Here is a 57671-nt window from a genome sequence, read left to right as displayed (position 1 = left end):
TCGCGGTAACTAACAGCGACGAAACCAACATGATGGCCTGCCAGGTTGCCCACAGTTTGTTTAAAACGCCAACCAAAATCGCCAGAATCCGCTCTGAACAGTACCTGGTTTATCAGGAACAATTGTTTAAACACTCGGATATTCCGGTAAATCATCTGATCGCCCCGGAGCAATTGGTGACCCGCGCGATAAAACGCCTGATTGATTACCCAGGCGCATTACAGGTCGTGGAGTTTGCCGAGGGCAAAGTCAGTCTGGTGGCCGTTAAGGCTTATTACGGTGGCCTGCTGGTTGGCCATGCACTATCAGCCCTGAAAGAGCATATGCCGAATGTGGAAACCCGGGTGGCGGCGATATATCGCCGTGGCAAGCCCATTCGCCCGCTGGGTACCACAGTAATAGAAGCGGATGACGAAGTGTTCTTTATAGCTGCCACCAAACACATACGTGCGGTGATGAGTGAGTTACAAAAACTCGAAGCCAGCTATAAACGTATCATGATTGCAGGCGGTGGTCTTATTGGTGCGGGTCTGGCCAGGCAGTTGGAAGAGAAGCACCAGGTCAAGCTAATCGAATTCAGTCAGGAAAGAGCCCGCTATCTTTCTTCCAATCTGAAAAAAACCATCGTTTTTTGCGGCGATGCATCCGACCAGGAACTGCTTCTGGAGGAGCAGGTTGAGCAGATAGACGTATTTATTGCCGTTACCAACGACGATGAAGCCAATATTATGTCTGCCATGTTGGCTAAACGTATGGGTGCGCAAAAAGCCATGGTGCTCATTCAGCGCAGTGCCTACGTGGATTTGGTTCAGGGTGGAGAGATCGATATCGCCATATCGCCGCAACAAGCCACCATCTCAGCGCTGTTAACACACGTGCGCCGTGGTGACGTAGTAAACGTTTATTCACTGCGACGTGGCGCGGCCGAAGCGATAGAAGCCATAGCCCATGGTGACGCCAATACATCCAAAGTGGTGGGCAGAACCATCAATGATATAAAACTACCGCCAGGCACCACCATAGGTGCTGTGGTGCGTAAAGACGAGGTCATTATCGCTCACGGGGATACGGTGATTGAGGCCGATGATCATGTCATCCTGTTTCTGGTAGACAAGAAGTTTATCAGCGATGTTGAAAAGTTGTTCCAGCCCAGCGCTTTCTTTTTTGGCTAGGGCTGCGGGCTGCGGGCTGCGGGCTGCGGGCTGCGGGCTGCGGGCTGCGGGCTGCGGGCTGCGGGCTGCGGGCTGCGCAGCATGATATCAAACGGCAGAAAAGAAAAAAGCTCTAAACTAACGTTTAGAGCTTTTTCCGAGAATTGGTGCCCAGGAGAGGACTTGAACCTCCACGGCCTTTCGGCCACTAGCACCTGAAGCTAGCGTGTCTACCAATTCCACCACCTGGGCGAGAAGTGCGCGTACTTTATTGAGTCACGCTCTGGTTGTCAACACTCGTTATGAACTTTTTATGTCGTTCGCGCGTTTTTTCACCTTAGAGTTCAACTTTTAACCTGCGATTTTGGAAAATGCGGTGATACCGTCTGGCGAATTTCATTTCCCCAGACAATGGCCTGGTTGAAAAGCCCATGTAACATCTTCTGGCTCAGGTCTAACTGTCCGGACAATTTAATCAACGCCAGCCAGTTTGCACTTTCAAACGCTCTGGCCAAACCAAGGTAATTTTTTAAACGTCCCTCCTGCCCACACAAGGCTTGTTTGATTTCTTCATCAATTGGTAATTTTTCCACTAAATGCTCCATGCTCTGATCAAGCAAAGCATCCAACAAAGAAAACAAGCCAACCAGAAAGCCTTTAGGGGGATTATCCTGATCTTTCTTGGCCAAACTCACCAGTTCGCAAAACTTGGCCCTAACCAGCGACAAATGCAGCAGTTCCATGGGTTTCTCTTCACCCATATTGGCCAGGGCCAGAATAGAGATAAACTTCTTCAGCTCCACTTCCCCAAGATAATTCAGGGCATGGCGCAAGGACGAGATCTTGTAGCGTTTGTTTATGGTTGGGTTATTAATAAACCGCAGCAACATGTATGACAGGCCTACATCCCTTTCGAATATGGCGTTGACCCGTTCAAAATTAAAGTCTCTGCTGCTGCTCTCCTGCAGTAATTCCAACAGGGCAAGTTTGGAGGTCGGCAGGTTACGCTGACGAATAACCTCGGGCTTGGCAAAGAAGAAGCCCTGGAAGTAGTCAAAACCAAGTTCTTTGAAACGATTGAAGTCCTCGTAGGTTTCAACTTTTTCGGCTACCAGTTGCACCTTGGCTTGCTTAAACTTGGCAATGTTACGGGCAATGGTCTCGTAGTCACTGCGTAAAGTGTCAACTTTGATAATATCCACATAAGGCAGGAACATGTCCCACTTTGGGTCAAAGTTATGGTCATCCAGTGCCAGCTTATAGCCCTGGTCTTTTATTTGTTTACAGGCTGCCAGCATATTGTTGTCGGTAGGCACAGTTTCAACGATTTCCACTACTACAGACTCAGGATCCAACATGGTGGGAAAACCATGCAACAAGGTTTCTTTGTGGAAATTAATGAACGACGTTTTATGACAGGCTATATCTTCTAACCCCAACGTCAGGTGACTACCAGTCAGAATCTTTGAAGTGGCCTCGTCAGGGCGGATATCCGGAAAACAGTTCTTTCTGCCATCCCTGAATAGCAGTTCATAGGCAAAGACATTCCTGTCACTGTCCAGAATGGGATGGCGGGCTATATAAGCAAACATATTCTAACCCCCGAGCGGTCCGCCTTCGGCATTCTTACAGCAAACCCGCTATTGTATGCAAAGTGTAAACAAACAGACTGTATCAGATAGCGCTTAGAAAACCAGCGCTATCATACAATATCAGCCGCAGCCAGGATGCGGATCACCAGCTTGCCACTACTGGCTCAACTGCGCCAGAAGGTCGGTGAAAACAACACCAGCAAAGAAAATACTTCCAGGCGACCAAATAGCATGGCCAGTACTAACCACCACTTACCCGCGTCGGTCACATCCGCAAAGTTCGCTGCCACCGCACCCAGGCCCGGCCCGAGATTATTCAAACAAGCGGCCGTTGCAGAAAATGCCGTGATATTGTCCATGCCGGTTGCCACCAGCGCGATCATGATAATTAAAAACACCAGAGCATAAGCGGAAAAAAATCCCCACACTGCTTCAACCACTCTGTCAGGCAAAGCTCTGTCACCCAGTTTCACGGAATAAATGGCCTTAGGGTGAATAAGTCTGTCCACTTCCCGCTTGCCTTGCAGGTAAAGCAGCAGTACCCGCACAACCTTCAGGCCACCACCGGTAGAGCTTGCGCAACCACCAATAAAGCTGGCAAAAATTAACAAGATAGGTAAAAAAACTGGCCAACTGGCAAAACTGTCTGTTGCAAAACCTGCGGTAGTACTAATAGAAACCGCATGAAACAAGGCTTGATCCAAGGCAGTTTCAACGTCGCTATACCAGTTATGTGCCGTCAGCGTGGCGAAGCAAATCGCCACCAGTACAAACTGGATGATGAAAAATGCGCGCAGCTCAGGATCATGTATATACACTTTTATACTGCGATTGCTGAACGCATTGTAATGTAGAGCAAAATTTAGGGCTGAGATCCACAAAAATGCGACACAGACCAAATTAATTGCTGAGCTGTCAAAATATCCCAGGCTGGCGTCATAATTTGAAAAACCACCTATCGCTACCGTCGAGAAAGCATGGCAGATAGCGTCAAACCAGTTCATACCTGCCACCCAGTACGCCAACATGCAAGCGATGGTTAATCCCAGATATATGAACCAAAGATGCTTGGCCGTGTCGGCAATACGCGGAGTCATTTTAGAATCTTTCACCGGGCCGGGAATTTCTGCCCGATACAACTGCATTCCGCCGACACCCAGAATTGGCAGAATCGCCACCGCCAGCACAATGATGCCCATTCCCCCCAGCCATTGCAGTTGCTGGCGATAAAATTGCACGGCTTTAGGCAGATAGTCTATTCCCTCTATTACCGTCGCCCCGGTAGTGGTTAAGCCAGAGAAAGATTCGAAAAAGGCATCGGTTACCGACATCTGAGGTTGTTCGAGTAACAAAAATGGCAAAGCGCCGAAGCTGGCCAGTACCGTCCAGAATAGCGCAACGATCAAGAAACCTTCTTTAGCACGCAATTCTTTACGATGTGCCCGATTGGGGTACCAGGACAAAAGGCCCGTCACCAAACATAAAAAGAACGCGAGTAAAAAAGGCAGACCACCGCCGTCTGCGTAGATTAACGAAACAAAAGCAGGGGGAATCATGGTTACGCTGAATAAGGCAACCAACAAGCCGAGAATTCTGATTATTGTGCGGTACTGCATGTTGTCCTTAGCTAACTGCCCCTGTCGTTTGCCGCTCCAGATATTCCAGAAGTTGAAAATGATCTTTCGCTACAAATAGCGCGGTTTGGTCGAGGTAGTGGAAGAGCTCACTTTGTTCTTTACGGTGTACGAGTATGACCCGCTTGCCCTTTGCCATCGCCCTGACAATATCTCCAGCCATTTGCTGTGCATCATTTGGCCCGCTTAGCATAAACACCAACCAGTCTGCACTTTCAAGTAATGACTGGTTTATGCTCAGACACAATCGCTCGGCGAGAATATCATCTACCTGCAGCCTTGTCCCACCAACGTATTGGTTAGACAAGGCATGAAAAAAGTTTATCGGCAACTGTCTGGACGCAAGCACATCCCGGAGTGCCCGGAGCTGTTGAGCGTTATTGCCTGCCAGATATACACGCTGTTGCATGATACTGAGTAAGATTGCCAATTCAGTATCCAATTATTGACCGACTGGGTGGAAATCAAAAGCCCAATTTGATGATTGCGACGCAGTTTACAAAGTTTCTTACAGAGCACCTCTGGTACAGTCCCTCCGCTAAACATACACTACTCTGATCCCTACCCTACGGAGAATCGGATGAAAAGAATATCAATATGGAGCCTGCTGATACTATTGGCCATGCCCGCCATAGCGTCGCCAAAGCAGGATCAAGTGAAAAGTTTTACACTGCAAAATGGCATGAAGTTTCTGGTGTTGGAGGACCATTCCATTCCTAATGCCAATTCTTATCTGTTTTGGCGTGTGGGTTCACGCAATGAGTATCCAGGCATCACCGGGCTTTCGCATTTCTTTGAACATATGATGTTCAATGGTGCCAAGAAATACGGCCCAAAAGAGTTTGACCGTACCATGGAGGCTGCAGGTGGCAGTAATAATGCGTATACCACTGAAAACCTGACGGTATACACCAACTGGTTTCCGGCTGACCAATTGAACTTAATCTTTGAACTGGAAGCGGATCGTATTCAGCATCTGGCGATTGACCCGCAAATGGTGGAGAGCGAACGAGGCGTGGTCATGTCCGAACGCTCAACAGGGCTGGAGAATTCCAACTTTCGTGCTATTTGGGAAGAGGTGAAGGGCAGTGCTTTTCGCGCGCACCCCTATAGCTGGTCGGTAATAGGTCACGAGTCTGACATCATTAACTGGACAATGGATGATCTTATTCAATACCACAAAACGTATTACGCCCCGAATAACGCCGTTATGGTGGTAGCGGGCGATGTGACCCTGGACGAAGTAAAGACATTGGCGGAAAAGCATTTCGCCCCCATCCCGGCCCAGCAGCCCCCCAGAGAAGTGCACACCGTAGAACCAGAACAGAAAGGTGAACGGCGGGTGTATTTGCACAAAGCCTCGGTTTCCAGCCCCAATCTGATGATGGCCTTTCATGTGCCCAATTCACGCCACGAGGATTATTATGCGTTGGCGGTACTGGCGGATATTCTGTCCACCGGCAATAGCTCCAGACTGCAGAGTAGCCTAGTGTTCGAGCAACAATTGGCCACCGAGCTTTTTGCCTATTTCCCAGAATCGATTGACCCTAACCTATTTTATATTTATGCCGTGGCCAATCCCGGTGTCGATGCCAATAAGCTAGAGGATGGCATTATCGCCCAGTTGCAAAAAATCAAGCAAGAAGGCATCAGCGAAGAAGAATTGCAGAAGGTCAAAAACCGTCGCCTGGTAGATTTTTATCGGGAGATGTCCACCATCAATGGTAAAGCCAACACGCTGGGTACCTACGAAATGTACTTTGGCGACTATCAGGCGCTGTTTGATGCCCCGGCAAAACTGGAAAGTCTGACAACGGCAGATATTCAACGTGTAGCCAAACAATATCTTAAAAAGGCCAACCGCACAGTCGGCATCTTAGACGCTCAGGAGGACAGCCATGCAGACGATCTCTAAGTTTATTATTTCCGTTTTACTTGGCAGTCTGAGCCTGGCTAGTGTAGCGGCAGAATTTGTGCTGCCAGCTTATGAAAAAGTCACGCTTAAAAATGGCCTGACCTTGTATCTGATGGAACAACATGAAGTTCCTTTGGTAGACCTGTATATCACTGTGAAAGCTGGTGCCACTGCTGACCAAAAAGCAGGTCAGGCCAAATTAACGGCGGCAAACCTGTTGCTTGGCACGCAATCTCTGTCTCGCGCGGAGCTCGAAGCCAAATTGGATTTTATTGGCGCCGAATTAGATGCCGATGCCATGCTGGAGTATTCAACAATACAGGCTTCTGCCGCCAGTAAGGATCTTGATCAGGTATTGGGTTGGGTTCGTGACAGCTTACTGACACCGGCATTCAATCAACAGGAATTCAATAATCACAAGCAACGTTACCTGGCTGGTCTGCAGCAAAAAGCAGAAAGCCCCAAGGCGGTGATTAAAGACTACTTCAATGCCCAACTTTTCAAAGGGCATGCCTATGCTGCACAATTAGACGGCTCCAGCCGGTCGGTAGCCACTATTGAGCTTGAGGATATTAAGGACTTCCATCAGCGTTGGTACAAGCCCGACAACACCGCTGTCATCGTGGCGGGAGATTTTAAAACTGAACAGCTTAAGAAAAAATTGCAGTCGCTCTTTGCAAATTGGCAGGGTAACACTGAAGCCATGCCCGCAATTACAGCGCCGACCTTTCCCACACAAGCGCAGTTGATGCTGGTGGATAAGGCAGATGCCGTAGAAAGTACCTTTATGATTGGTGGGCCTGGCATTGCCATGAGCAACCCGGATTACGTAGCCGTAAGCGTGATTAATACCGTATTAGGTGGGCGCTTCACATCATGGCTTAACGATGAATTACGCGTTAATTCTGGTCTGACCTATGGCGCACGCAGCACGTTTGAAGCCTATCAGCAAAGTGGCAGCTTTTATATTTCCACCTTCACCAAAACCGAAACTACCAAGCAAGCCATAGACTTGGCCCTGCAGACATACCAAAGGTTATGGGAAAAAGGCATAGACCAGGAAACTCTGGAGTCAGCCAAGGCCTATGTAAAAGGTCAGTTCCCACCACGCTATGAGACCTCTACTCAATTGGCAAATCTGATGTCGTCCATGTTTGTGTATGGCTTTAACGAGGACTTTATCAATAACTTCTCTAGCCAGGTAAATGCCCTGACACCAGACAAAGCAAAACAACTGGTGAACAAATACTTCCCCAATGCGCAGTTGCAATTTGTGGTAGTGGGTCGTGCCGATGCAATTCGCGAAAGCTTGAAAGACTATGGTCAGATGCAACAGACCAGTATTCAGCCAACACAAGAGTGAATTGTACCCTTTAGGGTTTATTAAAAGCTGACATCCTGATGGCCAAATCAACACCTTGATTTGGCCATTTGTTTTTCTACTTAGAATGTTTTTTTGTGATGAGATAGCTACAGCGTCTGGCTCCGTCAAGAATATGCTCCATACGCTGCACATGATATTGTTCGCCAATGCAGGCCTGAAAAAGCTCCAGCTCCGAGCGGCAAAACTGCTGGCATTGATTGGCTGCGGTGCAGATTGGGCAATGGTTTTCCATAAACCAATAGCCGCGGCCCGGCTCCTCCTGCCAACTGGCCATGTACCCTTCCCGGCTGCGAATTTCACTCAGACAAATTAGTTTATCGGTGATGTTTTCGAGCCCCTGCATGCTTGCCAGATACTCCTTTCGACTGGTCGCTTCGCGGCGGCGAATAATCTTCTCCAATCCCTGCTCGCCAAACTCCTGCTTTACCGACGCCAATAATTGCAGACTAAGATGTGCGTGCATATCCCCAAAGCGTTGCTGGGCAAGCTCGGTCAACTGCCAAAACTGCTTGGGACGACCCACCTGACCCTGGCGGGAAAAGTGACTGACCAGGTTCTGTCGGGCTAATTGCAACAGATGTTGCCTGGCCCCCATTGCCGTCATCTGTAAAGCATCAGCCAATTGCCGGGCGGTCATCTCACCCCGGTTTTTAAGCAGGTACAGAATTTTATCGCTGCTGGCTTGCACGGAGCATTCTCATACCAAGGATAAAACCTTATCTACCAGCTTATTTATACCCACTGCCGCTTCTGCAATATTTTGCGCCAGCATGTAAGCTGGGGTAGTTACCAGTTTTCGTGATTCATCCACAACAATGTCTTGCACCTGACAGCTCACATGGGTTGCATCCATTGCAACAAGCGCATCTGCCGTAGCCGGGTCATTACCAATTGTTAGCTTTACCTGCTGACCATACACCCTGGCAGCCAATGCCGGTGCGATACACATATAGCCAGCGGGTTTACCACTGTTGGCAAATGCCTGACATACCTCCATGACCTGCGGCTGAATCTCACAATTCTTCCCATTGACAGCAAAATCACACAAATTTTTTGCTGCGCCAAAACCGCCAGGCACGAACAGTGCAGAATACTCAGCAGGATCAAGCTCGCTGATGGGCAAAATATCGCCCCTGGCAATGCGCGCAGCTTCCACCAATACGTTACGCTGCTCACCCTCGGCCACTTCGCCAGTGCGATGGTTGATGACATGCAGTTGGAGCAAATCCGGAGCGAAACACTGGTATGCCACACCTCGCTGGCTAAGGGCCAACATGGTCAATACGGATTCATGAATTTCCGCCCCGTCATATACACCGCACCCACTCAATAAAATCGCTACTTTGCTCATTTTTCGCTCCAATGCCCGTCAATACTGGCTTATGCTATTTGCTTCAAAACCACATAGCCAATCAATCTAAAAATTAATCAATCAAGGCTTTTCTTCGACTTTGGGTATGGTAGAGTAGCTCTCCCCTGCGGCCAAGTGCAATTTCCAGGCTGCAGGATTATCCACAAAGGATTATAAAAAAAATAACAGGTCCTGCGGTCCCCTGTTTTTTTCATAAGCCAGTATTTATAAGACTTTCCAACACTTTGCTTTTGTATAGGCGAGGTGCGTTATGTTATGCAGGAAAACTTAATCAACAACCTTATCCACAGGTTGTAAAGTCTGTGGATAATCCTTTGCATAGCTCAACGTCATCGCTTATGGCATCCTAGCCAGCATTCTCAGCCAGAGCTCAAGACCATGTCGACAAAACCCACTTATCCTCTGATTCTAGTAGATGGTTCCTCTTATTTGTTCCGAGCCTTTCACGCCATACGTGATTTATCCAACTCCAAGGGCCAACCCACTAATGCTGTTTACGGCGTTATCAATATGTTGCGCAGCCTAATCAAGCAATATCATCCCACGCATATGGCTGTGGTATTTGATGCCAAAGGCAAAACGTTCAGGGATGACATCTACCCAGAATATAAAGCTCAACGCCCGCCGATGCCGGATGACCTGAGAGTGCAGATAGAGCCAATCCATGAAATTATCAAAGCGATGGGACTGCCTATTCTGGTAGTTGAAGGAGTCGAAGCCGATGATGTTATCGGCACATTGGCCCGACAGGCCAGTGCAGTCGGCATTCCAACGCTGATTAGTACTGGTGACAAAGATATGGCCCAGTTGGTGGACGATAAGGTGACCTTAATCAACACCATGACCAATACCCTGATGGACCCCCAGGGCGTCGTCGAGAAGTTTGGTATACCGCCAGATCTAATCATTGATCTATTGGCCCTGAAGGGCGACAAAGTTGACAATATTCCCGGTGTACCTGGTGTGGGTGACAAAAGCGCGCTGGCGATGCTACAAGGTTTGGGTGGCATAGAGGAAATTTATGCCAGACTCGATGAAATAGCGCAATTGGACTTTCGGGGCGCCAAAACCATGGCCATCAAGATGCAGGAGCATGAAACACAGGCCAGGTTATCCTACGAGCTGGCTACAATAAAAACTGATGTCGAATTAGCTGTTAGTCCCGAACAGTTGCTGCCTACCACGCCAGATAAACCACGACTGGCCAGTTTGTATAGCGAGTTCGAATTTAAACGCTGGTTGGAAGAGTTGGGCCAGGAACAAGACCAAGCCCTGCCAGAAACGCAGGTAGCAACGGAGATTAGCACAGAAGATTATGAAACCATCCTGGATAAGGCACACTTCAACCTGTGGCTGGATAAGTTAAAGTCAGCTCCTCTGATTGCACTGGATACTGAGACGACCAGTCTGGATTATATGCAGGCCCAACTGGTGGGCTTTTGCTTTGCCGTCGCTCCTGGACAGGCGGCCTACCTGCCCGTGGGCCACGACTATATGGATGCACCGGCGCAACTGGACAAGGAATGGGTATTACAGCAGTTAAAGCCACTGCTGGAAGATGAACAGTGTCGCAAGGTAGGTCAACATATTAAGTATGATAAAAACGTACTGGCAAACCATGGTATAAACCTCAAAGGTATTGCCTTTGACACTATGCTGGAGTCTTACGTAAGTAACAGTGTGGCCGGTCGCCATGATATGGACAGCCTGGCTGAGCGCCATCTGGGTCATCAAACCATTCATTTTGAAGATATCGCTGGTAAAGGAGCCAAACAGCTAACCTTTAACCAAATTCCGCTGGAGCAGGCAGCTAAATACGCCGCAGAAGATGCCGATATCACGCTGCGGTTGCACCAGGCTATGTGGCCGGCTCTGGAACAAAACCAAGATCTTTGTGCCGTCCTCACTGATATCGAGATCCCTCTGGCAACCGTGCTGTCAAAGATGGAGGTTCAAGGCGTATTAATCGATGCCCAGAAGCTCAACGAGCAAAGCCAGCAACTGGCCGTACGCATTATGGAACTTGAAAAGCAAGTGCATGAGCAGGCCGGACAAGAGTTCAACTTGGGGTCCCCCAAGCAGTTGCAGGAAATTCTATTTGAGAAAATGAACCTGCCGGTGATTAAAAAAACCCCCAAAGGTGTGCCATCGACCTCTGAAGATGTGCTGCAGGTATTAGCCAATCAGTATCCTCTGCCTAAGCTTTTGATGGAGTACCGGGGGCTGACCAAGCTCAAAAACACTTACACCGACAAACTGCCCAAAATGATCAACCCAAAAACCGGCCGGGTGCATACTTCTTATCATCAGGCGGTAGCAGCCACTGGCAGATTGTCATCTACCGATCCTAATCTGCAGAATATTCCAATTCGTACCGAGGAAGGTCGCCGGGTCAGACAGGCCTTTATTGCCTCACCAGGCTATAAAGTGGTTGCAGCGGATTACTCTCAGATAGAGCTGCGCATTATGGCCCACCTGTCTGCAGATAAAGGTCTGCTGAGCGCCTTCTCACAAGGTAAAGATATTCACCGGGCAACGGCTGCCGAGGTATTTGGGGTGGAGCTGGACGAAGTAACAGCCGAGCAAAGACGCAGCGCTAAGGCCATCAACTTCGGACTGATTTATGGCATGTCAGCTTTTGGTTTGTCTCAGCAGTTGAATATTCCGCGAGGCGAAGCCCAGAGTTACATGGATTTGTATTTTGAGCGCTACCCTGGCGTATTGAAGTATATGGAAACCACCAGAGAACAAGCGAAAGAGCAGGGTTACGTCAGCACCGTGTTTGGCAGACGCCTCTATCTGCCCGAAATCAAATCCAGCAATGCAGCCCGTCGCAAAGGGGCTGAGAGAGCGGCTATTAATGCGCCCATGCAAGGAACTGCGGCGGATGTCATCAAAAAGGCCATGTTGGCAGTAGATGCCTGGATAGACCAACTCCCCGTTGGAGAGGTGCGGATGATTATGCAGGTACATGACGAACTGGTATTTGAAATAAAAGAACAAAACCTGGAAGAAAATAGACAAAAAATCATTAGCCTGATGGAAAATGCTGCAACCCTGGCGGTTCCTCTGGTAGTGGAAGCTGGCATAGGAGCCAACTGGGATGAGGCACACTAGCCTAAACGGTCGAAATCAACGCAATGTAATTTAATTACAAAAACCTCTTGCTTTTATCCGGAACATGGCTATTATTCAAGCTGTAGGGTACAGAGGTAAGATGTTCTATCTTTCAGACCTTTGCTTTAGGCCCCGGCATTGCCGGGGCTTTTTTTATGTTCAGAATGAACGGCACGAAAAACAGCCCCTGCGTTTTCGTCACTTCCGCCCTCCCTGGCGGTCGTATGTATTGGGTTCATGGAGAAACAGGAGCCTTGATGCCCCCTTCAACAAAGCGTTAAGAAAAGCACACCCAGACTTTTTTATAAAAAATCGATTTTCTTCTGAACTTTTCAGCAACATCAGCGTCTGAATTTACGGTTTATGTGTGTGTCCCTGAGTTTGTGTCTGGCCCCATCCATTGGATGGGGCTTTTTTTATGGGTAATCAGGTAGTTGCGGAGGCTGGCGAGAGTTGAATCAGGCTGGTGTCGGTACTGTTTGTTTATCCGGAAGGCCAAACCATTGATTCAAAATCGACTCCACTTCCGGCAAGCCAAATCCATTCAATGAAGAGAATGCATGCACCTGAACATCGCCACAGAAGGCCAGACTGGCTTCCCGTGCCATTAATAACTGGGCCTTACGCTGCCCCGACTTGAGCTTGTCGGCTTTAGTTAACAACGCCAGCACGGGTAACTTACTTTGCACAGCCCAATGGATAAGTTCCTGATCCAAATCTTTAAATGGATGACGAATATCCATCAGGACCACCAGTCCTTTCAGACTTTTACGTTGTTGGAGGTATTCCCCTAAGGCCTTTTGCCACTTTATTTTCATCTCCACCGGCACCTGAGCAAAACCGTATCCGGGTAGATCGATCAGGCGTCGTTCCGTGTCCAGAGAAAATACGTTAATCAGTTGCGTGCGGCCGGGCGTTTTACTGGTGCGCGCCAGCCCCTTTTGCCTGGTAATGCGGTTCAAGGCACTGGATTTACCTGCATTTGAACGCCCCGCAAATGCGACTTCAATGCCCTGGTCATCGCCAAGATGCCGGATATCCGGGGCGCTTAACAAAAATTTGGCGTGGCTGTAATGACTCACATTGTCTCCCGACAGGCCGCATGGCCTTTATGACTTAATATGGATAACGATGGCAAACTGCCATATTCAGGCGCAAAGTATAACATTGTCATCGATTCAGAGCTTGATAAGCCAGTTAAAACCCTACAAATCAACGGGAAAATATTTTCCTGCGGGATTAAATGTGTAAAATACGGCAAGACCAGTAGCCAGCCCACATAAAGCTCAACGAGAATTATTATGAAAAAGATCTTCCTGATGCTTTGCCTCACTTTAAGCCTGCCGGTAATCGCCGCCGGTGACGCTGAAGCGGGAAAAGCCAAGTCAATGACCTGTGCAGCCTGCCATGGTGCTGATGGTAACAGTGCAATGGACATGTACCCCAGTATTGCTGGCCAACACGCCAGTTATATCGTCAAACAGCTACAGGATCTGCGTTTAGGTGCGCAAAGTAATGGTGAGCAAGGGCGCTACGATCCAGTAATGTCAGGCATGGCAGCACCATTGTCTGATCAGGACATCGAAGATTTGGCCGCCTACTTTTCAGAGCAAAAAGCCAATGCAGGTAGTACACCCGAAGATGTTATCGAAGCAGGTTCCAAGCTGTTTCTGGGTGGTGATCTGGAACGCGGAATTACCGCCTGTGCGGCCTGTCACGGTCCAAGGGGTGACGGCATGGGTTTAGCCAAATTCCCAGACATAAGTGGCCAGCATGCGACTTATGTGAAAAAACAATTGGAAGATTTTCGTGCTGGTAAGCGCAATAACGACCCCAACGGAATGATGCACGATATCGCCATGCGCCTGACAGATGCGGATATTGAGCTGCTGTCCAAATACGTGGGTGGTCTGTACTGAGTTTAAAGTACTGAGAAAAAGCCGACCTATTGGTCGGCTTTTTTGTAAACCAAAGACAACCTGTCTAGACATCTTTACGAAAACACCAATGTTGCACAATTTTAATGCAAGCGACACCTTGTAAAAAAGTTGTAAAATAATTTTTATCCTGTATTCTTTCGCATCAACAACAAGGACTATGAAGCGCCCAGGAAGGGAAATACATAGTAGTTCGTTGCGTTTAGCTCGCTCTTGGAATCCAGGGAAGATTTAATAAAGCGTCTGGAAGACCAATAACAAGAAGCTTCGTGAACAAAAAGAAAAAGTGAAGCACGTTGATAAGGCAGTCAGCACCGTTCAGGATGAACGATAAAACGGGAGAAGTGTCATCTGGCACTTGGTTATACGAAAGGCGATAGTTAAACTATCGCCTTTTCTTTTATGCATAGAAAAATGACTTGTCCACTCTGTGCCAGTCAGGATTCTGACTTCTATCATCAGGACAACCGCAGAGATTACTGGCAATGTCTACATTGCCGGTTGGTTTATGTAGACCCAGCGCATAGGCTCACACCTGAAGCCGAAAAAGCCATTTATGATCTGCATGAAAACCTTCCTGATGATCCAGGTTATCTGCGTTTTTTATCCAGATTGGCCCAGCCTTTGATGGACGTACTCCACGCCGGTGCCAAGGGATTGGATTATGGCTGTGGCCCTTCCCCGGTATTGGCAGAATTGCTAACGCAAAATGGTTATCCAACCAAAGGCTACGACCCATTTTACTTCCCAACGCAGCCACAAAGCCGCTATGACTTTATTAGTTGCACTGAAGCCATCGAACATTTTTACCAACCTGGGAAGGTAATAGGCGATTGGATGACCCTGCTGCGACCAGGTGGACTACTGGCCATAATGACAAAACGGGTATTGAGTAAGGAGCGCTTTGCGAACTGGCATTATAAAAATGACCAAACCCATGTGTGTTTTTTCAGTGAAGAGACATTCCAGTGGCTGGCAGACTATTATTCCTTACGATTACAGATAGTCGCTGCAGACGTGGTGTTTTTGCATAGCGACAAAGTGTAAAATACCCTGATTCAACCTGAGTAAGCCTTCATGCCTAAACCACTTCGTCCAAAAAAATCACCTAAATCCAACGTTGTTGAGGATAAAAAACCTAAGCGTCGGACCGGCAAACCCGCAGGCAATCGCAACAACACGGTTCCAAAGCGCGAGGAAAAGGTGGCCAAAGCCCATCGGGACCCCCGTATTGGCAGTAAAAAACCTGTTGTTTTGATTGCTGATAAAGCTAAGACCACAGATAAGGCTCGCTTTTTTTCACCCGCAGCAGAACTGAAAGCCATTGAAGCCGACCAGCGTCTGGACGGTTTAATGGATAAAATCGATGCAGGACAGGCGCTTACAGCTGAAGAACAACGTTATGTTGATGGCAAGCTGTCCCGGCATCAGGAGCTTTGCGCGTTAATGGGCATAGCAGCAGAGGATGATCAGGATATTGATGAGCAGGACCTGCTAGATAAATTCGAAAATAGTAGCCTGGATCCATTTAGGAAATGACACTAACAACAACACATATAAGCCTGATAATTGCCGCGCTAGTGATTGTTGCCGCTTTGGCATTTTATGCCGGTAAGTTGCTCTACCAGCTTAAGCAGCAAACCCGCCAGCAGCGCGATGTCCAGAAACGACGCGAACAGCATCTACGCCAGAGTATTCAAACCATTGCCATGGCACTGGATCAACAGCAGTGTAGTTTGTCTGAAGGCAGTATCCGGCTTTGCGTATTGTTGGAGAACCTGGATAAAAATCAGGATCATGCCAGCCATTTTCCAGCACTACATGAGCTGTATGCCAAGATAAAGCACATGCCTACTCACGACGCCTACAAAGCGTTACCCAAACAAGACCGAATGCGTATGCAAATGGAGCGTGAAGAGTATGAGGCTGAACTAGAAAGCCGAATCCTTAGAGAGATCCAGCATCTGAAGTCTTATTAGTCCCTGCCCCGTTTTATCAAATAAACCCCATCTAACAGGCATTGACTGTCACTCAGTTAAATCCACACGGCGTAGTGCCGCTTAAACACATCATGTTGAAGGCGTAAATTGCCCTACTTTCCATGCCGCTCAAAAGGTATACTTGGCAGCATTTTTCAAACCAGTAAGACAGCGGATACTATGCAAAAGTTTGATGTCAAAACATTTCAGGGCCTGATTTTAGCCCTGCAGGATTACTGGGCACGCCAGGGCTGTGTCATTATCCAACCACTGGATATGGAAGTGGGAGCGGGAACTTTCCATCCCATGACATTCTTACGCGCCATCGGCCCTGAGCCCATTAGTAGCGCTTACGTACAGCCATGCCGCCGCCCTACCGACGGACGATATGGGGATAACCCCAACCGATTGCAGCATTACTATCAATTCCAGGTGATGCTCAAGCCGTCACCCGATAATATCCAGGAGCTCTATCTCAGTTCTCTGAAGGAGCTGGGGTTTGATCCTCTGGTGCACGATATCCGATTTGTTGAAGATAACTGGGAATCGCCTACCCTGGGCGCCTGGGGATTGGGCTGGGAAGTCTGGCTGAATGGTATGGAAGTAACACAGTTTACTTACTTCCAGCAGGTCGGTGGACTGGAATGTGCCCCGGTTACAGGGGAAATTACCTATGGCCTTGAGCGGCTTGCCATGTACATTCAAGGGGTAGATAGCATCTATGACCTGGTTTGGACCGACGGGCCGATGGGCAAAGTAACCTATGGCGATGTGTTTCATCAAAACGAAGTAGAACAGTCTACTTATAATTTTGAGTATGCCGATGTTGATGCACTGTTTAGAAACTTTGATCAGTGTGAGAAAGACAGCCAGCTTTTAATTGAAAAAGGCCTGGCACTGCCTGCTTATGAACAGGTTATGAAAGCCTCCCATGCGTTCAATTTACTTGATGCCAGACACGCTATTTCGGTCACTGAACGTCAACGTTACATTTTACGGGTCAGGGCTTTAGCTAAAGCTTGCGCACAGAGCTACTACGATTCCCGTCAGTCCCTGGGTTTCCCCATGTGCAAGCAGGAGATCAATTAATGCGACAGGACAACCTTTTAGTTGAGATCGGGACCGAAGAGCTGCCGCCAAAATCCCTTACCAAATTAGCGGAAGCCTTTGCCCTGGAAATGGGCAAGCTACTTCAGCAAGCTGAGTTAAAGTATCAGGAAATCAACTGGTATGCCTCCCCCAGGCGCCTGGCCTTGTTTGTTCGCGGTCTAGCCAGTGAACAGGAAGATAAGGTGATTGAAAAGCGCGGCCCGGCGGTGAGCGCGGCATTTGACGCCGAGGGTCAACCTACCCGGGCAGCCTTGGGTTGGGCCCAGGGCCTTGGCATAGATATCAGCGAAGCGCAGCGCCTCTCCACCGATAAAGGTGAATGGCTGTTGCACATGGCGAAAGTTAAAGGCGAAGGCTTGCCTGCCCTGCTACCAGGCATGGTCGGTCAGGCGCTTAAGGCTCTGCCCATACCCAAGCCTATGCGGTGGGGTAATAAAAGCACTGAGTTTATTCGCCCTGTACATACAGTATGTATGATGTATGGCTCTGACCTGATTAGCGGCGAGGTGCTGGGAGTGAGCTCTTCAGACCGGCTGTCTGGCCATAGATTCCATCATCCTCAGCCCGTTGTACTGGCGCATGCAAATGAATATCTTACCGCACTGCGTCAAGCCCATGTGTTGGCCGATGCGGCTGAGCGCAAAGAAATCATTCGCCAGGGATTAATTAAGGCGGCGGAGCAGGAAGGTGCGCAGATTATCCCAGAGGAAGGCTTGCTGGAAGAAGTCACTGCCTTGGTAGAGTGGCCCGTTGTATTAACGGCCTCTTTTGACGAACGCTTTTTGCAGGTACCCAAAGAAGCCCTTATTCATACCATGAAGGGTGACCAGAAGTATTTCCCGCTGTTTTCAGCCAAAGGTGAGCTGTTACCCAGATTTGCCTTTGTCACCAATATTGAAAGCAAAGACCCGGGTCAGATTATTCAGGGTAATGAAAAAGTAATTCGTCCGCGTCTGGCCGACGCAGAATTCTTCTTTAGTACGGATAAGAAGCAAAGCCTGGCCAGCCGCTTGGATAGTCTTGGCAATGTGTTGTTTCAACAGCAGCTTGGCACACTAAAGGACAAATCAGAACGGATTGCCAGTTTAGCCAGCGTGATTGCCGAAAGTTTACATACTGAGCCGTCTCTCGCTCATCGGGCCGGCTTGCTGTCTAAGACCGATTTGATGTCGCAAATGGTCATGGAATTCCCTGAAGTGCAAGGTGTGATGGGAATGCACTATGCCAGATTGGACGGCGAGGATGAGTTGGTTGCAGTGGCGCTCAACGAGCAATATATGCCACGATTTTCCGGTGATGCATTACCTGATTCACACATCAGTTGCGCGGTTGCCATCGCCGATAAGTTAGATTCACTGGTCGGTATATTTGGAATTGGGCAAGCTCCCAAGGGCGATAAAGATCCTTTCGCGTTACGCAGAGCGGCGATAGGTGTTCTACGTATTACCGTAGAAAAGAACCTGCCTTTGGATTTGGTACCACTGATTGAAGCGGCCGTGAAATTGTTCGGCGATAAGCTCACCAATACAGATACCGCAGAGCAGGTGTTCGAGTTTATACAGGCCAGATTCCGCGCTTGGTATCAGGAACAAGATGTCGACGTAGATGTTATTCAGGCGGTGCTGGCCCGGCGCCCTTCCCGACCAGCGGACTTCGATGCACGTATTAAGGCCGTACAACACTTTAAGACATTAGAAGCTTCTCAGACGCTTGCAGCCGCAAACAAACGAGTCGCCAACATTTTGTCTAAAGTCGAGGGACAAATTGGCACTCAGGTGGATAAGGCGCTGCTGAAAGAAGACGCAGAGAGAGAACTAGCCAGTGATTTGCTGCGAGTAACAGAAGAAGTACAGGAATCCATGGCCACATTGAATTACAAACAGGCATTGATATGTCTGGCGACCCTGCGTGATTCTGTGGATAGCTTCTTCGATCATGTGATGGTTATGGATGATGACCCTGCGATCAGGGCAAACCGATTGTCGCTTCTGCAGGGGCTACGTGAACTGTTTTTGCAAATTGCCGATATATCTCTGATTAACTAGCCATCGAAATTTCAAATTCAAGGCCCACTTATGTGTGGGCCTTTTTGTATACCACGCAATAAATTATCGCTACTTCTGTAAAGCATTCACTTTGCCCCCTATGTTTTGTTATAACTATGGGTAATATTGGACGCTGTGACGAATTGAGGAAAACAGGAATGTCATTGCCAAGAGCGCTTATCATCACCTTTCTTTTGGGCTCGCTGGCTGCTTGCGCCACTCGCCCTGGCATACCAGAGCCTGAGCAGGTTAAGGACCTGTATCTACGAGGTGTATTTACCTGGTGGGAAGCTGATGAAAACTACAAGATGCAGCGTCTTTCAGATACTCAATTTAAAGGTGAAGCAGAGCTCATTGCAGATGGTCAGCCTTACGATTTTCGTATTGCCGATGCCAACTGGTCGAATGGTGCAAACTGTGGTTATTTAACAAAGACAGCGGACGAGCTAATTGTATTGGACAAGCCAGTTCAAGCGGATTGCAATAGCAGTAATAACAATTTTAAGTTTACTCCGAAAGAAACCGCTGTATATGAGTTTTTTATAGACTTTGCGTCCCCGCAGCCGACCGTCCGGATTCGAAAGAAATAATTGTAACCTATTGAATTTAATAAAAAAGCCGGCTTTCGCCGGCTTTTTCTATACATCCAGGTTTGCGACCCTTAGGGCGTTTTCTTCAATAAAGGCTCTACGTGGTTCAACCTGATCTCCCATCAAACAGGTGAAGAGCTGATCAGCGGCAATGGCATCTTCGATGGTGACCTGCAGCATGCGACGACTCTCAGGATCCATGGTGGTTTCCCACAACTGACTAGGGTTCATTTCACCCAACCCTTTATAGCGCTGAATGTAGGTCCCGCGTTTGGATTCAGTAAGTAACCAGTCAAGCGCCTGGGCAAAACTATCGACTCTCTGGGTTTTCTCTCCGCGGGCAACATAGCCCCCTTCCTCAATCATGCCATTAATAGCCTGATTCAGGTCTCGAATACGTTTGTATTCTGTGGAGTCGATAAAATCATGATCCAGACGATATTCTGTATCAATACCATGCTGACGCATTATGATAACCACATACCAATTAGAGCGCTCGCGGTCTTCGCGGATTTCAAATCGGTATAGAGCGCCGTCACTCTCATGCTCTTCCAGTTCTTTCACCAGCTTCTGTCCCACCGCTTCCAGCTTATTGGTATCAGACAGGTCCTGCAAATTCAGGATATCTGAGTACACCAGACGTGTTAGCATCGCCTTAGGCATGATACGGCTGATTCTGTCTATCATGCTCATCGTAGTCTGATATTGTTTTACCAAACTTTCCAGAGCCACTCCGCTGATGGCTGGCGCGTTCTCATTAACAAACAACGATGCGTTGTCCAGCGCCATGGACGTCAGATAAGCCGTCAATGCAGGATCATCTTTAATGTATTGCTCTTGCTTACCCTTCTTCATTTTGTATAAAGGAGGTTGAGCAATAAAGACATGGCCCCGTTCGATAATCTCTGGCATTTGCCGATAGAAGAAGGTCAGCAATAATGTGCGAATATGCGAACCGTCAACATCGGCATCTGTCATGATGATTATACTGTGATAACGCAGTTTTTCCGGGTCGTACTCGTCACGGCCTATACCGCAGCCCAAAGCGGTAATAAGTGTCGCTACCTCCTGCGAGGAAAGCATTTTATCAAAACGTGCTTTTTCAACGTTCAGAATCTTGCCCTTTAACGGCAGAATGGCCTGATTTTTACGGTTCCTACCCTGCTTTGCAGACCCTCCTGCAGAATCTCCTTCCACTATGTAGAGTTCGGATAGGGCTGGATCCTTTTCCTGACAATCAGCTAGCTTTCCGGGCAGCCCGGCTAGATCCAGGGCTCCCTTACGACGCGTCATTTCTCTGGCCTTCCTGGCGGCTTCACGAGCACGGGCAGCATCAATTATTTTGCCGGCAATGATTTTTGCATCACCAGGATTTTCCAGTAAAAACTCCTGTAACTTCTCACCCATAGTGGTTTCGACTGCGGGCTTCACCTCAGATGAAACAAGTTTGTCTTTCGTTTGAGATGAGAATTTTGGATCCGGTACTTTTACTGAAACAACAGCAGTTAGCCCTTCCCGAGCATCATCTCCACTGGCATTGGTTTTTGACTTCTTATTCAGTCCTTCCGCTTCCATATAGTTATTCAGGGTACGGGTCAGTGCCCCCCTGAAACCGGCCAGGTGTGTACCACCATCTCGTTGTGGGATGTTATTGGTGAAGCAATAGATGTTTTCCTGAAAGCCGTCATTCCATTGCATCGCCACTTCTACGCTAATGCCATCGTCTCTCTCACTGGAGAAATGAAAGGCTTTCTGATGCACAGGTGTTTTGTTCTGGTTTAGATACTGTACAAAGGCTTTGATGCCACCTTCGTAGCAGAAATGATCAGACTTCCCATCACGTTCATCGGTCAGATAGATAGAGACACCTGAGTTCAGGAAAGAGAGTTCTCTTAAACGCTTTGCCAAGATGTCATAGTGAAATTCAACATCAGAGAATGTCGCGGGGCTGGGCCAAAAGCGAATGCTGGTACCTTTCTCATCGGTTTCACCAACCGGAGCCAAAGGCGCTTGCGGCACACCATGATGGTATTCTTGTTCATGGATTTTTCCACCGCGACGAATGCGCAATTGCAACTTTTCAGACAAGGCGTTTACTACAGAAACACCCACACCATGCAATCCACCCGAAACCTTGTACGAGTTATCGTCGAATTTACCACCGGCATGTAAGACCGTCATAATAACTTCAGCAGCAGATACGCCCTCTTCAGGGTGAATTTCGGTGGGTATGCCACGACCGTTGTCTTTGACCGAGACAGAGCCATCATTATGTATGGCAATGCGAATATCTGAACAGTGTCCCGCCAAAGCCTCATCGATGGAGTTGTCTACAACCTCAAACACCATATGATGCAGACCGGTGCCATCATCGGTATCGCCAATATACATTCCGGGTCTTTTTCTGACCGCATCCAGTCCTTTTAGTACTTTGATACTCGATGAATCATAGTTGTTTTCAGACATTTTTATATCTACTCCTCTTTCACCTGGCCATGTTCCACGTGAAACATTTTTTTATCTGTGTAACCTTCCAGAAAGGCTACCTGCTGTTTTTCAACTGCTGTTACAAAAATCTGTGCTGATGAATCCAAAAGGGCCTTCACAAAGGCCTCACGTTTACCGGAATCGAGCTCCGCCCCAATATCGTCCAACAAAAAGATGCATGATCTACCCTTCTGTTGCAGAAGATACTGAGATTGCGACAGTAACAAGGCAGCCATCAACATTCTTACTTGCCCACGCGACAGAACTTCTTGCGCAATGATGCCGTCTGCCTTTATGCGCAGATCTGCCTTATGAGGCCCTGACGAGCTATAACCAAACTTGATGTCCTTCTGAAGATTTTGCTTCAGAACCTCGGCTAGTGGCTTACCTCTTTCCCACCCACTATGATACGAAATTTCGAAGGAAAACTCAGGTAGAAAATAGCTTAGGTTGGTAAGTATATTGGGCTTAAGCGCTTCCACGTAATCAGTTCTAAGCCGGTCCAGATGCTCGCCGCAATCAGCAAATGCGGCGTTCCAAAATGTTGCTTCCTGGCTATGAATGCCCCCGCCCCTGAGTAATGCATTTCGTTGGGAGAGAACTTGCTGAAATCTGCCAGCTACAGATAAAAAAGACTGTTCCACGTGGAACAATCCCCAATCTAAAAACTTTCGTCTTAAGCTGGGAGCGCCATAAATAACGTCTGTACTGCTCGGCGTGAACAACTGAACCGGCAAAAGTCGAACCAAGTCAGATGAACGAGATAGTGCCTCGCCATTTACCCTAGCTAGAAAATCGCCATTCCGAAATCTCTGATAACCAATACTGGCTTCGTATTCCTTCTCATCTTTAGCCTTACAGAACACAGTAAATGAATCTTGAAGATGCTGAATCACATTCTGATGCTTGGCACTTCGGAATGACCGACCAAAGCCCAGATAATGAATGGCCTCAAGGAAAGAAGATTTCCCACTTCCGTTTGCACCGTAAATGACATTCAACCCGGCAGTCGGATTAAGACTAACGTCCTGCAGGTTTCTAAACTGCTGGACCTGAATGCGCTCCAGTTTCATATGTAAACTGGAGCGAAAAGGAAAATGTGGTGTCGCAAATTATCTCTATAGCCTCATTGGCATAATGACATAGAGTGCAGAATCATCCTTTGCATCTTCTATCAATGCACTGCTGTTAGAGTCCGACAAGCTAATTTTTACGTTTTCAGAAGACAATGCGTTCAACACATCAATCAAATAGGCTACGTTAAAGCCAATCTCAAGATTAGCCCCCTCGTAGTTAACATCGACAATTTCTTCGGCCTCTTCCTGCTCGGGGTTATTAGCAGTAATCTTAAGCTCCCCGGTTGCCAGGTTAAGTCTCACTCCCCTAAACTTTTCATTAGAAAGAATGGAGGCACGAGAAAACGCCTGTTTCAGAATTTCTTTACTAGCTTCAACCAGCTTATCGCCGTCTTTCGGCAACACTCTGCGATAATCAGGAAAACGCCCATCAACCAGCTTACTGGTAAATATGAAATCGGTTGAGAAAATACGAATGTGATTTGCACCAATTTGAACTTTTAGCTGCTTATCGTCATTTTCAATAAGACGGGAAATCTCCATGACCCCTTTTCGAGGAACAATTACCTGTCTGTCAGGCAAAGCGGTCCCTTCATACTGAATCCGGCACAACGCCAAACGATGGCCATCAGTAGCGACAGTACGAATAATGCCATTCTCTGTTTCCAATGACATACCATTCAGATAGTACCGTACGTCCTGCTGCGCCATGGAGAAATGGGTACTGTCGATCAATTTTTTTAGTTGAGACTGAGAAATTTCAAACTCAACCTCGCCTTGCCAGTCTTCCAGGTTTGGATATTCACTTGCGGGTAGCGTAGATAACGAATAACGCCCCCGTCCCGACTTCAACAGCGCCTTGTTGCCTTCCAGATGAAATTCAACATCAGTACTATCAGAAAATCCTTTTACAATATCCAACAGCTTCTTCGCAGGAACGGTGATCTCGCCATCCTCCGAATCGCCCAACAGACTCATATTGGATATCAGCTCCACCTCTAAATCAGTACCCGTCAGCCATAGTGTTCCCTCACTTACCTTAATAAGTACATTTGAGAGTATAGGTAAAGTGTGTCTGCGTTCGACTGCACCGGCAACCAACTGTAGTGGCTGTAAGAAGTTTTCCCTACTTATAGTAAATTTCATGAGCGACTCGTTGTTGTTTTAAGACGACAGGGTTCGAATCAAATTCTGATAATCTTCTTTAATATCATGACTCTCTTCTCGAAGCTGGGTTATTTTTCGGCATGCATGCAATACGGTTGTATGATCCCGCCCACCAAATGCATCGCCTATTTCGGGCAAGCTATGGTTGGTCAATTCCTTAGCCAGGGCCATTGCCACTTGCCTGGGTCTGGCAACACTACGGCTTCTTCTTTTAGAGAGTATGTCGGCTACCTTGATTTTATAATACTCGGCGACCGTTTTCTGAATGTTATCTATAGTAACCAGTTTTTCCTGCAAGGCTAATAGATCTCTGAGCGCCTCACGAACAAAATCTATGGTAATTGGTCTGCCAGTAAAGTTGGCGTTGGCTATTACCCTGTTTAACGCACCTTCCAGTTCCCGGACATTGGAACGTAATCGCTTAGCTATAAAAAATGCCACTTCGTCGGGAAGATGAATCCGATTTTCGACCGCTTTTCTCATCAAGATGGCTACCCGGGTTTCCAACTCTGGCGGCTCGATAGCAATAGTTAATCCCCAGCCAAAACGAGATTTCAGCCTATCCTCCACACCATCAATTTCTTTAGGATAGCGATCAGATGTGAGAATGATCTGTTGATTACCTTCCAATAACGCATTAAATGTATGGAAAAATTCTTCCTGAGATCGATCCTTTTTGGCAAAAAACTGAATATCATCAATTAGCAATGCATCAACAGACCGATAATAACGTTTGAATTCCTCAATAGCATTGTTTTGCAGGGCCTTTACCATGTCCTGAACAAATCGCTCAGAGTGCATGTATACAACCTTGGCATCTTTATTACGTGCCATCAATCCATTACCTACGGCATGCAATAAATGGGTTTTACCCAAACCTGTACCGCCATAAATAAACAAGGGGTTGTAAGCGCCACCGGGGTTATCTGCAACCTGGCTGGCTGCAGCTCTGGCCAGTTGGTTAGATTTACCCTCAACAAAGTTATCAAAGGTATAGGTCAGGTTGATATTACTCTTGTGTTCTACCCTAACCCCCTGTCCTGCCATATTCTGCTGCGGCTGAGCAGATACGGGGGGGACATTGAACGATGTTGTCTGCCCCTGATGAAAGTTAGCCGGAGCCTGACTTGTCATACTAGGCACCACAGACGACGCAACGCCCACATCAAAGTGTAAAGCTGGCGCCTGCTCGGGCGCACAAATCTCATCAAACAGTTCTGAAATACGTGAAATGTATTTGTCTCTGACCCAATCAAGTACAAAACGGTTAGGCGCAAACAAGGTCAGAGTTGAACTGTCATATTGAGCCTGCAAGGGGCGTATCCACATACTGAACTGTTGAGTCGGCAACTCTTGCTGCAGCCGCCTGAGGCACTCTTCCCACAATGACATTGACAACCCCCGCCGGCACTAGCACCCGACCCAGAAAATTGATGAAGAAAAAACGAACCGGGCAAAGATCTCAGATGATCTGCTACACCCGCTTTAGACTAAGGCTGTGAATTATTGCGCAAATTTATCCACAAGTTCAACATTGATCTTATCTGCATTTGTGCAGCTTCCGCACAAAACCACTATATCATTGTTTTAATTATATTTTTATTTATGTAATGGCAGGACAATTTAAAATACTAAGTGAGCTTGGTTGGATTGACTGGTGGATAAAAACCCCGCATATAATGAAAGAATTAGCAAGCCTATCGACTATAACTGTGGATAAAATCAGGGCATAACCCTAGGTTATTAACAGGAACGATCGATTAACGTAAAGCAAAGCACTAACAGATCACCAATTTACGTTGACATAAGCTGTACAGATCTCTAAAATTCGGCGTCCTTTTGAGCACATCCCGTGCTTAAATTGATCCATCAGTAATTGAAAGCGGCGGACTAGGTTATGAAAAGAACATTTCAACCAAGTAATTTGAAGCGTAAACGTTCACACGGTTTTCGTGCCCGCATGGCGACAAAGAATGGCCGCAAGGTTCTTGCCAGTCGTCGTGCTAAAGGCCGTGCTCGTTTATCAGCCTAATTGCATTTATCGAAGTGGGTGAAAATCAATTTTCTCGGGAGTTAAGGTTACTTACTCCCACCCATTTCGAGAATGTATTTCAGCAAGCCATACCTGCAGTATCTCCACAACTAACGCTGTTGGCCAGACATAACGGCCTATCCCATCCAAGAATTGGTATAACACTGTCGAAAAAAAGGGTCAGGAAAGCTCATGACCGCAATCGGCTTAAGCGTGTTATTCGAGAAAGTTTTCGACTAGCCCAACATGATCTACCTAGTGCTGATATAGTGGTAGTGGGAAAATCCGGGTTAGATAAAATGACCAATCAGCAATTGTCTGAACTGTTAAGTCGGTTATGGAAAAAGCTAAAACAGCGCTGCAATCAGCAAGCGTCTGGCTGATTCGCCAGTATCAAAGATGGATATCTCCCATGCTTGGCCCAAGATGCAGGTTCAATCCAACCTGCTCGGAATATGCGATTGGCGCAATAAATCGTCATGGATTGCTGATTGGTTGTTGGTTAAGCACCAAACGCATATTAAAATGCCACCCTTTACATCCGGGGGGAGACGATCCCGTCCCGCCGAAAACTTAAAATAAAAGTAGTCTGTTATGGAATCCCAAAGAAGCTTTCTTCTCATTGGTCTGGCCCTGGTCAGCTTTTTATTATGGCAACAATGGCAAATGGACTATGGTCAACCGCCGGTCCAGCAAGCGCCGTTAAGCCAAAACACTGATGTCTCACCGGATAGAGCAACAACATCTGGCGATGTTCCCAGCGCTGATATTCAACATGTGCCAGCCTCTGCCGAGACTAGCAATCGCCTGATAAAGGTCGTTACCGACAGCCTGGACGTGTTAATAGACACCCGCGGTGGCGACATAGTATCGGTTAAATTAGCCGACTATCCCGTTACACAGGGCTCCAGCGAGAGCTTCCAGTTGCTGACGCAGGACCCGGCCCATCTCTATATCGCCCAAAGTGGTTTAATCGGCCCGAATGGTCCAGATTCTTCCAGTAAAGGTCGACCTGTATACACTGTTACCGCAGAAGAATATCAGCTTGAGGGTGACAGTCTGGTTGTCCCACTTAGCTATCAGACTGACAGTGGCCTGCAAATCACCAAGAACTTTATCTTTAAAAAAGGCCAGCACGATATTGAAGTGCGGTATCAGGTCAATAACCAAACTAACGCTGATATACAAATTCAGCAGTATGCGCAGCTAAAGCAGACACTGGCTGGCCCGGAAGGCAGCATGTTTATGCCCACATACCGCGGAGCTGCCTATTCCACTGCAGAGCACCGCTACAAAAAGCATCAGTTTGATGACATTGAAGACGAAAAGCTAAATGAAGTAACACAAGGTGGCTGGGTAGCCATGTTGCAGCACTACTTCGTTTCGGCCTGGGTTCCACCTCAGGATGCCCAAAACACGCTGTATAGCCGAATCTTAAGTGCGCAATACGCCAGCATTGGCTTTAAAGGTAATCTGGTCAATATTGCCGCTGGTGACCAAGCAGAAATCAGCAGCATATTTTATGCAGGCCCCAAAGATCAGGATGATTTGGAGCTGCTTGCCAGGGGCCTGGACCTAACTGTTGACTACGGCATTCTGTGGTGGTTGTCCAAACCGCTGTTCTGGTTACTGCAGTTTATCCATGGTTTGGTGGGTAACTGGGGGCTGGCAATTATCTTTATCACAATCATCGTTAAAGGTGCCATGTATCCCCTGACTAAGGCGCAATACGAGTCCATGGCCAAGTTACGTGCTTTGCAGCCAAAGATGCAGGCATTAAAAGAAAGGTATGGTGAGGATCGCCAGAAGATGTCGCAGGCGATGATGGAAATGTACAAGAAGGAAAAGGTCAATCCGATGGGTGGCTGTTTCCCTCTGATACTGCAGATGCCAATATTCCTGGCCTTGTATTGGGTATTCCTGGAAAGTGTTGAATTACGCCATGCTGACTTCTTCCTGTGGATTACAGATTTGTCGGTGAAAGACCCCTACTTTGTATTGCCTATATTAACTGGCGCCAGTATGTATCTGTTGCAGAAACTGCAACCCATGACCATCCAGGATCCGATGCAACAAAAAATAATGCAGTGGATGCCGGTAATGATGAGTGTGTTCTTCTTATGGTTCCCGGCGGGTCTTGTATTGTACTGGCTAATCAGTAACGTGATTACGCTGGTGCAGGCGAAGATGATCTACGCGTCAATGGAAAAACGCGGTATCAAGTCGCATTAAGCGCCATAATTTAAAGGCCCGATGCAAGGGCCTTTTTTATCCTTTAGATAAAAAGCACTCAATCATCAATAAGGAAGCCCCATGCCATCTTTTGATATCGTCTCTGAAATAGATTTGGTTGAAGTAAAAAATGCTGTCGACAATGCCATCCGCGAACTGGATACCAGATTCGACTTTCGTGGCGTTGAGGCAAGCTACGAACAGAAAGACAATCAAATTACCCTAATCGCAGAAGCAGAATTCCAGTTGCAGCAAATGCAGGAAATTTTGCGTTCCAAATGCGCCAAACGCGGTGTCAGTACCGCAAGTATTGAGCAAAAAGGCATAGACCGCAGCGGCAAAACCTTTAAACAGATATTGGTTTTCCGCCAGGGTATCGAACAAGATATGGGTAAGAAGATCACTAAGCTAATTAAGGAAAGCAAAGTCAAAGTGCAGGCTTCTATTCAAGGGGATCAGGTCAGAGTCAGCGGCAAAAAGCGCGATGACCTACAAGAAGCCATCGCCTTGGTTAAATCTGCTGATCTTGGGCAACCTTTCCAGTACACCAATTTTCGCGATTAACCCATATGACCGCTGCGCAAACCATAGTGGCACAAGCGACGGCTCCGGGTCGCGGTGGTGTAGGTATTATCCGGGTATCAGGTGACAAGGCAGCCGATGTTGCTGAGCACATACTGGGAAAACTACCCAGACCAAGGTATGCAGAATATTTGCCTTTTTATGATAGCCAAGGGCAGGTATTGGATCAGGGTATTGCCCTGTATTTTAAAGGGCCACATTCCTTTACCGGTGAAGATGTACTGGAGCTGCAAGGCCATGGTGGCCAAGTCGTTATGGACATGCTGCTACGTAGTATTCTGACCATCCAAGGATTACGGATGGCCAGACCGGGTGAATTCAGCGAGCGGGCCTTTTTAAACGACAAATTAGACCTGGCCCAGGCAGAAGCCATTGCCGATCTGATTGATGCCAGTTCCGAGCAGGCTGCGCGATCTGCCTTACGTTCATTGCAAGGCGCGTTTTCTAATCAAGTCCATCAATTAGTTGAACAAGTTGTCCATCTGCGTATCTATGTTGAAGCGGCCATAGATTTTCCCGATGAAGAGGTGGATTTCCTGTCAGATGGAAAGGTACAAGCAGACCTGCAGAGTATTATCCGTCAACTCGCCGACATTCTCAGCCAGGCGCAACAAGGCAGTATTTTACGCGAAGGTATGCGGGTGGTTATCGCGGGTCGCCCCAATGCGGGTAAATCCAGCCTGTTGAACGCTTTGGCTGGCCGGGAAGCGGCTATTGTCACCGATATAGCCGGTACCACCCGTGATGTACTCAAAGAGCATATCCATATTGATGGTATGCCATTGCATATTATTGACACAGCCGGTTTACGCGACAGCGACGATAAGGTGGAACAAATAGGTATCCAGCGGGCCTGGGACGAAATCGCTCAGGCAGATCGGGTGCTGTTAATGGTAGACAGCAATGAAACAGCACTAACCGATCCACATGCTATCTGGCCTGAATTTATCGATCGGCTGCCCAAAGGGGTAAAAGTGACGTTAATCCGCAACAAGGTGGATCTATCCGGCGAACCAATCGAAAAGCTTGAAGCCAATGGGCACACCCTGATCCGCCTCTGCGCCAGCAAGGCCCAGGGAATAGAACTACTCGCTCAGCACCTAAAAGACTGTATGGGTTTTGATGCGAATACAGAAGGTCAGTTTATCGCCCGTCGCCGTCACTTAGATGCGCTTGAACGCGCAGCACAACATCTTGAAAATGGCCTGCACCAGTTACTTAGTCATCTGGCTGGCGAGCTTTTGGCGGAAGAACTGCGGCTGGTTCAGCAGCAGTTGAATGAAATCACCGGTGAATTTAGTTCAGATGACTTACTGGGGCGTATATTCAGTTCTTTCTGTATCGGTAAATAGTCAGAAATCTATTTCCTGCTATTTTTTAATTCTTCAGCCATTAAATCCACTACCGGCTGAAACATAGCTTTATTACTGTCACTTAAGTCGCTGAGGGCTTTATGTGCCTGGTAGATTAGTCTGGCCTGCATGTCATCACTGGTATCCCCTTCCAGCCCCTGAAAGTTAAGCTGTTCCCTGCTCCTTTTAACCATTACAAACACCTGATCAAGGCACATACTTCTCAGCAATTGCAGCATGTCCTCATTGTTACAAACCAGCGCAGGCTTGCCGCTATCGGCAGCGATGCTGTATTTAGCAATCATGGCCAACAAACCAAGACAGGTACTGTCCATATAGCGGGTCTGGCTTAAATCTACTGAAACAGCATTACAGCGTTTCAGTGGCTTAAATAAAGACTGTACATAGGAATCCATCCCTTGCACATCAGTATGCCTGAGATCGCCTACAAACTTGAATACACACACACCAGCCTGACAAGCAAACAAAACATGTTCTTTATTCATTACATCTCCGCGGCCAGCAGTTGATTACTATCTCGTCACAGCCAACATAGCCAAATCATCCGGTAAGCTCATTGACTCACTTATACCCAGACGACCCGCCAAATCTTGCAAATCTTTCACAGGTGCTTTCACACAAGCATGCAGTGCTGCCATTTTCGCTTCGAGCGTTTTCTCGGTCATAATTTCCAGCACACCATCAGAGAATAAATAAAGTTGAAACGCCTCAGCCAAATGACATTCCGCACTTTGATATTGACTGAAATCAAACAACCCCACTGGCGTACCACGGCTTTCCACAAATTCAGCACGTTCATGCTGGATCAGCAACGGCCAGGGAAATATGCCACCATTTATATATCTGCATTGGTTATTTTGTCTGTCTATTACGGCATAGAAAATCGCAATATGCTTGCCCAGGTTCTCTGCTAACAAGGCACAGTTTAGGGCGGTTAACACTGCAGCAGGGTCGAGAACACTTTGCTCTTCCCCGCGTCGGTATTGCTCCAGCATATTAGAAATAAAACGTTTAAGGTAAACCGTCACAAAAGCCGATGACACACCATGACCGGAAACGTCGGCCAGGTAAAATCCCACATAGCGATCGTCAATAGCAAAATAGTCAACAAAATCACCACTCATAAACTCAGAGGGCAATAAAATATGCGCAAAGTCTATGCCGTTGATGTGTGTGTCAGATGCCGGAAGCAATTTAAACTGAATACGTTTTCCAGCCTCTTCACCTTCCTGCAACGCCTGCACCGTGCGCTGTAACTTGGCATTGGCCTTTTGTAACTCTTTTGTACGTTGCTGGACCTTTATTTCCAGCTCCTGATTCAACTGAACAACCTGCTCTATATATTTATATGAACGCAAGGAAGACACCACTGCGGTCAGTAACTTCTGCAGAGTGAGTTCGGTTTTTTCTTTATAGTCATTAATATCGTACTTGAGGATCACTTCCTGTTCCGGTGCATGACCTGGCTGACCGGTTCTTAAAATTATCCGAACTGCATCATTGTGGAGCTCTCGACGAATATACTTCACCAGTTGCAAGCCGGCGTCATCAGACTCCATCACAACATCCAATAAGACTAAGGCTATATTAGGTTCACTGGTTAGGACTTCACGAGCCTGTATACCGCTTCTGGCGCTAAGCAGTTGCAATGGCCGACCTTCAAATACCAGATCTCTTAACACCAAGCGGGTAAGGACATGCACTTCCTCATCATCATCTACCACTAACACCTTCCAGGGGCTGCCTCCGGCAGGGGAATCAGCCGATTCATCCTCTTCACTGCAAAACAGCAATTCATCTTGTTCTGAAGTTTGATTCATTTGTAACCTGAGCAGAGTAAAATTTTTAGGGCAGTCGCCATAGCCTTCACTATAGCGCCCAATATTGCACACCGACAGAATCGCTGTGATTATCTGGCAAAATCACGCAAGGCCATTTTATCGACAACTTGATATAATGCTGCCATGCAAGCAAACCCTGTATTAAACATGCGACAGATAGAGATATTGGTTGGTTCAATGCTTGGCGCGACAGAATATGTAGCAGACGCCATCAGCGCTAAACTTTCAGCACTAGGTATTGAACACAGGCAGCACCTTAACCCAAACCTGCCAAGCCTAAACATTAATAGTCTTTGGTTTGTCTGTACCTCTACCCACGGTGCAGGGGAACTACCAGATAATATCCAACCTTTTGCCAGACAAATCGCCGGACGTTCACTGCTAGGGCAACCCTACCTGGTGGTGGGTTTAGGTGACAGCAGCTATGACACATTCTGCGAGGGCAGCAAACAGATGCAAAGGCTCCTTGATGCAGCCGGTGCTAAATTACTTGCCCCCCCTCTGCACGTGGATGTGCTGGAACATCCTGTCCCGGAAGACAAAGTCATAGAATGGATTGAATCTGAACTGACAACGGACGTATTAATGCAATGGCTGGATCAGGAGTGAGTCATTGAATCAGTCAGAACTCATTGCGCTGCAAACCACATTGAGCAACGAAGCGAGAGTGCTTTATTGCCTGGGCTTACGACCAGAGGTTGATAAAACTTCTGGTCTGACACAGCCTCTCAATTACCGGAAATTACTGGCGCTGCTCAACAGCAAGCAAACCTTGTTTAATTTAGGCCGTCATATAAATCAGTTACTTAAGGAACTGGCCGACGCCGGTCTGGTAGATTGTCAGGAGCAATGTATCAGTTCACGTAGCCTGAATGGACAACAATTGCTGTTACCACTGGTGGCAACGTCCGTCAGCCAGTATCAGAGCTTACACTTGCAATGGCAGTCTATGTCGATGGACTGGCGCCCGGATGACAAACTGTTCGATGAGCTTAGCCAACTGGTAGGCCTGCTGGATAACCAATATACTGATGAAGACCTGGGTGAATTTATTGCTTACTGGTTAACACGTCCTGAAATCAATCTGACTGGCTTTCAGTGGACCCAGAAGTTTGTTTTGCATCTCAAAAAATCGCGACTAGCTCCAGGGCAAAAGCAAAAAGTAGGGCATCAACTGGTCGCTGTAACAGCCGGCCTGAGTGCAGACGAAAACGCTAAAAAACTGGTGGAGAAATACAGTGCAAAGTCTAAAGGATAAAATAGAACAGTTCGGCCGAACACTAGGTAAAACAAGCCGGGTGGAGCAAGCAAAAGATTATGCACAGTTGAGAAAGGAATACGAGCACCAGGCCAACCAGGAAGTCAGACAGTTGCAGTTGGATGCAAAGCGCAAACGGATTGAACAGATCCATGGCCGCTCCGACCTGAATTCAAAGTGGACATTCAGTAATCTAATACAAGACAGCCCGGATGTTACCGAAGCTGTCAGCATCGCCCAGTCTTTTATCGCTGCACATAGTGATCCAAGCTGGCGTGCCAGTGGTTCACATATGATGCTGTTCTACGGCGACTATGGACGTGGCAAGTCACACATTGCTGGCGCCATTGCCCATGAGTTGATTGACCGATATGAAATTTCCGTCTTATACCGGCAATTAACCAGCCTGTTAGAGATGCGTTATTTTTCATATGACTACTCGGCAAAAGACGATATAGGTCAGAAATTCAGGGAAATCACCCAGGAACTGATGACGGTGGACCTGCTCATCCTTGACGAAGTCTGCGTCAATGAAACCATGCTTAAGAAAAGCACCCAAAGTTGGTTAGGCACTTTGCTTAGGCAAAGGTACAGCCAGAACAAGAACTGTATTCTGATTACTAATCATGATTTAGCCGGTTTGGAGCAAGCAGTAGGCCCTTACTGCTTTGAATCGATTAAGGAATACGACACTTACAAAGTGCGTTTTAATGGCCCAAGCAGACGGAAAACTGTCGAAGATGACTTTACTACAACGAAAAAAACCTCTGGGTACGTGCCTAACCAGGTAAGATAATTCCATGCCTTGCATCAGCATACTGGTTAGTGTGCTGATGCCGTTAAAACTCACCACACTCTTATCCCCAGTGAATTGGATCAAAACACCAGATCCTCGATCAGCCCAGTTCGGTAAAGGATCTTGTGATCTTACCCAAGATCAACCCCAAGCTTATACACAGAGATGGCACAGGATTACAGGCTTTGTGGATAAGATCTAGTGTAATGCTGTGATCATCCTTTGATCACTCATAGAATAACTTTTCACTTCTCCCCCCCTGTGGATAAGATCGCGTTTTGATCCCAGCTTATACCGGGTAGATCAGTATTTACTCACACCTTAGATCAACATCTAAAATATTGATAAATATAAGTTATATTGTGTTATCCAAAGGATCGGCCGTGCTTAAAAACAATAAAAATAAATAAAGAGATCTAAACAGATCCTTTCTTTTATTATCCGGATCCAAGGATCAAAAAGATCTGCTGCTCGAATTTTAATCGTTCCGTTTAGAGCCGAAACTCTATAGAATATGCGCCCCGAATTTGGCAGGTTAGAAGTGAAAGATGTTCTACACAGAAAACTTTGATGTCATTGTTGTTGGTGGCGGCCATGCCGGTACTGAAGCTGCTCTGGCCTCTGCTCGGATGGGTGCAGCCACCTTGCTGCTAACTCACAACATAGACACTTTGGGACAGATGTCCTGTAACCCTGCTATCGGTGGTATTGGTAAAGGCCATTTAGTGAAGGAAATTGATGCCTTGGGTGGTGCCATGGCCAAGGCGGCGGATCAGGGCGGGATCCAGTTCAGAACGCTAAATTCCAGTAAGGGCCCGGCAGTAAGAGCGACCAGAGCCCAGGCAGATCGTAGCCTATACAAGGCAGCTATTCGTAACATACTGGAACAACAGCCTAATCTGACATTATTTCAACAATCTTGTGATGATCTGATTGTGGAAAATGATCAGGTTGTAGGGGTGGTTACCCAGATGGGCCTTAAGTTCCAGGCCAAAACGGTGGTGATGACCGTAGGAACTTTTCTTGGAGGGCTGATTCATATTGGCCTGCAGAATTATCAGGGGGGTCGTGCAGGTGACCCACCGGCCAATGCCCTGTCTAAACGTCTGAGAGATTTGCCTTTCAGGGTAGGCCGCTTAAAAACAGGTACGCCAGCGCGTCTGGATGCCAGGACTCTGGACTTCTCAAAGATGCAGGAGCAACCTGGTGATGATCCTCTGCCGGTGTTTTCTTATCTGGGTAAGGTCGAAGATCACCCCAGACAGATCCCTTGCTATATCACTCATACCAATGAGCAAACCCATGACATTATCCGCGCCAATCTGCATCAGTCGCCTATGTATGCGGGAGTAATCGAAGGCATAGGACCCAGATACTGCCCTTCCATTGAAGATAAGATCGTGCGCTTTGCGGACAAGATCTCACATCAGATCTTTGTCGAACCGGAAGGGCTGAACAGCATCGAAATTTACCCTAATGGTATTTCAACCAGTTTACCTTTTGATGTGCAATGGCAATTGGTGCGCTCCATCAAAGGCTTTGAAAATGCACATATTGTGCGACCTGGCTATGCCATAGAATATGACTTCTTTGATCCAAGGGATCTGAAACAATCTTTAGAAACTAAGTTTATCAAAGGGTTATTCTTTGCCGGACAGATTAACGGTACAACCGGGTATGAAGAAGCCGGTGCACAGGGGTTAATCGCAGGCATGAATGCTGCCCTGCAGGTGCAGGGTAAAGACGCCTGGACGCCAAGGCGTGACGAAGCCTATGTAGGTGTTTTGATCGACGATCTGGCGACTATGGGTACACAAGAACCTTACCGTATGTTTACCAGCCGTGCCGAGTATCGCTTACTTCTGCGCGAAGACAATGCGGATTTGCGTCTGACAGCAAAAGGTCGGGAGCTTGGGCTGGTGGACGACACCCGCTGGGCTGTTTTCAATAACAAACTGGAAGCCATCGAGACTGAACGTCAGCGTCTGCGCAGCCAATGGGTGCATCCCAAGCATCCGGCCGCAGAAGCTTTGAACCAGAAATTGAAAAATCCTGTGGTACGCGAGCATTCTCTTGAGGAACTGATTCGTCGCCCGGAGATGAGCTACGCTGAGCTAATGCAGATCCAGGATCTTGGTCCGGGCCTGGATGATCCCCTGGCTGCAGAACAAGTGGAAATTCAGATCAAATATGCTGGCTACATAGAACGTCAGAAGGATGAAATTGAGCGAACACAACGCAATGAGAATACCTTGCTGCCGCTTGATTTCGATTATGCCTGTATTTCTGGTTTATCAAATGAAGTGGTCGCCAAGCTAAAAGCGGCCCGTCCTGAGACTGTGGGTAAAGCATCCCGTATTTCAGGTATAACGCCCGCGGCAATTTCATTGTTGTTGGTGCACCTGAAAAAACAGGGGCTGCTTAAGAAACTGGAAAAAGAATCTGCCTGATGATGCTCGTCGATAGTGAATTGCTCGCCAGCCTGGATGACGGTCTTGCCAACTTGTCTCTGTCGGTTAGTCTGACGCAAAAACAAAATCTGGTTCGCTTTGTTCAACTGATAGACAAGTGGAACAAAGCATATAACCTCACTTCGGTGCGTGACCCCAAGGAAATGCTGGTTAAGCATATTCTCGATTCAATTGTGGTTGCGCCACTGTTGCAGGGAAGCCGGTTTATTGATGTGGGTACCGGGCCGGGTTTACCTGGCATACCACTGGCTATTATGCGGCCTGATTGTGAGTTTGTATTGCTTGACAGTCTGGGCAAAAGGGTTCGTTTCATTAAGCAGGTAGCGCACGAACTGGCACTACCTAATGTGCAAGCCGTGCAGTGCCGGGTTGAGGAATTTCAGCAGGGTATACCTTTTGATGCTGTTTTAAGCCGTGCTTTCGCTTCGATAAAAGATATGTTGCACTGGTGCCAGCATCTGGTAGATTCTGAGGGGGTTTTTCTGGCCCTAAAGGGTCAGTTTCCAGGCGAAGAAATGGATGACATCCCTGCCAATTTTGCGGTCAGTGAAGTGGTCAAGCTGGATGTGCCCGGTCTGGATGCACAACGACATCTGGTCAAGATCCGAAAAATCTAACAGAACGTGGGGAAGCTTGTCTTGGGTAAGGTCATTGCCATTGCAAATCAAAAAGGTGGGGTAGGAAAAACGACCACGGCGGTTAACGTTGCCGCTTCTATGGCGGCCACCCGACGCAAAGTCCTGCTGATTGATTTGGATCCGCAGGGTAATGCGACCATGGGCAGTGGTGTTGATAAATTTGAGGTTGACTCAACCTGTTACGAGCTGCTGATCGAAGAAAAGCCTGTCGACGAAGTCATCGTTAAGGAAACTTCTGGGAAGTACCATCTTATTGCTGCCAATGGTGATGTGACGGCGGCAGAAATCAAGTTAATGGAATTGTTTGCCCGGGAAGTCAGGCTGCGTAACGCTTTGAAACCGGTGCGCGATTACTATGATTATATATTTATCGATTGTCCTCCCTCTCTTAACCAACTGACCGTTAACGCCATGGCTGCAGCAGACTCGGTATTGGTTCCCATGCAATGTGAATATTATGCCCTGGAGGGATTAACCGCCCTAATGGATACTATTCGCAAGCTGGCGTCGGTGGTGAATCCGGATTTGAAAATCGAAGGGGTATTGCGCACCATGTACGATCCTCGCAATCGCCTGGCCAATGACGTTTCTGAGCAGTTAAAGCGCCATTTTGGCGAACAGGTTTATCGTACTGTCATTCCCCGCAACGTGCGTCTGGCTGAAGCACCAAGCTTTGGGGCTCCAGCTATGTACTATGAAAAGTCGTCGGCCGGGGCTAAGGCTTATTTGGCGTTAGCTGGCGAAATTCTGCGTAGACGCGACAGAGAAAGCACTGTAGCTAAAGCCGGTTAATCCGTTAGAATTCGCCGACTGAATTTACCAAATAGAATTTTGAGGACCCCATGTCGAGCAAGAAACGAGGACTAGGCCGAGGCCTGGATGCGTTACTGGCCACCAGTAATCAGCACGCCAAACAGGAAAGTGACCTGGAACAGCTCGAAAAAAGTGGTGAACTGCAAAAATTGCCCGTTGAGTTCCTACAACCCGGTAAATATCAGCCTCGCAAAGATATGTCCCCTGAGGCCCTCGAAGATCTGGCAGCATCTATCCGCTCACAGGGGATTATACAGCCCATCGTAGTGCGCAAACTGGATGAGCAGAAGTATGAGATTATTGCTGGTGAACGACGCTGGCGTGCGTCACAAATGGCGCAACTGGCGGAAATTCCCTGTTTGGTTAAAGATGTACCAGACGAAGCGGCGGTGGCCATTGCCCTGATTGAGAATATTCAGCGAGAAGATCTTAATGCCATGGAAGAAGCCCAGGCTCTGCAAAGATTACTCAATGAATTTGAGTTAACGCATCAGGAAGTTGCTGATGCAGTGGGCAAATCACGAGCCAGTGTCACTAACCTGTTACGTCTCAATAACCTCAGCGATGATGTCAAACTGTTACTGGAGTACGGAGACATTGAAATGGGCCATGCACGTGCCCTGCTGTCTTTGCAAGGTGAACAGCAAATTGACGCAGCGCGTACTGTTGTCGCCAAAGGTATGACGGTCAGGGATGCGGAAAAATTGGTTCGTAAGATTTTGGAACCTGCGCCTGAAAAGCCACAGAAGAAGGCCGACCCGGATGTTAAGCGGCTGGAAACCCAGCTTTCCGAAAATTTAGGCGCATCAGTGTCTATTAGCCACAACAGCAAAGGTAAAGGTAAGTTGGTCATCAACTACACCAGCCTTGAGGAACTGGACGGTATTCTGGCTAAAATTCACTGATTCAGTTACCCCTGCTGATGGCGCTTTATTCTTCCAACTTATAAGACCAGGGCATAATCCGGTAATTGTTGAATATTTGCGGCGAAACAGTATAATTTTGGCGCTTTTGAATAGAGTTTGAATAGAGCGGGGAACGCAGTGGCGGATTTGGCCAGGACCGGCAAGTTGCTGGCCAGAAGAGTTTTAATCGCCCAGAGCCTGACAGGTTTGCTCCTGTCCCTCGCTACATGGTGGTTGTGGGGGACTGACAGTGGGTTGTCCGCTTTAGCAGGTGTTTGTGCCTGCGTTATCCCCAATGCCGTATTTGCCCACCTTGCTTTCAGACATGCTGGCGCCAGTAAGAACCAACTGGTTGTGCGCAGCTTTAGTCAGGGCGCTAAATTCAAACTGATATTAACGATTTTTTTCTTTGTGGCAGTGTTCCAGTGGCCTGATATGAAGGTCAGCGTACTGTTTGCTAGCTTCGCTGCCACAATGATGACTCAATGGGTCCTTTTGATAAGAATAAAACATTGAGATGAAAGATTTTTTAAAAAACTTGTTGGGATAACTAATGGCATCAGAAATCTCTACCAAAGAGTACATCACACACCATTTAACCAATGCCACTATGTGTAACACCGAAACGGGTGTTGCCTTTAACAAAGCTTGTGCTGACGCCGGCTTTTGGCAGTGGAACGTGGATACCCTGGGCTGGTCCATCGCGATGGGCTTGCTGTTCCTGTTTATCTTCCGTAGTGTCGCCAAAAAGGCTACTTCCGGCGTGCCGAGCAAAATGCAGGCATTTGTTGAGTTAGTGGTGGATTTTGTTGATGACAACGTGAAAAGCACTTTTCATGGCAAGAGTGTCTTGATAGCACCTCTGGCTCTGACCATTTTCGTCTGGGTTCTGTTAATGAACCTGCTGGATTTAATGCCGGTTGATGTATTGCCCTCCATTGCCGGATTGATTGGCCAGTATGGCTTTGGCATGGACCCGCATGATGTCTATATGAAAGCCGTACCTACCACGGATCTGAATATGACCTTTGCCCTGGCCTTAGGTGTATTTGCCCTGATCCTGTTTTATTCAATTAAGGTAAAAGGCCTTGGTGGTTTTGCTAAAGAGTTGAGTATGCAGCCCTTTGGTCACCCGGTATTTATTCCTGTAAACCTGATTCTTGAAGTGGTTACCCTGTTGGCGCGTCCGTTGTCATTGGCACTGCGTTTGTTCGGCAACCTGTATGCCAGTGAGCTGATCTTTATCCTGATCGCTACCATTGGCTTCTTCCAACTGCCTCTGCATTTCGTCTGGGCGGTATTCCATATTCTGGTGCTTCCACTGCAGGCCTTTATTTTCATGATGTTGACCATCGTGTACCTGAGCCTGGCCTGTGAAGACCACTAAAACGTATTAGAGATTTTTTTCTAATTTAACCTTAAACCTTTAACTTTTAACTTAACTAAAAATCGGAGATATACATGTTATACATCGCTGTTGCTCTACTTATCGGTATGGGTGCTCTGGGTACTGCTATCGGCTTCGGTCTGCTGGGTGGTAAATTCCTGGAGTCTGCAGCTCGCCAACCTGAGCTGGCTCCTCAACTGCAAGTAAAAATGTTTATCGTAGCAGGTCTGATCGATGCTATCGCCATGATCGGTGTTGGTATCGCGTTGTACCTGTTGTTCGCTGTTGGTGCCTAAGTTTTATCCACTTTCAACGCGAACAACTAACGAGGAGGAGCGGTCGTGAATATTAACGCCACTCTAATTGGCCAACTTATCGCTTTCACCGTTTTCGTACTGTTCTGTATGAAATACGTGTGGCCACCTATTATGGCTGCGATTGAGGAGCGTCAGAAGAAGATAGCCGATGGGCTGGCTGCTTCTGATCGGGCCGAAAAAGACTTGCAGATTGCTCAGGAAAAAGCCAAAGAGCAATTGAAAGAAGCCAAGCAACAAGCGGCTGAAATTATCGAGCAGGCCAAAAAGCGTGCAACGCAGATTGTTGATCAAGAGACAGAGCGTGCACACCAGGAGCGTGACAAGATCATTGCTTCCGGCCAGACCGAAATTGAAGCCGAACGTAACCGTGCCAAAGAGGAACTGCGCAAGCAGGTTGCTATTCTGGCCGTTGCTGGTGCAGAGAAAATTTTAGCGCGTCAAATCGATGCGGCGGCACAAAGTGACATAGTTGAAAAACTGGTCGCTGAGCTATAAGGGGTTATGAGCTTATGTCTGAATTGACAACCATCGCTCGCCCTTATGCCAAAGCTGCTTTCGATTATGCAGTCGAGAGCCAGGCAGTGGACAAATGGCAGCACATGCTGACCTTTGCCGCTGCTGTGGCAGACAACGAGGCCATGCAAAACTTACTCAGCAGTGCTGCCGCGGCAGACCGTCTGTCTGAGGTGTTTATTAAAGTCTGTGGTGACGAACTCGATCTGCACGGCCAGAACCTGATCAAGGTAATGGCTGAAAACAGACGCTTGAACACGCTTCCTGATGTATTGGGTTTGTTTAACCAGCTCAAGGCTGACTACGACAAAGAAGTTGACGTTGATGTCACTTCTGCTGTCGAGCTCAGTGCTAAGCAACAGGCCGATCTCAGCGCGTCTCTTGAAAAACGTCTCGCACGAAAAGTTAAGCTGAATTGTAACGTGGACCCTGCATTGGTTGCCGGCGCTGTAATTAAAGCCGGTGACACTGTTATTGATGGTTCCATCCGAAGCAAATTGAACCGTCTCGCAGACGCGTTGCAAGCATAACGGGGAAAGAGTATGCAACTGAATTCCACTGAAATTGCAGAACTGATTAAAAAGCGAATTGAGCAGTTCGAAGTAGTAAGTGAAGCACGTAATGAAGGAACTATCGTTGGTGTAACCGACGGTATTATCCGTATCCATGGCCTTGCTGATGTGATGCAAGGTGAAATGATCGAGCTTCCTGGCGGTCGCTATGCCATCGCATTGAACCTGGAGCGTGACTCCGTAGGTGCGGTAGTGATGGGCCCTTATGCTGACCTGCAGGAAGGCGTAAAGGTTAAATCCACCGGTCGTATTCTGGAAGTGCCTGTTGGCCGCAACCTGCTGGGTCGCGTGGTTAACACCCTGGGCGCGCCTATCGACGGTAAAGGTGCTATCGAAGCTGACGGTTTTGAGCCAGTTGAAAAAATCGCACCTGGCGTAATCGAGCGTCAGTCGGTTGATCAACCTGTTCAGATTGGTTACAAGTCAATCGATGCCATGATCCCTGTTGGTCGTGGTCAGCGTGAGTTGATTATCGGTGACCGTCAGACTGGTAAGACTGCACTGGCCGTTGATGCCATCATCAACCAGAAAGGCACTGGCATTAAGTGTATCTATGTAGCGGTAGGCCAGAAGGCTTCTACTATTGCCAACGTAGTACGTAAGCTGGAAGAGCATGGTGCCATGGCTCACACTGTTGTGGTGGCGGCCTCTGCATCTGAATCTGCTGCCCTGCAGTACCTGGCTCCCTTTGCTGGCTGTACTATGGGTGAATACTTCCGTGACCGTGGTGAAGACGCTCTGATCATTTACGATGACCTGTCTAAGCAGGCCGTTGCCTATCGTCAGATTTCTTTGCTGCTGCGTCGTCCGCCAGGCCGTGAAGCCTATCCAGGTGACGTTTTCTATCTGCACTCCCGTTTGCTGGAGCGTGCTGCGCGTGTTAACGCCGTATACGTAGAAAACTACACCAAGGGCGAAGTGAAAGGTAAGACCGGTTCATTGACCGCTCTGCCTATCATCGAAACTCAGGCTGGTGACGTTTCTGCCTTCGTACCGACCAACGTAATCTCGATTACCGATGGTCAGATCTTCCTGGAAACCAACCTGTTTAACGCTGGTATTCGTCCTGCTGTTAACGCCGGTATCTCGGTTTCTCGTGTAGGTGGTGCAGCGCAGACCAAGATCATCAAGAAGCTGGGTGGCGGTATTCGTCTGGCCCTGGCTCAGTATCGCGAACTGGCGGCCTTCTCACAGTTTGCTTCTGACCTGGACGACGCCACGCGTGCCCAGTTGGAGCATGGTGAGCGTGTAACTGAACTGATGAAACAGAAACAGTACAGCCCGCTGAATGTAGCGAAAATGGCTGTGTCTCTGTTTGCCGTTGAAAAAGGTTTCCTGAAAGATGTTGAGCTGAAGAAAGTCCTGGACTTTGAATCTGCTCTGCATGCCTTTATGGATGCCGAATACGCCGAGCTCATGAACACTATCAATAGCACGGGTAACTACAACGACGAGATCGAAGCAACCTTGAAAGAAGCCCTGGGCAAATTCAAGGATACGCAGACTTGGTAAATAACTGGATGCGCTTAGGCGCATCCATCGTTGAGTAATCGGGAGAGTGTCATGGCCGGTGGTAAAGAGATAAAAGGTAAGATCGGGAGTATCAAAAATACTCAGAAGATCACCAGCGCTATGGAAATGGTTGCCGCCTCCAAAATGAAGAAGGCGCAAGACCGTATGGCTTCCAGCCGTCCATACGCTGACAGCATGCGCAGCGTGATTGGTCACCTTGCCAACGCCAACCTTGAATACCGTCATCCATATATGGAAGAGCGTGATGTCAAGGCCGTAGGTTACATCGTTATTTCTACTGATCGTGGATTATGTGGTGGCTTAAACACCAACGAATTCAAGGCGGTAGTAAAAGATGCCAAAGCCTGGCAGCAAAAAGGCGCGCAAGTGCAATTTGCTGCTTTAGGTTCGAAAGCCTGCAGCTTTTTCAACCGTTTCGGCGGTAAGGTATTGGCAGCGGAATCGGGAATCGGTGATGCGCCCAGCGTTAAAGACGTGATTGGCCTGGTTAGGGTCATGCTCAGCGCCTTTGACAATGGCGAGATCGATCGTCTGTATCTGGTATACAACAATTTTGTGAATACCATGACTCAGGCCCCCAAGATCAGTCAATTGCTACCTTTGCCCAAGTCTGACGACAAAGCATACAAGCACCGTTGGGACTACCTGTACGAGCCGGATCCAAAACCTATTTTGGATATGTTGCTGGTTCGTTATGTGGAATCCCAGGTATATCAGGGTGTAGTTGAAAACGCCGCCTCTGAGCAGGCTGCGCGAATGGTTGCCATGAAAGCCGCGACAGATAACGCGGGCAACCTGATTGACGAACTGCAACTGATCTACAACAAGGCCCGTCAGGCGGCGATTACGCAGGAAATCAGCGAAATCGTCGGCGGCGCCGCAGCTGTGTAGGCAAAGGTTTAAAAATCAAGAGGACAAATTATGAGTCAAGGTAAGGTCGTCCAGATAATCGGTGCCGTTGTGGATATTGAATTTCCACAGTCCGCGGTTCCAAAGGTTTACGACGCACTGAAAGTTACCTCTGGTGACTTGAACGGGTTGACGCTGGAAGTTCAGCAGCAGCTTGGTGGCGGCGTAGTTCGTACTATCGCTTTGGGTACCACTGACGGTTTGCGTCGTGGCCTGCAAGTTGAAAACACTGGTGCGCCTATTTCTGTTCCTGTGGGTAAAGCTACCCTGGGCCGGATTATGGATGTACTGGGTAATCCTATCGATGAGGCAGGTCCTATCGGTGAGGAAGAGAAATGGTCTATCCACCGTGAAGCACCAAGCTATGAAGATCAATCCAGCGCGGTTGAGCTTCTGGAAACCGGTATCAAGGTAATTGACCTGGTATGCCCGTTCGCCAAGGGTGGTAAAGTAGGTCTGTTCGGTGGTGCCGGTGTTGGTAAAACCGTAAACATGATGGAACTGATCCGTAACATCGCTATCGAACACAGCGGCTATTCTGTATTCGCCGGTGTTGGTGAGCGTACCCGTGAAGGTAACGACTTCTACCACGAGATGAATGACTCCAACGTATTGGATAAAGTATCTCTGGTATATGGTCAGATGAACGAGCCACCGGGCAACCGTTTGCGCGTAGCGCTTACTGGCTTGACCATGGCGGAAAAGTTCCGTGACGAAGGTCGTGACGTACTGTTCTTCGTAGATAACATCTACCGTTACACCCTGGCCGGTACCGAAGTATCTGCACTATTGGGTCGTATGCCTTCTGCAGTAGGTTATCAGCCTACTCTGGCAGAAGAGATGGGTGTTCTGCAGGAGCGTATCACCTCTACCAAAACTGGCTCTATCACGTCTATCCAGGCCGTATACGTACCTGCGGATGACCTGACTGACCCGTCTCCAGCTACTACCTTCGCTCACTTGGATGCGACTGTTGTACTGAGCCGTGATATCGCTGCGCTGGGTATTTACCCTGCGGTTGATCCGCTGGATTCCACCTCTCGTCAGTTGGACCCACTGGTTATCGGTCAGGAGCACTATGATACTGCCCGTGGCGTACAGTCCGTTCTGCAGCGTTATAAAGAGCTGAAAGACATCATTGCCATCCTGGGTATGGATGAATTGTCTGAAGAAGATAAGCAAGTGGTCAGCCGCGCTCGTAAGATTCAGCGATTCCTGTCCCAGCCGTTCTTCGTAGCGGAAGTATTTACCGGTTCTCCTGGTAAGTACGTGGCTCTGAAAGACACCATCAGCGGCTTCAAAGGCATCCTGGACGGTGAATACGATCACCTGCCGGAGCAGGCCTTCTATATGGTGGGTTCCATCGAGGAAGCCATCGAGAAAGCCAAGGGCATGTAAGGGGGTACCGCTGGCCCAGCCGGCGGTGCATTAGTTAACCGTAAGGAGGTGAAATGGCTGCTATGACTGTACATCTCGAAGTGGTGAGCGCCGAAGACAAGATCTTCTCTGGTCGCGTAGAAACCATTCAGGTGACCGGCAGCGAAGGTGAACTGGGTATTTACCCTGGTCACGCTCCGCTACTGACTACCCTTAAGCCTGGTATGGTGCGACTGGTTAAACAGCATGGTCACGAAGAGCTGATCTACATCGCCGGTGGCGTATTAGAAGTTCAGCCTGGTAACGTCACTGTGCTGGCTGACGTGGCCGTTCGTGCTGCGGACCTGGATGAACAGGCCGCACTGGATGCCAAGCGTCGTGCTGAAGAGCATATCGCCAATGCAAGCAATGATCTTAACTACGCTGAAGCGGCGGCAGAGCTGGCAGAAGCCATTGCCCAGCTGCGCCTGATTAAGAACATGCGTAAATAAGTTTCCGTCTGGAAATTTATCTTAGAAACCCGCCTCCCGGCGGGTTTTCTGTTTGCAGGAAGTATTCATCGGCGCTAGTCAGAGCCGAATTTTACCTAGCAAGCCATGTGTCCATTACACAGAGAACGACGCTACCCTTCAAATTCACTGCATAAGTACATTGTTCGTTTTCGAACAAGCCTGCTTGAATACGAACATAGTTAACTGAGTTAGCCATTCTGAAAATTAGTTAACTATTTGTATTTTAAAGATAATTAAAATTGGTACGACACTTTCATTACGCTTAACAAGCAAGTGTGAATCGGAGTGTCATCGTGCAAATTAATCTAGAAAAAAAATCTTCTAAGCGGGGCTGGTATATGGCGGCGGGTGTGGGTGCCCTGCTGGCTTTGTCCATCTATAGCTTAAACAGCGAGAACATCCCCAGTGTGTCTGCCAGTGAGGTGCAACTGTTGGCTGTTGAGCAGGGCAATATGAATTTGTACAGTCAGGCCTTCGGCGAATTCTTTTCTGCGGAAGAACGGCTGCTTACCGCTCAATCAATGGGTAAAGTGGCGATGATCTATCAACGCCCAGGAGCCAGTGTTAAAGCCGACACACCTATCTTATTGCTAGCCAATCCAGAGCTTCAGCAAGAAGTTAGTCATGAGCAAGGTGAATTACTGAGGCAGCAGGCTGCGCTGGCGTCTTTTGAGCTTGAACAAAACAATGACAAATTAGATTTTGAGGGACAAGTCGCAGATATAGCATCAGCCCTGGAACAGGCTGAAATGGAACTGGCGGTGTTAATTGAACTAAAGGACCGTGGGGTTTCTGCCAGTCTGGATATTAAACGCGCCGAGCTGGATGTAAAACTGCAAAAGCGCAGATTGGAATTTGAGAAACAGAAGTTAGTGCAATTTATGGAAATGCAGGCCCTGCAACTGCAACAACAGAAAATAGAAGTGCAACAGCAGGAACAGCGGGTCGCTCTGTTACAGACTCAGCTACAGGATCTGCAGATAACGGCTGGTATTGAAGGCACATTGCAAAGTCTGGATGTTGAGTTGGGGCAAAATGTGCCTCAGGGCGCGTCACTGGGCAAAGTGGGTAGCGACAGCAAACTACTGGCCAGATTGCGTGTTCCTCAGCATCAGGCAGACCAGATTCAATTAGGGGCCGATGTTCTGGTACAAACCCGCAAAGGTGAAGTTAAAGGCAAGGTTAACCGGGTTGAATCTGTTGTAACCAACGGCACCGTACTGGCGGAAGTCGGGCTTGAAGGGGAACTCCCTGCCGATGCCCGCCCCGCTATGTCAGTTACCGGTCAGATATTCTTACAGTCTTTGCAGCAGGCCCTTTATGTCGCACAAGCCCCAGGATTGCGCCCCAGAAGTCAGTTGCAACGTTTTGTGATGACCGGTGAAGGACTGGCTGAGCAACGCACCATAGAACTTGGTGATATCAGCCAGGGACACTTACAGGTACTTTCCGGCCTGCAGGCCAATGAACAAGTTATCGCCCAAATGCCTGAGCAATGGGCCAGCCACCAAAAAATTCAGATTGAACAAAAAGGATAACCAGATGAAAACTATCGTCTCAATGCGTGACATTCATAAATCTTACCTTGGCCAGCAAATCGAAACGCATGCCCTGCGCGGTATCAGTCTGGAAGTGAAACAAGGAGAGTTTGTGGCTATTACCGGCCCCTCAGGATGTGGCAAATCCACCCTGCTCACCATTATGGGCTTGCTGGACAGTGCTACAGAAGGTAGTTACCAGATTGCGGGTATCGATACCCGTGGTTTGAAGGTGGATCAGCGCACTGCAGTGCGTAACCAGCATATAGGTTATGTGTTCCAGTCCTTTAACCTGATTGATAGTTTGACCGTGTTTGAGAATGTGGCTTTGCCACTGGAACACCGCGGTGAAAACAAAGAAGCGATTAAAGCCGCTGTCACAGATGCGCTGGAAAAGGTTGGCATGGGACACAGAATAGAATACCGGCCCAATCAAATCTCAGGCGGACAACAACAGCGTGTCGCTATCGCCCGTGCTCTGGTAGGCAACCCAGACCTGATTTTGGTGGACGAGCCGACAGGTAACCTGGACACAAAAAACGGTGACGCAGTGATGCAACTGCTACTGGAGCTGAATAAACAAGGTGCCACGATAGTGATGGTAACGCACGATAGTCGTTACAGTGGCCTGGCGAATCGTCAGATTCAGTTGTTGGATGGCAAAGTAGTGGCAGAACAGCAAATTAAAGCGGATAAGGAGGTCGCATGAGCCTTTACCAGAGCGCGTTGAAACAGGGGGTGGTGCGGCTGCTTACATTACCAAGATTGAGTTTGCCTCTGGTCCTGACGCTGGGCATGACATTAGCCGCCGTGCTAACTGTGGTGGCCATCGCCAAAACCCTATTGTTGTTGCCGCTACCGGATATCAAAGAGGAAAGTCATCTGTATCAGGTAAGTGCTAATTTGCAGTTTACCGACGACATTTCCGTCTCGTTTCTAAGCGATTTGCGCAGGGTGGCCCATTTACAGCAACAATTCGGTAATGAACTGAATTGGGCCCAGTTTCGATTAGGGGACAGTAATCTGACAATAAATGCGCAGCAGTATACCGTTACCCGCATAAATGCTTCTATGGGCAGCCCGGAAGTGCTTGGACTGGATATATTGCTGGGTCAAACCACAACGGCAGATGAAGCTAAGCAAGGCATCTGGATATCCAATTCTTTCTGGCAGATTGCGCTTGGTGGACGTGAAAATGTTCTGAATACGACTGTCAGCATGGCTGGCAAAGATTATCCAATCTTAGGTGTGCTGGCAGACTTTGTCAGCGTGGAGTCTGATGATGATATGGATCAAGGCTATCAGCAGGTCTGGTTGTTTGAAAATATGCAGGAGTCACTGACCCAACCTGAAACACTTAACATTACTAATGGTGTCATCACGCTTGTCAGAGCCAATTCAGGGATGCTACCCAGTACCCAGGAAATAGAAAGCTGGTTCCGTGGCTACGTAAAAGCCGAGATCTCTGAGGAGCAAGCGCAACAATTTATCCTGTCCAAGCCATTTACTGCAGAGATCCTACCTTATCGTGATGCATTTATGGGAGATAGCCATGTGTTAGTTTTAGCATTATTGCTGGCGATGGTGAGTCTGTTAGTGATGGCCTGTTTGAACTTGTTCAATATGTTTATTGCACATTATCAAGGCCGCAATAAAGAGTTCTCCATACAGCTTTGCATGGGGTCGACGGTGCAGAGATTGAGAAATCTAATTTTTGTGGAAAATCTGCCAATGTTCGCTTTAGCTACGCTATTGGGTTTGCTGGCTGCGGCTTGGTTAATTCGTTTCCTGCCTGCCCTGGCTGGTGACAGTCTGCCTTTGCTATCTCATATCCAACTGGATACTAGTAGCGCCGTGGTCGGACTTGCTACCGTGTGCATTATTAATGTTCTGTTTGCCTTTGTCGCCTTAATACATGTCAAGAAAGACAGCCTGACCGATAGTCTTAACAGCAGTGGCAAGGGGACTCCATCGCAGCAAAATCAGGCATTGGGACGTATCCTAATGGTTGTGCAGTTAGTATTGGCTTGTTTATTACTGACAATATCCCTGATTTGTGCAAAAAACAGTTTTGATGAAGTGTATCAATCACTGGGGTTTGAACTGCCAAACGCCTTTGAAGTCAGCATGGAATACGCTGACGAAGCCTGGCAGCAGAATCTTGATGAGTACGAAGAATACAAGGGTAGTGAACTATTTCTATTACGCCAGCGCATGAACCAGCGACTAAGCAGTCTGAACGCACAAGTGCTTGACGTATCAACATTGCCGTTAAGAGCCAATATGAGAATTACCAGCTTTCCTGACCCGGAAACTAATGAAAACCGTATGATGATAACGGCACCGGTTACTGATGGATACTTCGCAAAATTCGGTATAAAACTGCTGGCAGGACGGGATATCAATGCACAGGATATCGGCACTGATAACGTTATTGTGGATAAACGTCTGGCAGAGGAGCGTTTTGGCTCGCAGCAGTGGCAGGACATTGTAGGTAAAGCATTGCGTGTCGGTAGCGAAAATGATGATGTTCTGACGGTGGTAGGTGTAGTAGACAGTATTACCCCAACTGTGGGCAGCAACATTAGCTACAATTTACCGACCCTCTATGCTGCTGAAGAGTTGGCCGGTGCTCGGTTGACAACGCTGGTAATTTTGCCCGAGGGGGAAAATCTGGACCAAGAAACGGTTGCCACTTTGCTGCGCGATCTCGATCCACGTCTTGGTGATGTGGCTATCAATTCCATTCAGAGCCGTTGGTCAAGTATGACGCAAAGCGCTAGGTTAAATATGTACGTGGTTTTAGTCATGGCTGCACTGACCCTAGCTTTGGCAGTTATTGGCGTATCCGGTCTCAGCCAGATGACTGCGGCCCAAAAACGCTATGAAATGGCGGTGCGCATGGCTACCGGCGCTAAACAGTTTTCACTGCTTAAGTTACTGCTTAGGGATGCCGGACTGATGTTGGCGCTGGGCTTGGCATTAGGATTTGTTGTTTCGGTATTTGGCTATCAGTATATGGCCGGTTTAGTCGAGCAGCTCCCCGAGTTTACCTGGTCAGTGAGTGCGATGGTTGCTTTGGTATTGGCATTGGCTATGTTGATATCGGTGGCTGTACCCAGTTGGAGAACAATCCAGTCAGACCCCATGCGTGTGCTAAGGGAACTGTAATAACCAATATTCGACCATGTTGCATAAAACAGCATTGACCCGAATTTACCTTGTCTGGGGTATTCTTTAGAATGCCCCTTTTATTTTTTACCTACTTTCCTTCGCCGGTTGGCGGGTATACATCTTTGTCGGGAACAACTATATGCGTCGGGACTCAGGCCTTATCTTAGTGGCAGATGATGATGAGGATATTCGCCTGGCGCTTGACATGCTGCTTTGCAACGAAGGGTACCGTGTTGTTGAAGCCGCTGACGGGCGCGAAATTGCGGTACAGGTTAGTCGCCATCGGCCTGATATTGTATTGCTGGATATGAACTTTCATCGTGATACTACCAGTGGCGAAGAAGGTCTTGAGTATCTGACCTCTTTGGTTCAGCAAGGGCTGAAAGTGATTCTGATGACCGCTTGGGGAAGTGTTGATCTGGCCGTCAGGGGAATGAAGAGCGGCGCAGTGGATTTCATTGAAAAGCCCTGGGATAAGTCTCGCCTGTTACAGATTATTCAGCAGCAGTTACAGGGCGAAAGAATCGCTGATACTGTCATACCATCGCCAGCTAAAACAACCCACCATGGATGGATCGCGGTTTCTCCTGCCATGCAAGAACTGGAGTTAATGCTGGAGCAATTAGCACCAACGGATGCCAATATTCTGATATTGGGTGAAAACGGCACGGGTAAATCGCAATTGGCCAAACGCATTTATCAGTTGTCTCAGCGCAGTGAAAGCCCCTTTGTAACGGTCAATATGGGGGCTGTCCCCGCCACCCTGTTTGAAAGCGAATTATTTGGCCATGCCAAAGGTGCATTTACCGATGCCAGAGAAGCGCGCACAGGGCGCTTTGAATTGGCTAATGGCGGTACGCTGTTTATGGACGAAGTGGGCACTTTGCCATTGGATGTTCAACCTAAATTGCTCAGGGTGCTGGAGACAGGAGAATATGAAGTGCTGGGCACCAGCCTCACACGCTCTACCGATGTCAGGGTTATTAGTGCCACCAATGCTGATCTGCACGCCAGTGTTTCTGAAGGTAAGTTTCGTCAGGATCTGTTGTTCAGACTCAATACTTTTGTGATTGAACTGCCTCCGCTGCGCGATAGGCTGCAAGATATCCCGCCCCTGGCCGAGCATTTTTTACAGGCCTTTGCAGCCAAATATAACAAAGGACCGGTTAGGCTATCTGACGATGCCATTCAACGTTTGAGGGAACACAGCTGGCCGGGTAATATTCGTGAACTGAGTCATGTGATTGAGCGCTCTGTATTGATTTGCCGTGATGGCATCATCTCGTCTTCGCAGCTTATGCTGGCAGGCTCTTCTGCCAAACGACAGGTTGGCTTGCGGCCGCTGGAAGAAGTGGAAGCCGAGTTAGTGGAAGCTGCCTTACTTCACTATAAAGGACATATCAGCAAAGCGGCACAAGCTTTGGGTATTTCCCGCATGGCCTTGTACCGGCGGATGGAAAAGTTCGCACTGGACAAACAGGATTTTGGTCCTGATGAAGACTAGAGAATCCCGACTACTGATGCTGTTTTGCAGCATCCAACTCTTGGTTCTTGTCTTGCTGCTAATTCTGACATGGCATTGGGGCTGGAGCGTGCTGGCCATGCTAACCCTGCTATTCGCTCTGCTCTATCCTTTTGGCTGGTTGACATACAAGTTCTGGCAGCAATTGAACTTGCCTTTGATGTTGCTGAGTAACTACGTGCAGCGTTTGCATAGTGGCGAAGATGCGGTATGTCCAAATCAGTTGCAACAATCCGGCTTGCTGGCGCAATTGAGTAAAGATATCGATAATCTGGCAGCAGACCGATTGAGAGCTGAACATCAACAACAAAGTCTGGCTTTGCTGATTGAGTTGATGTTTAGCAACTGGAGTCAGCCGGTCTGTGTGTTTAGTGGGCAGGGAACTTTATTATATGCCAATCCTGCCAGCAACAGCCTGCCTGGTATCGCGCGCCTGGTAGGAAGCAGTTACACCGATCTTGGCTTTGAAATGACACCAGCGGGGCTAAGCCATCATTTGTTACACAAAGGCTGGCAAACCCAATCTATTCGTTATGAATGGCAAGGCGAACAATACTGGCTGTTTACCGCGTTCGACATTAGTCAGCCGCTTCAGCAGGCTGAGTTGGCAATTCAAACCAATTTGGTCAGGGTACTTAGCCATGAATTACGCAACTCTCTGACTCCCATGTCTTCTATGGCTGATACCTTGCTTTGCGGTGATAACTGGCAAGAGTCGCAGGTACGAAAAGTGTTGGAAAGGGTAAGGCAAAGAGCCAATGTATTGCTGGAATTTGTGCAACGTTTTGCATCTGTGTCTCAGTTACCACCGCCGAGACAAGAATGGTTCAGCTTCTCAGCCGTGCTGGAACAATGTAATGGCCTGTTGAAAGCGGGTGATCAACTTGAATTTAGTGGCGAAGGTCGCTGTTATGCTGATCCCGAACTTTTTGCACAGATGCTGATCAATCTGGTGAAGAATGCACTGGAAGCGTCTGAAGAAGGCGAGCGCAAAGTCTGGGTTCGATGTTACTGCCGGGATAAAAGTCAGGTCCTGCAAGTTGACGACTGTGGTGCTGGTTTTGCTAACTTGGACAATGCCCTGACCCCACTGTACACAACCAAAACGGGGGGCTCTGGTATTGGCTTAACGCTGGCAAATGTAATCATAAGTAAACATGGTGGTCGGATACATTTGGGTAATCTGCCGGGGGGAGGCGCCAGGGTAGAATTAGTCTGGCCGCTGCCCTGAGAATTGCTGCCGTTTTTGCTGCAATACCAGCAGTGGCGCGGTGTCGATATTTTCCAGTAAGTGTAATCCATAAGCGGCAGCTTCCAATGTGGAGAGACTATCAGAGCGGTGTGCTTTGCGCTGATATTGACTGGCTGGTGGATGAGCAAAGTGCCAACACGGCAATGCTGTCAGCCAGGGATTACATTGATAAAGTTTGAAGGCCTTTTTCCAGGTACCATCCAGCAATAACAGATACTTTATGTTATGCGCTTTATTGAGCTCTTCAAGAGGACGACTAACTGTTGAGGGATAAAGTAAGGCAACGTCATTGTGGTGCTGCAAACAAAACGCTTGCAATTGCCTGAAGTCCTGCGCTGTTTCTCCAACTACTATCTGAATGTTTTGCAGTGCCAGGGCCAGCAATCGGGCGGTATTCTTTGCTACCTTGGTTTCACTTGGGTGCTGTAACACAGTGAGTTCAACACTATTACATATTTTGTGCACAAATTTGCACAAGCATACCGACAAAGGAAACTGACAAGCCATACAGTAGTGACGTTTCGGCATAAATAAAGTACTGAGAGAAATTGTCTGAAGTGTAACTTATCTATTCATCTAAATGGGCTTTTGGTCAAAGCTGACTATGCTATATTCTTGGATCGGAATGTAAAAAATAGCAGGAAATGCGGAGTTAGGTGGTAACGCATTGCAACAGTAGTGTTAAACAGGTGGACGTAGCAAATGCTTAAAAGTAGGGATATCAGTGCAAAAACGGCATTAACCATAGTGTTGATTGCCATGTTGGTTGGCTGCAAAGCCACCGATAAGTTTTTTTCAAAAGAGGAGAAGCAGTCCGGTACTGCCAATCAAGCACAAGTTGTTGTGCAAGCGCAGCCGGGACTGTCACCAAGGGAAAGATTCAGTAAAGCCCTGGAGCATTTGGAGCAAGGTGAAGCACCACAGGCCAAGGCAGAATTGCAGGCTTATCTTATCAATATTCCTGCCAGTAGCAGTGCCAAGGAGCTGTTGAAACAAATAGACTCCCCTGCCAGCAGTTATTTTCCCCCCGAGTTTTTTGAAGTGACATTATCTTCCGGTGAGAGCCTGTCTACCTTGGCGGGTAAATACCTTAATTCACCGTTGAAGTTCTATGCATTGGCTAAATACAATGATATTGCCAGCCCCAGCCGGGTAAATATTGGCCAAACCATCAGGATTCCGCTGACCGCAGAAGCCAAGTTTGTGCGTAGCCAACCAGCAAAAACGCCAGAGAAGCAAAAGCCCGTCGATGTTAAGGCCAAAGAGATTGAAGTCGCAACGGAAACTCAAGCCGATAATGTAGAAGATCCAATTGAAGATGCGGTAACCTCTGAACTGGTTAAGGCTGAAACAGCCAAACCCATGCCGCCAAGTCAGGACTCACTGCTCGAGCGGATGACCACATTGACTCAACAACAAGATTTTGCCGCTGCAGTGGAGCAATATCAATCGCTGAAAGCCTTTGGAGATTTGAGTCGTGATGCCAGAAGCATTGCGCTGATCGCATTGGAAGGTTATGGGCAGCAACTAGCCGCTACCGACAAGAAAGATCAGGCGTCGATAAACTTTGCTGAAGCGGCCGGGCTAAGTTTACTTAATGGCAATAAGATGCAAGCGTTTCGGGACTTTAAGCAAGCCACCGAGTTGCATCCGCAAAATAGTCAGGCCATGGAAGAAATGCTGATATTGCAGAAAGAAATCTCTGACCAATACCACCGTGAAGCCTCATCGGCTTTTCGTCGTCAGGAGTTGGATACGGCCATAGATAAATGGGAAAAGGTATTGGAGGTCGACCCTAACCATAATAGTGCCAAACTCTATCTTGCACAGGCGCTGGAATTGAAAGAGCGGCTGGAGAAGATCAAAAACTAATTCGGAGCATTGCTCGTAACAGTCACTTATTTAGGATTGCGAATTTCCTCCAGATTCTGCTTCATTTTGCTGGCCCGGGAAAGTTGTAAACGGGCCTTGGTATTGTCTGGGTCATACCAAAGACTGGTTTGTAGATCATCAATAGCTTGGTCTATATCGGATGTGAGCACTCGCATACCTTGTGAGTAATATTGAGCCGAGAGTTGCTTCTTCATATTGATTAATTTGCTGGTCTGCAAACTGGACGTACCATTGAAATCGGATAGCTGTTGCAGGATTTCACCGGCCTGTGCCCATTGTTGACCTTGTAACTTTTGCTCTGCTTGTTGCAACAACCGATCAATACGCTCCTGAGTGCTGCGTTGCTGCAGAGACTGCTGTGTTTTTTCTCGCTTCGGCAGATTGGTTGACGGCTGCTTTAGTCTTGCGACGCTGTCTTTTGTTACTGGCTTTTCAATACGCCAGTTAGCCATGCTGGCGTTTTTATCGCTGGCAGCCTGGTAGGCGTCCTGCCATTCCAGCTTACGCAAAGATGCCATTGCCTCAGAGTCAGTCGGGTTCAGGGCTAAGATCTTCAATAGCAACAGTCGTTGCTCTTCTATGTCTTCCTCTACTTCGGCTTTTTTCAAGCTGGCATAGTGTTTTTGCAGACTCAGGTGGATTTCATTTTTCAATTTGGATATAGCGATAACAGCATCTTGATCGTTGCTATTGACCGATTGAATAATCTCCCATTGTAATAATGCTTCAGCCAACTGCTGGCGCTTTTCCAGTGCTTTCGCCTGCAACTTGCGCTCTTCCAATGGGAAGACGTTGCCAACAGGGCTGGCACAACCAGCAAGGCCTAATACGATGCTACATAGCAGGGCGATTTTGAAAGTCATTGCACCTTTACTTCAAATTCATTTGCCTGAATACCTCCAATTTGCTGCTAAAGCCATTCAGGCTGTCTTGCCCATAAATCATGGTTCTACGCAGTAAATAGGGGGCTGCAAAGCTGGGGTTGCTGCCTTTACGTACCGTTAATGCCAATTGGTAATCCCGATCTTTCAGCAACTTCACCAGTTCCGGGCTGCTATTGCCATAAGGATATGCAAAATGACTAATATCCTTTTGCGTTTTGTGCCGCAGAATCTGATCTGGCTTTTCCACCTCTTGTGTTAGTCGAAATAGGTAGTCATTAGTAGTTTCATCCTGTGATGCCGCCAGATTACTATGACTTTTGGAGTGCGACTGAATACTGACCTGTGGATCTTCGTTCAATTCATTGATTTGCTGCCAACTCAGAGAACGGCCTATACCAACAAAGTCGGTATAGACAAACAAAGTGGAGGGGTAGCCATATTTTTTTAATATTGGGTAAGCGACTTGGTAGTAGCTGGCGTAACCGTCGTCGATTGTAATAACAACGGCTTTATCTGGTAGATTTTTCTCGCCATTGAGGAAATCTGCTACGTCATCCAGAGTGACTACCTGATACCCATGCTCTTTCAGATAAGCCATTTGCTTCTCGAAGGCCCTGGCGGTCACTACCATACTATTGGTGCTTTTATCTTTTTGGGTAAATTGGTGGTAACAAAGTATCGGAACGACTTGCACTCCCTGCGTATAAACTGCGGCTGGATTGAGGTTTTTTCTGGGAATGGCCACCAATGTCCCCGTTTGTAAAGACTGGCCCGGATTGTATCGGGCAATG

The 57671-nt window shown here is 47.8% G+C and carries 54 protein-coding genes and 1 tRNA gene (2 of these 55 cut by a window edge); 39 read left to right on the top strand and 16 right to left on the bottom strand.

The genetic code is table 11. From position 1 onward, the window contains the following. Positions 1 to 1172 carry the 3' portion of a Trk system potassium transporter TrkA gene (gene trkA, locus CSR04_RS03455; protein ID WP_102794814.1) on the top strand. It extends 208 nt beyond the left edge of the window, so only the last 1172 of its 1380 coding nucleotides appear in the window; the start codon falls outside the window, past its left edge; its stop codon occupies positions 1170 to 1172. Positions 1173 to 1316: 144 nt separating this feature from the next. Here the strand turns inward: trkA and CSR04_RS03450 are convergent. The 4 genes from CSR04_RS03450 to CSR04_RS03435 form a co-directional block, all read right to left on the bottom strand. Then, a tRNA-Leu gene (locus CSR04_RS03450) sits at positions 1317 to 1403 on the bottom strand. A 92-nt stretch (positions 1404 to 1495) separates the two neighbouring features. Next, positions 1496 to 2743, bottom strand: a complete 1248-nt coding sequence (locus CSR04_RS03445) for an EAL and HDOD domain-containing protein (protein ID WP_102794813.1) — start codon at positions 2741 to 2743, stop codon at positions 1496 to 1498. A gap of 164 nt (positions 2744 to 2907) precedes the next feature. After that, positions 2908 to 4359 (bottom strand): TrkH family potassium uptake protein, encoded by a 1452-nt coding sequence (locus CSR04_RS03440; protein ID WP_102794812.1) that lies wholly within the window; start codon positions 4357 to 4359, stop codon positions 2908 to 2910. 7 nt (positions 4360 to 4366) lie between these two features. Next, complete coding sequence (locus CSR04_RS03435) at positions 4367 to 4807, bottom strand: hypothetical protein (protein WP_102794811.1); 441 nt, start codon at positions 4805 to 4807, stop codon at positions 4367 to 4369. A 150-nt stretch (positions 4808 to 4957) separates the two neighbouring features. On the opposite strand from CSR04_RS03435, the gene CSR04_RS03430 reads away from it, so the two are divergent. Both CSR04_RS03430 and CSR04_RS03425 read left to right on the top strand, forming a co-directional pair. After that, a complete protein-coding gene (locus tag CSR04_RS03430; protein ID WP_102794810.1) occupies positions 4958 to 6292 on the top strand; it encodes a M16 family metallopeptidase in 1335 nt (444 codons plus the stop codon). Next, a complete protein-coding gene (locus tag CSR04_RS03425) occupies positions 6276 to 7655 on the top strand; it encodes a M16 family metallopeptidase (RefSeq protein ID WP_102794809.1) in 1380 nt (459 codons plus the stop codon). The genes CSR04_RS03430 and CSR04_RS03425 overlap by 17 nt, the downstream gene beginning before the upstream one ends. A 76-nt stretch (positions 7656 to 7731) precedes the next feature. Here the strand turns inward: CSR04_RS03425 and CSR04_RS03420 are convergent, their stop codons facing one another. Beyond that, positions 7732 to 8364 carry a helix-turn-helix transcriptional regulator gene (locus CSR04_RS03420; RefSeq protein WP_245921326.1) on the bottom strand — a complete coding sequence of 211 codons (633 nt, stop codon included), beginning with the start codon at positions 8362 to 8364 and terminating at the stop codon, positions 7732 to 7734. Between the two features lie 9 nt (positions 8365 to 8373). Beyond that, positions 8374 to 9027: an isoprenoid biosynthesis glyoxalase ElbB gene (elbB, locus tag CSR04_RS03415; protein WP_102794808.1), complete on the bottom strand. Its 654-nt coding sequence runs from the start codon at positions 9025 to 9027 to the stop codon at positions 8374 to 8376. A 399-nt stretch (positions 9028 to 9426) separates the two neighbouring features. On the opposite strand from elbB, the gene polA reads away from it, so the two are divergent. Next, positions 9427 to 12165, top strand: a complete 2739-nt coding sequence (gene polA, locus CSR04_RS03410) for a DNA polymerase I (RefSeq protein ID WP_102794807.1) — start codon at positions 9427 to 9429, stop codon at positions 12163 to 12165. 458 nt (positions 12166 to 12623) lie between these two features. Here the strand turns inward: polA and yihA are convergent, their stop codons facing one another. Beyond that, the gene (yihA, locus tag CSR04_RS03405; RefSeq protein ID WP_102794806.1) at positions 12624 to 13247 is read right to left on the bottom strand and encodes a ribosome biogenesis GTP-binding protein YihA/YsxC; all 624 of its coding nucleotides are present in this window, start codon (positions 13245 to 13247) and stop codon (positions 12624 to 12626) included. A gap of 219 nt (positions 13248 to 13466) precedes the next feature. Between yihA and CSR04_RS03400 the strand changes: the two genes are divergently transcribed. The 7 genes from CSR04_RS03400 (at position 13467) to CSR04_RS03370 (ending at position 19826) form a co-directional block, all read left to right on the top strand. After that, positions 13467 to 14084 carry a c-type cytochrome gene (locus CSR04_RS03400; protein WP_102794805.1) on the top strand — a complete coding sequence of 206 codons (618 nt, stop codon included), beginning with the start codon at positions 13467 to 13469 and terminating at the stop codon, positions 14082 to 14084. 432 nt (positions 14085 to 14516) lie between these two features. Continuing rightward, the gene (locus CSR04_RS03395) at positions 14517 to 15149 is read left to right on the top strand and encodes a class I SAM-dependent methyltransferase (RefSeq protein WP_216362497.1); all 633 of its coding nucleotides are present in this window, start codon (positions 14517 to 14519) and stop codon (positions 15147 to 15149) included. A 30-nt stretch (positions 15150 to 15179) separates the two neighbouring features. Beyond that, a complete protein-coding gene (yihI, locus tag CSR04_RS03390; RefSeq protein ID WP_102794803.1) occupies positions 15180 to 15641 on the top strand; it encodes a Der GTPase-activating protein YihI in 462 nt (153 codons plus the stop codon). Then, a complete protein-coding gene (locus CSR04_RS03385) occupies positions 15638 to 16081 on the top strand; it encodes a DUF2489 domain-containing protein (protein ID WP_102794802.1) in 444 nt (147 codons plus the stop codon). Before yihI ends, CSR04_RS03385 begins: the two co-directional genes overlap by 4 nt. A 180-nt stretch (positions 16082 to 16261) precedes the next feature. Then, positions 16262 to 17170, top strand: a complete 909-nt coding sequence (glyQ, locus tag CSR04_RS03380; RefSeq protein ID WP_102794801.1) for a glycine--tRNA ligase subunit alpha — start codon at positions 16262 to 16264, stop codon at positions 17168 to 17170. After that, positions 17170 to 19236, top strand: coding sequence for a glycine--tRNA ligase subunit beta (glyS, locus tag CSR04_RS03375; protein WP_102794800.1), 2067 nt, complete (start codon positions 17170 to 17172; stop codon positions 19234 to 19236). Before glyQ ends, glyS begins: the two co-directional genes overlap by 1 nt. A gap of 158 nt (positions 19237 to 19394) precedes the next feature. Further along, complete coding sequence (locus CSR04_RS03370) at positions 19395 to 19826, top strand: early set domain-containing protein (RefSeq protein WP_102794799.1); 432 nt, start codon at positions 19395 to 19397, stop codon at positions 19824 to 19826. A gap of 48 nt (positions 19827 to 19874) precedes the next feature. Here CSR04_RS03370 and gyrB read toward each other — a convergent pair whose 3' ends face one another. From gyrB to dnaA, 4 genes are read right to left on the bottom strand one after another with little or no spacing between them, the layout of a single operon-like run. Beyond that, a complete protein-coding gene (gyrB, locus tag CSR04_RS03365) occupies positions 19875 to 22292 on the bottom strand; it encodes a DNA topoisomerase (ATP-hydrolyzing) subunit B (RefSeq protein ID WP_102794798.1) in 2418 nt (805 codons plus the stop codon). Between the two features lie 8 nt (positions 22293 to 22300). Continuing rightward, on the bottom strand, positions 22301 to 23386 hold the full coding sequence (gene recF, locus CSR04_RS03360) for a DNA replication/repair protein RecF (protein ID WP_102794797.1): 1086 nt from the start codon (positions 23384 to 23386) through the stop codon (positions 22301 to 22303). A gap of 45 nt (positions 23387 to 23431) precedes the next feature. Then, positions 23432 to 24535, bottom strand: a complete 1104-nt coding sequence (dnaN, locus tag CSR04_RS03355; protein WP_102794796.1) for a DNA polymerase III subunit beta — start codon at positions 24533 to 24535, stop codon at positions 23432 to 23434. Positions 24536 to 24553: 18 nt separating this feature from the next. Next, a complete protein-coding gene (gene dnaA, locus CSR04_RS03350; protein WP_102794795.1) occupies positions 24554 to 25954 on the bottom strand; it encodes a chromosomal replication initiator protein DnaA in 1401 nt (466 codons plus the stop codon). Between the two features lie 499 nt (positions 25955 to 26453). Between dnaA and rpmH the strand changes: the two genes are divergently transcribed. The 6 genes from rpmH (at position 26454) to mnmE (ending at position 30754) form a co-directional block, all read left to right on the top strand. After that, entirely contained in the window at positions 26454 to 26588 is a 135-nt protein-coding gene (gene rpmH / locus CSR04_RS03345; protein ID WP_082633349.1) for a 50S ribosomal protein L34, read from the top strand. A 14-nt stretch (positions 26589 to 26602) separates the two neighbouring features. Further along, positions 26603 to 26971 (top strand): ribonuclease P protein component, encoded by a 369-nt coding sequence (rnpA, locus tag CSR04_RS03340; protein WP_102794794.1) that lies wholly within the window; start codon positions 26603 to 26605, stop codon positions 26969 to 26971. Then, entirely contained in the window at positions 26926 to 27165 is a 240-nt protein-coding gene (gene yidD, locus CSR04_RS03335; RefSeq protein ID WP_102794793.1) for a membrane protein insertion efficiency factor YidD, read from the top strand. The genes rnpA and yidD overlap by 46 nt, the downstream gene beginning before the upstream one ends. 17 nt (positions 27166 to 27182) lie before the next feature. Next, complete coding sequence (gene yidC / locus CSR04_RS03330; protein ID WP_102794792.1) at positions 27183 to 28820, top strand: membrane protein insertase YidC; 1638 nt, start codon at positions 27183 to 27185, stop codon at positions 28818 to 28820. 81 nt (positions 28821 to 28901) lie between these two features. Continuing rightward, positions 28902 to 29384: a YajQ family cyclic di-GMP-binding protein gene (locus CSR04_RS03325; RefSeq protein WP_102794791.1), complete on the top strand. Its 483-nt coding sequence runs from the start codon at positions 28902 to 28904 to the stop codon at positions 29382 to 29384. A 5-nt stretch (positions 29385 to 29389) separates the two neighbouring features. Beyond that, on the top strand, positions 29390 to 30754 hold the full coding sequence (gene mnmE, locus CSR04_RS03320) for a tRNA uridine-5-carboxymethylaminomethyl(34) synthesis GTPase MnmE (RefSeq protein WP_102794790.1): 1365 nt from the start codon (positions 29390 to 29392) through the stop codon (positions 30752 to 30754). Positions 30755 to 30762: 8 nt separating this feature from the next. Here mnmE and CSR04_RS03315 read toward each other — a convergent pair whose 3' ends face one another. After that, the gene (locus CSR04_RS03315) at positions 30763 to 31260 is read right to left on the bottom strand and encodes an STAS domain-containing protein (protein WP_102794789.1); all 498 of its coding nucleotides are present in this window, start codon (positions 31258 to 31260) and stop codon (positions 30763 to 30765) included. A gap of 27 nt (positions 31261 to 31287) precedes the next feature. Next, positions 31288 to 32595, bottom strand: coding sequence for a PP2C family protein-serine/threonine phosphatase (locus CSR04_RS03310; protein ID WP_146027094.1), 1308 nt, complete (start codon positions 32593 to 32595; stop codon positions 31288 to 31290). Positions 32596 to 32763: 168 nt separating this feature from the next. On the opposite strand from CSR04_RS03310, the gene CSR04_RS03305 reads away from it, so the two are divergent. The 21 genes from CSR04_RS03305 to CSR04_RS03205 all read left to right on the top strand — a co-directional run bounded on the left by CSR04_RS03305 (position 32764) and on the right by CSR04_RS03205 (position 54082). After that, entirely contained in the window at positions 32764 to 33225 is a 462-nt protein-coding gene (locus CSR04_RS03305) for a flavodoxin domain-containing protein (protein ID WP_102794787.1), read from the top strand. Positions 33226 to 33229: 4 nt separating this feature from the next. Continuing rightward, positions 33230 to 33874, top strand: a complete 645-nt coding sequence (locus CSR04_RS03300; protein WP_102794786.1) for a DnaT-like ssDNA-binding domain-containing protein — start codon at positions 33230 to 33232, stop codon at positions 33872 to 33874. Next, complete coding sequence (locus CSR04_RS03295; RefSeq protein ID WP_102794785.1) at positions 33855 to 34670, top strand: ATP-binding protein; 816 nt, start codon at positions 33855 to 33857, stop codon at positions 34668 to 34670. Before CSR04_RS03300 ends, CSR04_RS03295 begins: the two co-directional genes overlap by 20 nt. A gap of 548 nt (positions 34671 to 35218) precedes the next feature. Next, a complete protein-coding gene (gene mnmG / locus CSR04_RS03290) occupies positions 35219 to 37120 on the top strand; it encodes a tRNA uridine-5-carboxymethylaminomethyl(34) synthesis enzyme MnmG (protein ID WP_102794784.1) in 1902 nt (633 codons plus the stop codon). A gap of 2 nt (positions 37121 to 37122) precedes the next feature. Continuing rightward, positions 37123 to 37758, top strand: coding sequence for a 16S rRNA (guanine(527)-N(7))-methyltransferase RsmG (gene rsmG, locus CSR04_RS03285; protein ID WP_245921337.1), 636 nt, complete (start codon positions 37123 to 37125; stop codon positions 37756 to 37758). A gap of 21 nt (positions 37759 to 37779) precedes the next feature. Then, a complete protein-coding gene (locus tag CSR04_RS03280) occupies positions 37780 to 38571 on the top strand; it encodes a ParA family protein (protein WP_102794782.1) in 792 nt (263 codons plus the stop codon). A gap of 50 nt (positions 38572 to 38621) precedes the next feature. Then, positions 38622 to 39497, top strand: coding sequence for a ParB/RepB/Spo0J family partition protein (locus CSR04_RS03275; RefSeq protein WP_102794781.1), 876 nt, complete (start codon positions 38622 to 38624; stop codon positions 39495 to 39497). A 165-nt stretch (positions 39498 to 39662) separates the two neighbouring features. Beyond that, positions 39663 to 40013: an ATP synthase subunit I gene (locus CSR04_RS03270; protein ID WP_172449215.1), complete on the top strand. Its 351-nt coding sequence runs from the start codon at positions 39663 to 39665 to the stop codon at positions 40011 to 40013. Positions 40014 to 40050: 37 nt separating this feature from the next. Next, positions 40051 to 40884 (top strand): F0F1 ATP synthase subunit A, encoded by an 834-nt coding sequence (gene atpB, locus CSR04_RS03265; protein ID WP_102794779.1) that lies wholly within the window; start codon positions 40051 to 40053, stop codon positions 40882 to 40884. Between the two features lie 74 nt (positions 40885 to 40958). Continuing rightward, positions 40959 to 41180, top strand: coding sequence for a F0F1 ATP synthase subunit C (gene atpE, locus CSR04_RS03260; protein ID WP_026376053.1), 222 nt, complete (start codon positions 40959 to 40961; stop codon positions 41178 to 41180). A gap of 45 nt (positions 41181 to 41225) precedes the next feature. Then, the gene (gene atpF / locus CSR04_RS03255; RefSeq protein ID WP_102794778.1) at positions 41226 to 41696 is read left to right on the top strand and encodes a F0F1 ATP synthase subunit B; all 471 of its coding nucleotides are present in this window, start codon (positions 41226 to 41228) and stop codon (positions 41694 to 41696) included. A gap of 14 nt (positions 41697 to 41710) precedes the next feature. Beyond that, a complete protein-coding gene (atpH, locus tag CSR04_RS03250; protein WP_102794777.1) occupies positions 41711 to 42244 on the top strand; it encodes a F0F1 ATP synthase subunit delta in 534 nt (177 codons plus the stop codon). 12 nt (positions 42245 to 42256) lie between these two features. Then, positions 42257 to 43798 carry a F0F1 ATP synthase subunit alpha gene (atpA, locus tag CSR04_RS03245; RefSeq protein WP_102794776.1) on the top strand — a complete coding sequence of 514 codons (1542 nt, stop codon included), beginning with the start codon at positions 42257 to 42259 and terminating at the stop codon, positions 43796 to 43798. Between the two features lie 51 nt (positions 43799 to 43849). Then, on the top strand, positions 43850 to 44710 hold the full coding sequence (atpG, locus tag CSR04_RS03240; RefSeq protein ID WP_102794775.1) for a F0F1 ATP synthase subunit gamma: 861 nt from the start codon (positions 43850 to 43852) through the stop codon (positions 44708 to 44710). A gap of 30 nt (positions 44711 to 44740) precedes the next feature. Beyond that, complete coding sequence (atpD, locus tag CSR04_RS03235) at positions 44741 to 46126, top strand: F0F1 ATP synthase subunit beta (protein WP_102794774.1); 1386 nt, start codon at positions 44741 to 44743, stop codon at positions 46124 to 46126. A 53-nt stretch (positions 46127 to 46179) separates the two neighbouring features. Beyond that, entirely contained in the window at positions 46180 to 46596 is a 417-nt protein-coding gene (locus CSR04_RS03230; protein WP_102794773.1) for a F0F1 ATP synthase subunit epsilon, read from the top strand. A gap of 314 nt (positions 46597 to 46910) precedes the next feature. Continuing rightward, a complete protein-coding gene (locus CSR04_RS03225) occupies positions 46911 to 48155 on the top strand; it encodes an efflux RND transporter periplasmic adaptor subunit (RefSeq protein WP_146027093.1) in 1245 nt (414 codons plus the stop codon). A gap of 4 nt (positions 48156 to 48159) precedes the next feature. Further along, positions 48160 to 48864: an ABC transporter ATP-binding protein gene (locus CSR04_RS03220; RefSeq protein WP_102794771.1), complete on the top strand. Its 705-nt coding sequence runs from the start codon at positions 48160 to 48162 to the stop codon at positions 48862 to 48864. Next, positions 48861 to 51326: an FtsX-like permease family protein gene (locus tag CSR04_RS03215; RefSeq protein WP_102794770.1), complete on the top strand. Its 2466-nt coding sequence runs from the start codon at positions 48861 to 48863 to the stop codon at positions 51324 to 51326. The genes CSR04_RS03220 and CSR04_RS03215 overlap by 4 nt, the downstream gene beginning before the upstream one ends. A 142-nt stretch (positions 51327 to 51468) precedes the next feature. Next, on the top strand, positions 51469 to 52833 hold the full coding sequence (locus tag CSR04_RS03210) for a sigma-54-dependent transcriptional regulator (RefSeq protein ID WP_102794769.1): 1365 nt from the start codon (positions 51469 to 51471) through the stop codon (positions 52831 to 52833). Then, positions 52823 to 54082 carry a sensor histidine kinase gene (locus tag CSR04_RS03205; protein WP_102794768.1) on the top strand — a complete coding sequence of 420 codons (1260 nt, stop codon included), beginning with the start codon at positions 52823 to 52825 and terminating at the stop codon, positions 54080 to 54082. The genes CSR04_RS03210 and CSR04_RS03205 overlap by 11 nt, the downstream gene beginning before the upstream one ends. Here CSR04_RS03205 and CSR04_RS03200 read toward each other — a convergent pair. Further along, entirely contained in the window at positions 54062 to 54610 is a 549-nt protein-coding gene (locus tag CSR04_RS03200; protein ID WP_245921335.1) for a tRNA-uridine aminocarboxypropyltransferase, read from the bottom strand. The two genes, CSR04_RS03205 and CSR04_RS03200, sit on opposite strands and share 21 nt — an antisense overlap. 195 nt (positions 54611 to 54805) lie before the next feature. On the opposite strand from CSR04_RS03200, the gene CSR04_RS03195 reads away from it, so the two are divergent. Then, positions 54806 to 55975, top strand: a complete 1170-nt coding sequence (locus CSR04_RS03195) for a LysM peptidoglycan-binding domain-containing protein (protein WP_102794766.1) — start codon at positions 54806 to 54808, stop codon at positions 55973 to 55975. 26 nt (positions 55976 to 56001) lie between these two features. Here CSR04_RS03195 and CSR04_RS03190 read toward each other — a convergent pair whose 3' ends face one another. Beyond that, positions 56002 to 56859, bottom strand: a complete 858-nt coding sequence (locus CSR04_RS03190; RefSeq protein WP_102794765.1) for a hypothetical protein — start codon at positions 56857 to 56859, stop codon at positions 56002 to 56004. A 7-nt stretch (positions 56860 to 56866) separates the two neighbouring features. Then, on the bottom strand, positions 56867 to 57671 hold the 3' portion of the coding sequence (locus CSR04_RS03185; protein ID WP_146027092.1) for a polysaccharide deacetylase family protein. Its footprint extends 173 nt past the window's final position; the window shows 805 of its 978 coding nt (coding positions 174-978); its start codon lies off the right edge, out of view — the gene reads right to left on this strand; it ends in the stop codon at positions 56867 to 56869.

The sequence above is a fragment of the Bowmanella denitrificans genome (assembly GCF_002887595.1).
GTDB classification, from domain to species: Bacteria; Pseudomonadota; Gammaproteobacteria; order Enterobacterales; family Alteromonadaceae; genus Bowmanella; species Bowmanella denitrificans.
The sequence above is the reverse complement of the archived record's forward strand: the minus strand, read 5'-3'. Positions and strand labels throughout refer to the sequence as shown.

Coding starts and splice junctions, on each gene's coding strand:
- CSR04_RS03445 (WP_102794813.1), bottom strand. CDS start 2,743: ATGTTTGCTTATATAGCCCGCCATCCCATTCTGGACAGTGACAGGAAT.
- CSR04_RS03440 (WP_102794812.1), bottom strand. CDS start 4,359: ATGCAGTACCGCACAATAATCAGAATTCTCGGCTTGTTGGTTGCCTTA.
- CSR04_RS03430 (WP_102794810.1), top strand. CDS start 4,958: ATGAAAAGAATATCAATATGGAGCCTGCTGATACTATTGGCCATGCCC.
- CSR04_RS03425 (WP_102794809.1), top strand. CDS start 6,276: ATGCAGACGATCTCTAAGTTTATTATTTCCGTTTTACTTGGCAGTCTG.
- elbB (WP_102794808.1), bottom strand. CDS start 9,027: ATGAGCAAAGTAGCGATTTTATTGAGTGGGTGCGGTGTATATGACGGG.
- polA (WP_102794807.1), top strand. CDS start 9,427: ATGTCGACAAAACCCACTTATCCTCTGATTCTAGTAGATGGTTCCTCT.
- CSR04_RS03400 (WP_102794805.1), top strand. CDS start 13,467: ATGAAAAAGATCTTCCTGATGCTTTGCCTCACTTTAAGCCTGCCGGTA.
- CSR04_RS03395 (WP_216362497.1), top strand. CDS start 14,517: ATGACTTGTCCACTCTGTGCCAGTCAGGATTCTGACTTCTATCATCAG.
- yihI (WP_102794803.1), top strand. CDS start 15,180: ATGCCTAAACCACTTCGTCCAAAAAAATCACCTAAATCCAACGTTGTT.
- CSR04_RS03385 (WP_102794802.1), top strand. CDS start 15,638: ATGACACTAACAACAACACATATAAGCCTGATAATTGCCGCGCTAGTG.
- glyQ (WP_102794801.1), top strand. CDS start 16,262: ATGCAAAAGTTTGATGTCAAAACATTTCAGGGCCTGATTTTAGCCCTG.
- glyS (WP_102794800.1), top strand. CDS start 17,170: ATGCGACAGGACAACCTTTTAGTTGAGATCGGGACCGAAGAGCTGCCG.
- CSR04_RS03370 (WP_102794799.1), top strand. CDS start 19,395: ATGTCATTGCCAAGAGCGCTTATCATCACCTTTCTTTTGGGCTCGCTG.
- gyrB (WP_102794798.1), bottom strand. CDS start 22,292: ATGTCTGAAAACAACTATGATTCATCGAGTATCAAAGTACTAAAAGGA.
- recF (WP_102794797.1), bottom strand. CDS start 23,386: ATGAAACTGGAGCGCATTCAGGTCCAGCAGTTTAGAAACCTGCAGGAC.
- dnaN (WP_102794796.1), bottom strand. CDS start 24,535: ATGAAATTTACTATAAGTAGGGAAAACTTCTTACAGCCACTACAGTTG.
- rpmH (WP_082633349.1), top strand. CDS start 26,454: ATGAAAAGAACATTTCAACCAAGTAATTTGAAGCGTAAACGTTCACAC.
- yidD (WP_102794793.1), top strand. CDS start 26,926: ATGGAAAAAGCTAAAACAGCGCTGCAATCAGCAAGCGTCTGGCTGATT.
- yidC (WP_102794792.1), top strand. CDS start 27,183: ATGGAATCCCAAAGAAGCTTTCTTCTCATTGGTCTGGCCCTGGTCAGC.
- CSR04_RS03325 (WP_102794791.1), top strand. CDS start 28,902: ATGCCATCTTTTGATATCGTCTCTGAAATAGATTTGGTTGAAGTAAAA.
- mnmE (WP_102794790.1), top strand. CDS start 29,390: ATGACCGCTGCGCAAACCATAGTGGCACAAGCGACGGCTCCGGGTCGC.
- CSR04_RS03315 (WP_102794789.1), bottom strand. CDS start 31,260: ATGAATAAAGAACATGTTTTGTTTGCTTGTCAGGCTGGTGTGTGTGTA.
- CSR04_RS03310 (WP_146027094.1), bottom strand. CDS start 32,595: ATGAATCAAACTTCAGAACAAGATGAATTGCTGTTTTGCAGTGAAGAG.
- CSR04_RS03305 (WP_102794787.1), top strand. CDS start 32,764: ATGCGACAGATAGAGATATTGGTTGGTTCAATGCTTGGCGCGACAGAA.
- mnmG (WP_102794784.1), top strand. CDS start 35,219: ATGTTCTACACAGAAAACTTTGATGTCATTGTTGTTGGTGGCGGCCAT.
- rsmG (WP_245921337.1), top strand. CDS start 37,123: ATGCTCGTCGATAGTGAATTGCTCGCCAGCCTGGATGACGGTCTTGCC.
- CSR04_RS03275 (WP_102794781.1), top strand. CDS start 38,622: ATGTCGAGCAAGAAACGAGGACTAGGCCGAGGCCTGGATGCGTTACTG.
- atpB (WP_102794779.1), top strand. CDS start 40,051: ATGGCATCAGAAATCTCTACCAAAGAGTACATCACACACCATTTAACC.
- atpE (WP_026376053.1), top strand. CDS start 40,959: ATGTTATACATCGCTGTTGCTCTACTTATCGGTATGGGTGCTCTGGGT.
- atpH (WP_102794777.1), top strand. CDS start 41,711: ATGTCTGAATTGACAACCATCGCTCGCCCTTATGCCAAAGCTGCTTTC.
- atpA (WP_102794776.1), top strand. CDS start 42,257: ATGCAACTGAATTCCACTGAAATTGCAGAACTGATTAAAAAGCGAATT.
- atpG (WP_102794775.1), top strand. CDS start 43,850: ATGGCCGGTGGTAAAGAGATAAAAGGTAAGATCGGGAGTATCAAAAAT.
- atpD (WP_102794774.1), top strand. CDS start 44,741: ATGAGTCAAGGTAAGGTCGTCCAGATAATCGGTGCCGTTGTGGATATT.
- CSR04_RS03230 (WP_102794773.1), top strand. CDS start 46,180: ATGGCTGCTATGACTGTACATCTCGAAGTGGTGAGCGCCGAAGACAAG.
- CSR04_RS03220 (WP_102794771.1), top strand. CDS start 48,160: ATGAAAACTATCGTCTCAATGCGTGACATTCATAAATCTTACCTTGGC.
- CSR04_RS03215 (WP_102794770.1), top strand. CDS start 48,861: ATGAGCCTTTACCAGAGCGCGTTGAAACAGGGGGTGGTGCGGCTGCTT.
- CSR04_RS03210 (WP_102794769.1), top strand. CDS start 51,469: ATGCGTCGGGACTCAGGCCTTATCTTAGTGGCAGATGATGATGAGGAT.
- CSR04_RS03205 (WP_102794768.1), top strand. CDS start 52,823: ATGAAGACTAGAGAATCCCGACTACTGATGCTGTTTTGCAGCATCCAA.
- CSR04_RS03200 (WP_245921335.1), bottom strand. CDS start 54,610: ATGGCTTGTCAGTTTCCTTTGTCGGTATGCTTGTGCAAATTTGTGCAC.
- CSR04_RS03195 (WP_102794766.1), top strand. CDS start 54,806: ATGCTTAAAAGTAGGGATATCAGTGCAAAAACGGCATTAACCATAGTG.
- CSR04_RS03190 (WP_102794765.1), bottom strand. CDS start 56,859: ATGACTTTCAAAATCGCCCTGCTATGTAGCATCGTATTAGGCCTTGCT.